Consider the following 56,220-nt stretch of genomic DNA (forward strand, 5'->3'; position numbering starts at 1 on the left):
GCGAGCGCGAAGGAAAAGGAAATTCTGGCGCAGTGATGCCGAAGCCGGCCCCCGTGCCATATACTGATCGAACGGACGCCGTTCCGCGCCACGTCGCCATCATCATGGATGGCAACGGGCGCTGGGCGAAGAAACGGCACCTGCCGCGCATCGCCGGGCATAAACAGGGTGTCGAGGCGGTACGCCGCATTTCGCGTGCCGCACGCGACATGGGGGTAGAAGTGCTCACCCTTTATGCCTTTTCGTCGGAAAACTGGCGACGGCCGGAGGCCGAAGTTCGTGACCTGATGGGGCTGCTGCGCCGTTTCCTGAAAAACGAAGTGGAAGAACTGATCGCCGAGGAGGTGCGCCTGCGCGTCATCGGCGATTATCGCGCGCTGTCCGACGATCTGGTCGCGATGATCGAGGATGTCACGGAGCGCACCCGCGATGCCACGGGCGCAACGCTGGTTATCGCGCTGAATTATGGGTCGCAGGCGGAAATCCTGCGCGCGACCCGCTCTCTGGCCGAACGCGTGGCATCTGGTGCACTTTCGGCACAGGCGATCGACGAACAGGTGTTCGAAGCGGAGCTTGCGACGCACGACCTTCCGCCGCTCGACCTGCTGATCCGCACGTCAGGCGAGCAGCGACTTTCGAATTTCCTGCTGTGGCAGGCGGCGTATGCCGAACTGGTGTTCGTCGATACGCTGTGGCCCGATTTCGACGCTGCGACGCTGGGGGACGCTTTGGCGACTTATGCGGGGCGCCATCGCCGCTTCGGTGGCCTGTGACCGACGCGCCCAAGCCCAAATCGGACCTTGGCCCGCGCGCGATAGTCGGTGCGATCCTGATCGCGCTTGCCGCGGTGGCATTATGGTCTGGTGGATTCCTCTTCTGGCTGGTGCTCGTGATCGCCGCGCTGTTGATGCTCAGCGAATGGAGCGACCTTGCCAAGATGCCGGCAAAGGACAAGCGGCTTGCGCAGTTCACGCTTTCGGTGCCGCTGGCGATCATGTGCCCGCTCGCATCGGGCGCAAGTTTCTTCGCGCTCGGCCTTTTGGCGGGTTCCGCCTTTTTCGTCGTGATCGTCACGCGCAAGCCCCGCCTGGCAGCCGGACTGATCTATGTCGGCCTGCCGGTGCTGGCGTTGCTGGCAATTCGCGCGCAAGATCGCGGGCTGTTGCTTGCCTTTTGGACGATGGCGCTGGTCTGGGCATGCGATATCGGCGCCTATGCCGCCGGGCGCAGCTTTGGCGGCCCCAAACTCGCCCCGGCGATCAGTCCCAACAAGACTTGGTCGGGACTGATCGGCGGCATGGCGGCGGCAACGCTGTTTGCCGCGCTTCTGACGCATTGGGGGCTTTCACCCTATATGGTGGCGATCACGCCGCTGCTCGCCATCGCAGCGCAGATCGGCGATCTGTATGAAAGCTGGCTCAAGCGGCGTGCGGGCGTCAAGGATTCGGGAACGATGCTGCCCGGCCATGGCGGCTTTCTCGACCGGCTGGATGGGTTGGTGCCGGTCGCTCCGCTTGCCGCGCTGGTGATCCTCAGCCATCAGGTACTGGCATGAAACGCGTCAACATTCTGGGCGCGACCGGATCGATCGGCCGGTCGACGCTGGACCTGATCGAACGCGCGCCGGACGCATTTCAGGTCGTTGCGCTCACCGCCCATCGGGATGTCGATGGCCTGGCCGATGCGGCGCAACGTACGAATGCGCAGCTTGCGGTGATCGCCGATGAAACCCGGCTGGATGCGCTGCGCGACGCTTTGGCGGGAAGCGGGGTTCGCGCCATGGGCGGCGAAGCTGCGCTGTGCGAAGCGGCTGCGATGGACGTAGACTGGACGATGGCGGCGATCGTCGGCTGCGCGGGATTGCGCCCGATCATGGCGGCGATCGAGCGCGGCGGCATGATCGCGCTGGCCAACAAGGAATCGCTGGTGTCAGCGGGCGAGGTCATGCTCGCCGCCGCGCGGGCGAGCGGCGCGACGATCCTGCCGGTCGATTCGGAACATAATGCGATCTATCAATGCTTCGATTCGCGCGCGCCCGATCAGGTTCGAAAGGTGATACTGACCGCGTCGGGCGGCCCGTTTCGCGACTGGCCGATCGATGCGATGCGCGATATTACCCCTGAACAGGCGGTGGCGCATCCCAACTGGTCGATGGGCGCGAAAATCTCTGTCGATTCGGCGACAATGATGAACAAGGGGCTGGAGGTGATCGAAGCCTTCCATTTGTTCCCGGTGACGGCCGATCAGCTCGACATCCTTATCCATCGCCAGTCGGTCATTCATTCAATGGTCGAATATGTCGACGGATCGGTGCTGGCGCAGCTCGGCACGCCGGACATGCGCACGCCGATCGCCTATACCCTCGCCTGGCCGAAGCGGATGGCGACGCCGTGCCCAGCGCTTGACCTCGCCACCATCGGGCGGCTTGATTTTGAAGCGCCGGACGCCGCGCGCTTTCCCGCGCTTGCGCTCGCCCGCTCCGCGCTGGTGGCAAGCGGGGCCGCGCCCGCGATCCTGAACGCCGCGAATGAAGTCGCGGTAGCGGCGTTTCTGGCGCGAAAAATCGCGTTCCTCGAAATTGCCGCAATCGTGGGTGATACGCTCGAACGCTATACACCGGCGGCGCCCGACAGCCTCGACGCAGTGCTTGCGATCGATGCCGAAGCGCGGGTCCGTGCGGACGAGCGTGTGAAGGATTGCGTGGTTTGACCGAATCGCCCGGCATATTGATGACGTTGGTCGCGTTCGCGCTGGTTCTGGGGCCGCTCGTGTTTCTGCACGAGCTTGGCCATTACGTGGCCGGCCGCGCGTTCGGGGTGAAGGCGGATGCCTTTTCGATCGGTTTCGGACGCGAGATCGCGGGATTCACCGACAGGCGAGGCACGCGCTGGAAATTTGGATGGTTGCCGTTGGGCGGATATGTCCGCTTTTCCGGTGATATGAACCCCGCCGGTCAGCCCGATGCCGAATGGCTCGCCATGCCGGCCGACGAGCGCGCGAGAACCTTTCAGTCGAAACCGGTATGGCAGCGCGCAATCATCGTGGCGGCCGGACCGGTCACCAATTTCCTGATCGCGATTGTGATCTTCGCAGGACTCGCGACGCTTTATGGTGTGAACAAGACACCGTCGGTGGTGGGCGTCGTCGCGCCGCAAAGTCCGGCGGCCGAAGCGGGTCTGCGCCCCGGCGACCGGATTACCGCGATGGGCGGGCGGCCGATGACGACCTTCACCGATCTGGCCGAATATACAACGCTTCGTCCCGGTGAGACCGTTTCGCTCTGGGTTCAGCGCGGCGGCGGCGACCTGAAACGCAAGGTAACGCTTTCCACGCTGGTCGAGCGCGACCGTTTCGGCAACGAATATCGCCGCGGTCAGCTTGGCATCGGCCCCGGGACGCCGGTCTATAAAAGGGTCAACATCGTTCAGGCCCCGGTCGAAGGTGTGCGCATGGTCGGATCGACATTGCGTTCAATGATCGATGGGCTGGGACAGATCATAACCGGGCGTCGTCCGGTGGATGAACTGGGCGGGCCGATCCGCATCGCGGGGCTTGCCGGGCAGCAGCTGGCGATGGGACCGGTGGAACTGGTCTTCTTCATCGCGTTAATTTCGATTAACCTGGGATTCATCAACCTTTTGCCAGTCCCGATGCTCGACGGGGGGCATCTGTTTTTTTACGCGGTGGAGGCGGTGCGCCGTCGTCCGGTAGGGCCGCAGGTGATGGAATGGGCGTTTCGCGGCGGGCTTGCCGTGCTGCTGGCCCTGTTCGTCTTCGTGACGTTCAACGATCTGGGCGCATTTGGTCTGTGGCATGGCATCGCCGGGTTGATCGGCTGACGCGCTTAGGGCAGGGCAGATGCACCGCTGTGGGGGCGTGCAGGGGTTTCTCCGATTAGGGTGGGAATGTGACAACGAATAAGGCATTCAAATTCGGCTCGCACGCGAAGTTCGTCGCGTTGGCCTGTACCATGCTGAGCGGGGTCGGCGTGGCTCAGGCGCAGGACGCGCAGAACGCACCGGCCGAATCCCTGCCGGCGCCGACGGCCAGCCCGCTGGTCTCCCCGCCGCAGGAGCATGTCGTCAAATCGCTGAAGGTCGAAGGATCGCAGCGTATCGAACCCGCGACGGTGCTGTCCTATACCAAGCTGCGCGTCGGCGAGACTTATACCACCGAAACAGTGGACCAGGCGATCAAGGACCTGCTGGCCAGCGACTTCCTGGCCGATGTGTCGATCGAGGGGGTCGAGACCGGCAACCTGATCATCCATGTCAAGGAAAACCCGGTCATCAACCGGATCGTGCTTGAAGGCAACAAGCACCTGAAGGATGACAAGATCAAGCCGGAGATCAAGCTCGCTCCGCGGCAGATATTTACCCGAACCGCGGTTCGCGCGGACGTCGCGCGGATCATCGAGCTGTATCGGCGTCAGGGCCGCTTTGGCGCGACGGTAGATCCGCAGATGGTCAGCCTCGACCAGAATCGCGTTGACGTGATTTTCGAAATTCACGAAGGCGGCAAGTCGAAGGTTCGCGCGATCAATATCATCGGGAACGAGAAGTTCTCCGATTCCGAACTGCGCAGCCAGATGGCGACCAAACAGTCGAAATGGTTCCGCGTCTTCAGTTCGAATACCAGCTATGATCAGGACCGGCTGTCCTATGACCAGCAGAAGCTGCGGCAATTCTATCTGACGCAGGGCTATGCCGATTTCCGCGTTACCTCCGCCGTTGCCGAACTGACGCCCGACAAGGAAGACTTCATCATCACCTATGTGGTGGAAGAGGGCGACCGGTATAAGTTCGGGCCGGTGACGGTGCACAGCGGCATCCGCGATTTCGACGAGAAGAAGCTTCAAAAGTTCCTGCCGATGAAGGAAGGCGACTGGTATAATGCGAAGATGGTCGAGGACACTGTCGACCAGCTGACGCAGACCGCCGGCACCTTCGGCTATGCCTTCGCCGATGTGCGGCCGGAGTTCACACCGAACCGCGACGATCACACCATGGCGGTCGAATTCAACATCAATCAGGCAAAGCGCACCTATGTCGAGCGGGTGAACATCACCGGCAATACCCAGACGAAGGACAAGGTGGTCCGCCGCGAAATGCGCCTGGCGGAAGGTGATGCGTTCAACTCACTGCTGCTCAAGCGATCGGAAGACCGGATCAACTCGCTGGGTTATTTCCAGGACAAGTTCGAAATCAAACAGTCGCAGGGTTCGGACGATGACCGCATCGTCCTCGACGCGAATGTCGAGGAAAAGCCGACCGGCGAACTGTCGCTTTCGGCCGGTTTCTCCAGTCTTGAACGGTTCATCCTGCAAGGATCGATCCAGCAGAACAATTTCCGCGGCATGGGCCAGACGGCGCGCGCGCAGGTTAGCTGGTCGTCCTATGCCAAATCGGCGGAACTGGGCTTTACCGAACCGTATCTGTTCGATCGTCCGATCGCCCTGGGCGGCACGCTGTTCCGCCGCGATTACAACTCGTTCAGCTATATCAATGGTGATGAGCGCAACACTACCTATTCGCAGGTTTCGACCGGTTTCCAGATTTTCACCGGCGTCCCGCTGACCGAATACTGGACGCTGTCGGGCAATTATACGCTCAGCGAAACCGATGTGACGCTCAGCAAGAGCACCTATTACAAGGATACCGACGGCGACGGGGTGAAGGACACCTGCGACCCCGTGCTGGCCGGACGGTATCTGTGCGACGCCATCGGTAACCGGCTGACCTCGATGGTTGGTGCGCAGATCCGGTATAACAGCCTCAACAGTCGCCTGCGCCCGACCAAGGGCGAAACGTTCAGCGTCGGCCTGGATTTCGCCGGTGTTGGTGGCGATACGCAGTTCCTGCGCGCCACGGCGAAGGCCGCGAAATATTGGAGCGTCGGCAGCGGCTTCATCTTCTCACTTTCGGCCGAAGGCGGCGCGATCAAATCGCTGGAAAGCGATCGCGGCGAAGGCGTTGACGAAGTGCGGATCACCGACCGTTTCTATCTGGGCCAGCAGCAGTTCCGCGGCTTCGACATTCGCGGCATCGGCCCGCGCGTCCAGCGCGTCTATTACACCGGCGACCCGGAAGCTGGCACGCAGTTGCTGTCGACCGACAAGGATTCGCGTGTCGATGATGCGCTCGGCGGCAAATATTATTATCTGGGTAAGGCCGAACTGGAAATCCCGCTGGGTTCGGGTGCGCGCGAACTGGGGCTGCGACCGTCGATCTTCGCGCAGGTGGGCGCGCTGTTCGGGCTGAAAAAACCCTTGCTCAATACCGCGTTCGATCAGGCCACTGACAGCAACGGAAATCTGCTGTACAATGACGATGGTTCGCCCACGCTGCTTCCGCGCACCACGGCGGTGACCGACAGCAGCGGCCGGCAAATCTATGTGGTGCCTTCGACCGCGTCGGAGAATGCGGGCGCCACCACAACCTGTTCGACGGGATATTCCTCCACCTATGGCGGAACCTGCTCGGGCACGTCGGTGAACACGATCTATACGACGTCGACTTCGCCCTATTACGAGCAGTATCTGGGCGACAGCGCGCTGCCGCGTATCTCGATCGGCATTGGCGTCGACTGGAATTCGCCGTTCGGTCCGCTGCGGCTCGATCTCGCCAAGGCAATCTATACCCAGCCCGGCGATGACCCCAAATTGTTTACTTTCAACGTAGGGACGCAATTCTGATGAAACCGATACAGCTTACGGCACTTGCCGCCGCGATAATCGCTCCCGCCATGATGACCGCAATTCCGGGCGCCCATGCGCAGGTTTCGGGAATCGCAACGGCGCAGCCGACCATGGCGATCGCGCGCAGCAAGGCATTTTCGACCGCGAACCAGCAGATCACCACGACGTACAAGTCCAGCCTCGATCAGATCGACGCCAAGCGGAAGAGCCGTCAGGCGCTGCTCGCAAAGCTCGATACGAATAACGACAAGAAGGTCGATGACGCCGAACTGCAAAAGGCGAAGAGCAGCAACAGCCCGGTGCTGACCCAGCTCAATCAGGCCGATAGCGAGATCGAATCGCTTAGCGAACCGGCGCTGAAGGCGCAGGCCTATGCGATCGAACAGATCGCCCAGAAATACGACGCCGCGCAGCAGCAGGTGATTACCAGCAAAAAGATCAACATCGTGCTTTCGCCCGATGCGCTGCTCTATGCGCCCGATAATGCCGATATCACCAGCCAGATCGTCGCGCAGCTGGATCAGAGCGCACCGAGCGTTGCGATCACGCCGCCCGCCAACTGGCAGCCGAGCCGTCAGGTGCTTCAGCTTCAGCAGCAGCTCCAGCAAATCCAGCAGGTAGCGGCGCTTCAGGCCGCGCAGCAGGCGCGCCAAGCCGCGTCGAGCACGCAAACGGCACCGGCCCAGAACAGCCGATGAGTGATAGCGGCAGCCCTGAAAACGAAGTCGGCCCGCTCGACATCGGCCGGGTGATGGCGGCGCTGCCCCATCGCTATCCGATGCTGCTGGTCGATCGCGTCAAATCGCTTGTTCGCGACCAAAGGATCACCGCAATCAAGGCGGTGACGATGAACGAGGGATTCTTTCAGGGCCATTTTCCCGGCCGGCCGATCATGCCGGGCGTATTGATCGTCGAAGCGCTGGCGCAGGCCGCCGGCGTTCTGGCGGTGGAATCGCTCGACCTCGCCGGATCGGGCAAGCTTGTGTATTTCATGGCGATCGACAATGCGAAATTCAGGAAGCCGGTCGAACCGGGGGTTTTGCTGACACTCGACGTCGAATTCGTTCAAAAACGCGCGAGCGTGTGTAAATTTACCGGGCGGGCCTCAATCGACGGGCAGCTTGCGGCGGAAGCGAATTTCACCGCGATGATTGCCGATCCGCCCAAGTCCTGAACCCAAAAGCGAATATCTTGCAATATGGGCGGCGCGGGTGTACCGCGCCGCCTTCCTTTTGGCTGGTCGGTAACCAGCCGCCATATGGAGAAGCGACGTGAAAAAAGAAGGCCATCCCGACTATCACACCATCAAGGTGCAGATGACCGACGGCACCGTGTTCGAAACCCGCTCCACCTGGGGCAAGGAAGGCGACACGCTTCAGCTTGATATCGATCCCAAGTCGCACCCGGCCTGGACTGGCGGCAACCAGCGCCTTGTCGACGCAGGCGGGCAGGTCGCGCGCTTCAACAAGCGCTTCGGCGGTCTTTCACTCAAGAAATAATTCAGGCGGCGGCGTGCGCACTATCGCGCGCCGCCGCGGGAATATCGGTTCGTTCGGCTTCGCCCCGCCGCTATTTGCGCGCGGCGGCGCATGCGTTCGAAATGCGAATAAGCGCGGCGTTGATGACTCAGTCACGGTCGCGCCCCTGTTTTAAACCGATCAGGCGAATAAGCCGATCTGTCACGTTGATCCGGGGCGGCCTTACCCCAGCGCTAAGTGTCATTCCGCTCCAATTCATACAAGAGCTGCGTTCGCCTTGAAACCGGTTGACTCTTCAATCGAGCGGTGAAGCAGGGCCGGTGTGGAGATGCTCTGGAAGTCGTCGCGAGGCGTATAGGGCTCCTCCAGCCGCCTGGCTTCGTCGTCGGTCAAGGTGATCGTCAGCGCCGCGACGGCATCATCGATATGCTTGGCCTTAAGTGCACCGACGATCGGCGCTGCCACGACCGGATTGCGATGCAGCCATGCGAGCGAGATCTCCGCAGCACTCACGCCTCGCTCGGCGGCGATTGCGTTGACCGCATCGACGATGGCGTGGTCGCTGTTCTCCGTGGCGGGATTTTGCGCGGCGCCGGCCGGCTCCGTTTCGGTGCGCTTCGTGGTTGTCCCCCACGGCCGGGCAAGCTTGCCGCGCGCCAACGGGCTGTAGATCATCGTCGCGACGCCCTCATCGGCGCAGAGCGGGATCATCTCACGCTCTTCCTCGCGCGCGACAAGGTTGTAATTGTGCTGCATGGAGATGAAACGCGTCCAGCCGTTTGCCTTTTGCACGTTCAATGCTTTGGCAAATTCCCAGGCCTTCATCGACGAGGCTCCGATATATCGCACCTTGCCAGCTTTCACCACGTCATTGAGCGCCTCCAGCGTTTCTTCCCACGGCGTCAACTGATCACGCCGGTGAATCTGATAAAGGTCGATATAGTCCGTGCCGAGCCGACGCAGGCTATGGTCCACCTCGGCCAGGATCGCCTTGCGCGACAGGCCGATGGCGTTCGGGCCGTTGCGCATCGCGCCGGAAACCTTGGTGGCAATGACGACGGCGTCACGAGCGACAAAAGCCTTCAGCGCGCGGCCGACAAATTCCTCGCTGGTCCCGGTCGAATACATGTTGGCGGTGTCGAAGAAGTTGATCCCGGCTTCCAGCGCGTGACGGATCAACGCGCGGCTCGCTTCCTCGTTAATCGACCAGGCCGGATGGCCCCGCGCGGGATTGCCGAACCCCATGCAGCCGATACAGACCGGCGAGACGTCAAGACCCGAATTGCCCAGCTTCACATATTGCATTGCCGCCTCCCATAAGGCAAAAACGGACATGTGTCCGATTGCGCCTTGATCGGACAGGTGTCCGTTTAAGTCAAGAGGTTCGATGTCCTGCGATATTCATCTACGCTCAGACGCCCGTAATAATCGCGACCGTCTTCTCACTGTGGCGCGTGAAATGCTTGCCACCGATCCCCATGCGTCGCTTCATTCGATCGCGAAGGCTGCCGGGGTCGGCCAGGGCACGCTCTACCGTCATTTCCCCACTCGCGAAGCGCTCGTTCTGGGCGTTTATCGCGACGGCATCGACGCACTCGTAGGACTTGCACCGTCGCTTCTCGCCGAAACATCGCCTTTGAAGGCCCTACGACTATGGTGCGTATCTTTTGCTGATTACAGTCGGAAGAAGCACGGTATCGCCGACATGGTCAAAGCCGCCATGTCCGAACAGGACTTTGCAGAAACATACTGGCTGATGGTTGACGCTGTCCGGCAGCTGATGACGGCCTGCGCGGAAAGCGGCGCGCTTTCGGACCCGATCGACGCGGAGGACTTTCTGCAACTGCTGGCCCTGCTTATGCAGCTTCCTCCTACTGCGGAGGGTAGGGCGCGGAGCGAGCGGCTTCTGTCCTTCGCGCTGCGCGCAATGGGCGCCGATCCGCGATAGCGCCTCAGCGCAGCCGCCTCTCCGTCGTCTCGCATCGCAAAAGCCGTCGTCCCATTTCGTAATCCTGATGCCAAGCGGACCGTACAGCAAAACGAAGAAGGCAGAGCAGCCAATAGTGGCAAGTGGCGGGCCGTGCGAGATAGCGATGAGAACGATGTCTACTCCATCGCCCTCTATTTCCCTCTAGGCGGTGTCTGCATTTAGGGGATTCGGTTTATGCGGAAGTTCTGATTCAAAGCTGGTGAGGAGCCAGACGATGAGCAGACGCACGCTGACGGACGAGCAATCTTCCCGGTCGGGAGGGGGCGCGAGGCCGTAGCGGCGCGGACAGTCGGCTGTTTGTGGATGCGATTCTATGGATGGCGGGCAACGCGGCGCGCTGGCGTGATCAGCCAGAGGTGTTCGGCAAGTGGACAGGGGTACATGCCCGGTTCCGGCGCTGGTCGCATACTGGTGTTTGGGAACGTCTTTTTCATAGCCTGACCGACACGCCAGACTTCGATTATGTCCTGATCGACAGCACGATCTCGAAAGTCCGCGCCGATGCAAGCGGAGTAAAAGGGGGGCTGGAGGCTGCCGCGACCGGTCGCATCCGCGGCGGGCTGACGACCAAATTGCACGCTGCGGTCGATGCCATCGGCCTGCCGATCCGCATCTATCCGACGCCAGGGTAGCGGGGCGATGCCCCGCAGGCCAAAACCCTGCTGAAGGGTTTGAAGGGCCTGGGTCACGTCATTGCCGATGCTGCCTATGATGCCGATCCGCTACGCGCTTTGATCGCCGATGATCTTGGTGCGAGCGCCCACATCAAGGCCAATCCCAGCCACACTGCAAAACCACCCATCGACTGGCGGCTCTACAAAAAGAGCGTCATCAGGTCGAATGTTTCTTCAACAAGCTCAAGCGCTTCCGCCGTATCGCGCTGCGGTGCGAGAAGACAATCTCTGCTTGGGTTTCGTCTGCCTCGCATGCGCCGTGATCTGGCTGCGCTAAATGCAGACACCGCCTAATCCCTGCGCTGTTTGTCGAGCACGGTATAAGCCATCACTGCGGTCGCGACGGCGGCGTTCAGGCTGTCCGCCTTTCCCGCCATCGGGATTTTGACCAGCAGGTCGCAGGCATCGGCATAGCTGTCGGGCATTCCCTGCGCCTCGTTTCCCGTCAGCAGGAAGGTGGGCGCGGGATAATCCGGCCCGCGATAATCGTGATCGGTGTCGAGGCTAAGTCCGACGAGCGTGCCTGGTCCTGATCGCAGCCAGGACAGGAAATCGCCCCATTCGGTTCGCGCCAGCGGCACGGTAAAGATTGCTCCCATGCTGGCGCGGACAGCTTCGACCGAAAATGGGTCGACGCATTCGCCGACTAGGATCAGCCCGCCTGCGCCCACGGCATCGGCGGTGCGCAATATCGTGCCCAGATTGCCCGGATCGCGAAGCCGCTCTGCAACCAGCCAGATCGGTGCCGCTGTGCGGTCGAGCAAGGAAAGCCGCGTCGGCAGCTCGTCATACACGCCCACCACCGAACCGGGATTGTCCTTCCCCGAAAGCTTGGAGAGAATGTCGGCGCTGGTTTTCAGCGCTTCGCCGCCCGCCGTCTCGGTCGCTTCGATCAGTGCGCCAAGAAGCGGGTGCTCGGCGCCGTCGCCGGTGAAGAACAGGAAGCGCGGCAGATGGCCTTCCTCACGCGCTTCGGTCAGGATGCGAAGCCCTTCGGCCAGAAACAGCCCTTCCTCGCGCCGATGCCGCTTGTCGCGCAGCCCACGCATCCGCTTGATCAGCGGGTTGGAAAAGGCGGTGATTTCACGGGGCATCGGACGCTTCGGCTTCAATCCTCGCCGAACCGGTCCTCGACCAGCGCAACCAGCGCGTCGACCGCGTCCTGCGCGCCGTCGCCTTCGGCACTGATCGTAATCGAATCGCCCTTGGCCGCGCCAAGCATCATCAGCCCCATGATAGAGGTGCCGGTGACGCACGAACCGTCCTTTTCCACCTCGATCTCAACCGGCTGACCCGAAGCCAGGGTAACGAATTTCGCGCTCGCCCGCGCGTGCAGGCCGCGCTTGTTGGCCATGGCGACCGTTCGGGAAACGCGGCTCACGCCGCCGCCTCACCCAATACTTCCGACGCGACAGAGATGTATTTGCGTCCCGCCTCCCGCGCGGCGCCGACCGCTTCGACGACCTGCATCGTCTTGCGCGCACCACCGAGGCGGATGAGCATAGGAAGGTTGATCCCGGCGATCACTTCGACGCGCCCCGGTTCCATCAGTGAGATGGCAAGATTGGACGGCGTGCCGCCGAACAGGTCGGTAAGCACGATTACGCCGCGCCCCGAATCGACGCTTTCGATCGCGCTGGCGATATCCGCCCGGCGTTCCTCCATATCGTCTTCCGGACCGATACAGATCGTCGCGATCCGGTCCTGCTGTCCCACCACATGCTGCATGGCAGTGACGAATTCTTCGGCCAGTCGGCCATGCGTCACCAATACAAGCCCGATCATGCGAAAATGATTCCCGTGCCGTTCATACCTGTGTCGGCGCCCCTTCCAGCGAATCCTGCGGTGCCGATCCTAGATCGCGGTGGCGCACCGTGGGGGAAAAACCGCCAGCGCGCAACCGTGCCGAAACGCGCTCGGCGACATGAACCGAACGATGACGCCCGCCCGTACAGCCAAAGGCGATGGTTACGTAAGCCTTACCCTGCTCCCTGTAGCGGGGCAGCAATAGCAGCAGCAACGCTTCGATCTGCTCCAGCGACTGCGCATAGGCAGGGTCCGCTGCGACATAGTCGGCGACCGCCTGATCCTGTCCCGTACCGGGACGAAGCGCGTCATCCCAGTGCGGATTTCGCAAGAAACGCATGTCGAACACCAGATCGGCGTTGCGCGGGATGCCGCGTGAATAGCCGAACGACAGGATCGACAGCGTGGGTTCGCGCATCGCCGGCGTTGCGAAATCGTCGCGAATTTCCTGACTGAGATCGTTTGCCGAAAGCCGGGTGGTGTCTATCAGGCGGTTGGCCCATCGCCGCAGCGGGGCAAGCAGTTCGCGTTCGCGTGCGATGCCGTCGCTTGCCGGCCGGTCGATGGCGAGCGGGTGGCGGCGGCGGGTTTCGGCGTAGCGCCTTTCCAGCTCGGCACCCGCGCAGTCAAGAAACAGCACGCCGATATCGTGTCCATGCACCTCACGCAGCGTCTTGATCCGTTCAACCAGTCCCCGCGGATCGAACCCGCGCGTCCGGGTGCTGAGGCCAACGGCCAGCGGCTTGTCGTCATATTCCGCATCATCGGGCAGTTCAGTGGCCAGTAATCGATCGATCAACAGCAACGGCAACTGGTCGACCACTTCCCAGCCAAGATCCTCCAACGTGCGCAGGACGGTCGATTTGCCCGCGCCCGACATGCCGCTGACCAGCAGGATACGCTTGGATTCGCGTCGTTTCATCGCTGCGTCTCCACATGGCGAAGCGCCAGTTCGGCCTTGATCGGCGCGGAAGGCTCCAGCGCGGCGAATGCCGTCACCGGCACGTCAACTCCGGCGATCCGTTGTGTATCATAGGATGCGGGCAGCCGTTCCGGGCGCTCTTCCAGACGAAGCAGCAACGCCACTGGAACGTCCTGTATATGCGGCATTTCGATGATGCCGACGCCGCGCACCTCGATCCTGCCGATGATCGTGTCCGGCGCGCGCGCATGGAGGCGCGGCCCCGATCGAGTAACGCGCGTATAATCGTCGCTGACCAGCACCGCGCCGCGATCGATCAGGCGCAGCGCCAGATCCGATTTGCCGCTGCCCGACCGGCCGCTGATCAGAAGCGCCCGCCCGTCGATCGCCACGCACGAGGCATGAAGCGTTTCGGAGGAAAGGTCGGCCAATTATTGCTCCGTTATCCATGCGCGCCGGCTGCGGGCAGTTCGACGACGAATCTGGCACCGCTCAACCGGTCTTCGCGCGATTCGACCGCGATGGTTCCCTGATGCCCTTCCACGATGGTGCGGGCAATGGCGAGCCCAAGGCCGCTATGCTTGCCGAACGCCTCGCCCCCCGGACGCACCGAATGAAAGCGGCTGAAGATTGCTTCGCGGTGCTCCTGCGGCACGCCGGGGCCTTCGTCTTCGACACGAATGGTGATGGTGCCCGGCCCCCGTGCGGCGGACACCGCGATCGTGCCACTATCGGGCGAGAAGGATATCGCATTGTCGATCAGGTTTTCGAAAACGCGTTCCAGCCGCGCGCCTTCGCCCATCACGACAAGCGGGCGGGACGTCGCCCGGTCGAAATGAATACGCACGTCGCGCCGGGCATTGCGGTTCATATTCTGCTCGATCAGCGCTTCCAGCATCGCACCGATATCGACGGGATCGAATTTCGCCCGGCTTAGCTGCGCGTCGAGGCGGGATGCTTCCGAAATATCGCTGATCAGCCGGTCGAGACGATGAATATCGTCGCGAACGATTTCGAGGAGCTGTTCCTGAAGCTTGGAATCACGCACATGGACAAGGCTCTCCACCGCCGAGCGCAATGAGGCGAGGGGGTTTTTCAACTCGTGCGTGACATCGGCGGCAAAGGCTTCGGTCGCGTCGATCCGGGCGCGCAACGCCTGGCTCATGTCCGACAGCGCGCGTGCGAGCAGGCCGATTTCGTCGCGGCGTGAGGGAAGGCGGGGGACAACCACCTCGCGCGCGCGGCCCAGCCGAACGCGGACCGCGGCGCGCGCCAATCGACGTAGTGGACGGACGATCGTGCGAGCGAGGAACAGCGACAACAGGATCGACACGATCGCGACGATGGCAAGCACTACGCTCAGCCGGAACCGTTCCAGCCGAACCGTCTGGGTGATGTCGCGCGCATTGACGGTCGTCATCACCACGCCGTCATCGTCCAGCGAGGTCGCGGCGGTAATGACGGGGGTGCGATCCGGCGCGCGCCAGACGGTGGCGGGCGTGCTTTCGGTGTGGCGAGCGGTTCTGACATCGGGCCATGCCGACCCGTCGGCGTCACCCCGGTCGCGGTAGAGCGGCGCCCGCGGCGCGCCGACGACGGTATCGATTACGGCGTCCAGAAACCGCGCCGCATCCTGCTGCCACGGTTCTTTGTCAGGATCGATCAGGCGGAAGTTGCGCACGCCCAGCGCCTGGCTGTCTGATACCAGCTGCGAATCGGGGCCGTAAACGCGAACCCGTGTGCCGGTGCTGGCGGCCAGCCGGGCGATGATCGGCTTTCGCGCCTGTGGCGGGGCGGCGAGCAGCGCCTGTGCGATCAGCCGCGTCTCCCGGCTTGCCTGTGCAACGCGGCTGTCGACGATGCGCGTGCGATAGGAATCGAGATAGAAGAACCCGCCTGCCAGCATGGCGAGCGCGAAAATGTTGACCGCCAGTATCCGCGGCGTGAGCGATACGCGCCCGGACCAGCGCAGCGAAAGCTCGCGCTCGTCATTCCTCCGAGAAGCGATAGCCCGCACCGTATAGCGTTTCGATCGCGTCGAACTGCGGATCGACCTGCCGGAATTTGCGCCGCACGCGCTTTATGTGGCTGTCGATCGTCCGGTCATCGACATAGATGTCGTCCTGATATGCCGCGTCCATCAACTGGTTGCGCGTCTTTACTACCCCCGGCCGCTGGGCCAGCGCTTCCAGAATCATGAATTCGGTAACGGTCAACGTGACGACATCGCCTTTCCACGTCACCCGATGCTTTGCCGGGTCCATGTTCAGTTCGCCGCGCTCCAGCACATCGGCGCTCTCGGGCAAATCGCCGCCTTCCGCACCACCGCCCGCATGTTCGGTGCGGCGCAGGATCGCGCGGATGCGTGCGATCAGCAGCCGCTGCGAAAAGGGTTTGCTGATATAATCGTCAGCCCCCATGGCAAGACCGAGCGCCTCATCCAGTTCATCATCTTTCGAGGTGAGGAAGATAACCGGAACCTGACTTTTTTCGCGCAACCGGCGCAACAGTTCCAGCCCGTCCATGCGTGGCATCTTGATATCGAGCACGGCCAGATCGGGCGGATTTTCGGTAAGCGCTTTCAGTGCGGTATCGCCGTCGGCATAAACGCGCGTGACGAAACCTTCGGCCTGAAGCGCGATGGATACCGAGGTCAGAATGTTGCGGTCGTCATCGACGAGCGCGATCGTCTCGCTCATTGGCGCTCCCGCCATAACCGTTTCATGGGCTTCGCGCGTACTCCAAACGTCGCCCGCCGACAACCGCCACGGTGTAAATGCAGATCCGCCAGCGATGAACGGCTTCTTCGCGTCTGCAATAAAATTGCTGCACTGCGGAACAACTTTGTTCGTCCGCCTTTGAAGCTGCATGTACCATTTTCAGGTCGCAGGCTGGACGGTGCCCGAACCGGTGATCAGTGTCGGACTGATCGCGCTTGCTATCCTGCTTGCGCTGGCCGCGCACGGCATTTTTGTGCGACTGCTGCTGCGATTGACCAGAAACACCAGCTTCGTCGCCGATGATGTTCTGTTCCGGCGATCGCTCCGCCCGATGCGATGGATATTCGTTGCGATCAGTCTTGCGCTGATCCGCTCCGCGCTCAGCCTGGATGCCGCTGCCGACGCGATATGGAAGCAGGCGGCGGGACTGATCGTGCCACTGCTGATCGGTTGGCTCGCAATATCGCTGATCCGCGCCAGCACCAAGATTGTTGAGATACGTTCCGACATCACCGTTGAGGACAATCTGAAGGCACGACGGCGGCGCACGCGCAGCATGATCCTGGGCCGCATCGCCACGATCATCGTCGCGTTCATCACCATCTGCCTGATGCTGCTGTCGATCCCCGGCGTGCGTAGCGTGGGGGTTACGCTGATGGCGTCCGCGGGTCTTGTCGGCCTGGCGGTGGGTGCAGCGGCACAGCCCGCGCTAAAGAACCTTATCGCCGGCGTGCAGATGGCGTTCACAGAGCCGATCCGCATCGATGATGCTGTGATTATTGCCGATGAATGGGGTTGGGTAGAGGAAATAAAACTCACCTATGTCGTGATAAAAATCTGGGACCAGCGCCGCCTTATCGTACCGGTTTCTAAATTTCTCGACGAACCGTTCCAGAACTGGACCCGCGACGGGGCAGGGCTGCTCGGATCGGTATTCCTCTATCTGGACCCGAGTGCCGACATCGCCCGGCTGCGCGACCATTTCGAAGAGGTTGTGGTCAAGGAACCACTGTTCGACGGGCGCGGAAAAGTGTTGCAGGTAACAGACGCCAATGCGTCGGCGATCGAGATCAGGATGCTGGCGACGGCTTCCAATTCGCCGCGGACGTTCGACCTTCGCTGCGCAATCCGGGAAAAGATGCTTGCTTTCATCCGCGACGAAATGCCCGAGGCCTTCCCCCGCACGCGTGCCGAACTGGGCAGCGCCGAATGGAAAGACGCGCCCGGTCGCATTCCCGATCCGGTGCATCCGCCGCAGCGAGCCCCTTATCCTGAGGGGATCGGCGGTCCCGAAGGCGAAGAGTGACGCCATGGCGTTTCGATCCCATCCCGGATCGGTTTGAACGCCGCAACCGCCCGCTTTTGTTGTTCCCCTACTAGCGCTGTGCGGTGCGTGCGGTTACATGGGCCGCCAATTCCCGACTCCTGCAGCTATATTTATGGAACTGGCGCTCCCCATGGAAATCCCTCTCGGTCTCACCTTTGACGACGTTCTGCTGTACCCCGCCGAATCCGAAGTGGTGCCGAGCAAGGCGGACACCAAAACCCGGGTGACTCGCGAACTGGCGCTGAATATTCCGGTCATGTCGTCGGCGATGGATACCGTGACCGAAGCGGATATGGCGATCGTCATGGCGCAGCTTGGCGGTATCGGCGTGCTTCACCGCAACCTGTCGATCGAGGAGCAGGTGGCGGCGGCGCGGCAGGTGAAGCGCTTTGAATCTGGCATGGTTGTGAACCCCATCACTATCGCGCCCGATGCGCCGCTGTCGCATGCGCAGATGCTGATGGAGCGTCATCATATCAGCGGCATTCCCGTGACCGAGCCGTCGGGAAAGCTGGTCGGCATATTGACCAATCGCGACGTGCGCTTCGCCGAAAATCCGGGCCAGCCGGTGTCCGAACTGATGACGCACGAAAATCTGGCCACCGTCTCGGCCAGCGTGACCCAGGAAGAAGCGCGCCGCTTGCTGCACCAGCGCCGTATCGAAAAGCTGCTGGTGGTCGATGATTCCTATCGTTGTGTTGGCCTGATCACGGTGAAGGACATCGAAAAGGCGGTAACCTATCCCAACGCGACCAAGGACGCGGCGGGGCGGTTGTGCGTGGCAGCAGCGACCACCGTCGGAGACGCCGGGTTCGCGCGTACCGAAGCGCTGATCGATGGCGATGTCGACCTGATCGTCATCGATACCGCGCACGGCCATAACCGCGATGTCGCACGCGCTGTCGAACGGACCAAGAAACTGTCCAATTCGGTTCAGGTCATTGCGGGAAATGTCGCGACACCCGAAGCGACGCGGGCGCTGATCGATGCGGGGGCCGACGGGATCAAGGTCGGGATCGGACCGGGATCGATCTGCACCACGCGCGTCGTGGCGGGCGTAGGCGTACCGCAGCTGACCGCGGTCATGGAAGCGGCCGCGGAAGCGAAGAAATCGGGCGTTCCGGTGATTGCCGATGGCGGGGTGCGCACGTCCGGCGACATGGCGAAGGCGATCGCGGCGGGCGCGTCGGTGGTGATGGTCGGATCGCTGCTCGCCGGGACTGAGGAAGCGCCGGGCGAAACGTTCCTCTATCAGGGCCGTGCCTATAAGGCGTATCGCGGCATGGGTTCTGTCGGCGCGATGGCCAAGGGCTCGGCCGACCGCTATTTCCAGCAGGATATCAAGGATCAGCTCAAGCTGGTGCCGGAGGGAATCGAAGGCCAGGTCCCCTATAAGGGGGCTGCGCGCGATGTCATTCACCAGCTTGTCGGCGGAGTGAAGGCGGCGATGGGTTATACCGGTGCTCGCACGATTCCGGAGATGCAGGAAAAGGCGCGTTTCGTTCGCATCACCAACGCGGGCCTTCGCGAAAGCCATGTTCACGACGTCACCATCACGCGCGAGGCGCCCAATTATCCGAGCCGCTGAGCACGTCGCATGACGCCGGCTGCACGTACTCAGGCGGCAATCGAGCTGCTCGATCAGATTATCGCCGCAGCGCGCGATCAGGGCGCGGCGGCTGATACGCTGATCGCGCGCTATTTCGCCGCACGGCGCTATGCCGGGTCGAAGGATCGGCGCGCCGTTCGCGCGCTGGTCTATGATGCGATCCGCTTGCTCGGCGAATGCCCCGAAAGCGGGCGCGCCGCGATGCTTGCGCTTGCCCGTGTCCGCCCGGAAATCGCTGAGCATTTCGGGCATGGCGAATATGGTCCGGCGGCGATCGCGGCAGATGAGCCGGTTGCCGAACCCGGCATCGCGCCGCAATGGCTGGTCGATGCGCTGAAAGCATCGGCAATCGGCGAAGCGGAACAGGCGGCGCTGCTCGATCGCGCGCCGCTCGACATTCGCGTCAATCCGCTTCGCGCCACGCTCGATACGGTGAGTGGAACACTCAATGCCGAACCCATCGGTGCGCCGCCGCTGGGCGTGCGCCTTCCGGCCGACAGCCGATTGGAACACCACCCGCTATTCGAGGCCGGAGCATTCGAAGTGCAGGATGCGGGCAGTCAGATCGTGACGCTGGCGACCGGTGCTGCCCCCGGGATGTCGGTCGTCGATCTGTGCGCCGGCGGTGGCGGCAAGACGCTGGCCATGGCGGCAATGATGGCAGATCGCGGGCAAATCCTCGCCACCGATACCGATCGGGCAAGGCTTTCGCGCCTGCCCGCGCGCGCCGAACGCGCCGGGGTGACCATCGCTGAAACCCGATTGCTTGATCCTGGCCTGGAAAGCGAAGCGCTGACCGACATCGGACAATCCGCCGATGTCGTGCTGGTCGATGCGCCTTGTTCGGGCACCGGCACATGGCGACGCAACCCGGAGGCACGCTGGCGGCTGACGCCGCAGCGGCTTCGTCGGCTTGTGCAGATACAGGCGCGTCTGCTCGATATCGGCGCAGCGCTCGTTCGGCCGGGCGGCGCGCTTGTGCATATCGTATGTTCGCTGCTCGACGATGAAGGCGCGGCGCAGATTGACGCTTTCCTCGACCGGCATCCCGATTGGCGGGCCGAAGCGCTTGCATTACCCGCCGGGAGCGTTCACGCGAAGGGAATGCGTTTGACGCCCGCAAGCGACGGCACCGACGGCTTTTTTGTCGCAAGGCTCGTTCGCGCATGCTAGCCCGCGCCAAGCGTCCAGTTTCGGAGACACTCATGCGTTTCACCTCGGTTTCGGCGGCAATCGCGCTTACCCTGACCTGCGTTTCGACCTCGCTATACGGGCAGCGCCCCGATGATCAGATCGATGCGCGTTCGATGGCGCTGCTGAAGCAGGGCGAGGCAAAGCTTGCCGCCGGAAATCTCACCGGCGCGCGCGAAACGCTGGAAACCGCGCTTGCGGTCGATCCGCGCAACCGCAAGGCGTTCGTGGTGCTGGCGAAGGTGGCGCGCGGGCAGGGGCTGCCCGGCCGTGCGATCCGCCTGTATCGCGAAGCGCTGACGCTGGAACCCAATGATGTAGAGGCGCTTCAGGGACAGGGCGAAGCGATGGTGACCAAGGGGGCGGTCGTCCGCGCGAAGGAAAACCTGACCAAGATCGAAAAGATTTGCGGCAACGAAACTTGCGCCGCCGCGACTCAGCTTTCCGCCGTCATCGCCAAGGGACCTCCCCCCACCGCGACCGCCCAGCAAAATGCGAAGCCGCAAGGCGAGGCAGAAGCAACGTCTAAACAATAGGCTGCAACGCGCGTGCAAGCGCGACGAAATCCTCGATTGCCAGCGTCTCCGGCCGACGCGTGGGATCGATTCCCAGCGTTTCCAGTGCGGCGAGCGCGCCGGGTACGCTTTTCAACGATTGCCGAAGCATCTTGCGCCGCTGCCCGAACGCGGCCGCGGTGACCATCCCCAGTGTTTCGGGAGAAACCCCGTCTGGCGCATTGCCCGGCGTGATATGCACTACCGCCGACATGACCTTCGGGGGTGGGGTGAACGCGGATCGATGCACCGGCATCGCGATCCGCGCTTCGCTGCGCCACTGCGAAAGCACCGCCAACCGACCATAGGCACCACTGCCGGGGCGTGCGACGATCCGTTCGGCAACCTCGCGTTGGAACATCAGCGTCAGGCTGCGCCACCAGGGCCGCCATTCGGCCGAAAGCCATCCGACCAACAGCGCGGTCCCGACATTATAGGGCAGATTCGCCACGATCGCAGGCGGCGCGACAAACAGACCCGGCATATCGATGGTCAGCGCATCGCCTTCGATCAGGCGCAATCGGTCAGGATAGGCTTGCCCAAGCTGTTCGAGCGCCGGGATGCAGCGATGGTCGCGTTCGATCGCGGTAACGTTCGCTCCGGCGGCGAGCAGGGCGCGCGTAAGACCGCCGGGGCCGGGACCGATTTCCAGAACGTCGCGTTCCGCAATGTCGCCCGGAATGGCTGCGATGCGCGTCAGAAGCTGCGAATCGAAAAGGAAATTCTGGCCCAGCGCCTTGCTGGCCGACAATCCGTGTTCGCGAATGACGTCCCTTAACGGCGGCAACGCCGGGCCTTCGCTCATGCCGTGATACCGGCCTTTTCCCGCCGCCCGGCAGCCGAGGCGGCAAGCCGGATCGCCGCGATCATAGCGCCCGGCTCGGCCTGATCGCTGCCCGCGATGCCGAACGCGGTCCCGTGATCGGGCGAGGTCCGGACGATCGGCAAGCCGAGGGTGATGTTGACGCCTTCGTCGAAGTGCAGCGTTTTGATCGGGATCAGCGCCTGATCGTGATAGGGGCACAGCGCCGCATCGAACGTGGCGCGCGCGCGCGGGTGGAACATCGTATCGGCGGCGAAAGGCCCCGCCGCGTCGATCCCGTCACGTTGCAGTCTTTCGACCGCCGGGATGAAATAATCAATCTCCTCGGTGCCGATTGCGCCGCTTTCGCCGGCATGGGGATTGAACCCGGCAAAGGCCAGGCGCGGCTTTTCAATTCCGAAATTGCGCTGCAGTCCGCGCGCCGTCGCATGCCCCTTGCGGACGATCAGATCGACCGAGAGCGTTTCACTGACTTTGGCAAGCGGGATGTGGGTCGTGATCGGGACGACACGCAGCGTCGGCCCGGCAAGCATCATAACCGCGTTGTCCTTCGACACCCCGCAACGTTCAGCGACGAATTCGGTCTGACCGGGATGGGTGAAGCCGATATCATACAGCCGCGCCTTCGACACCGGTGCGGTCACCAGCGCGCCCGCAGCGCCCGATCGCGCCAGACCGACGGAAAGTTCCAGCGCCTGAAGCGCCGACCTTGCCCCCGAAATATCGGCATTGCCCGGTGAAACCGCGTGGCGATCGCCCACCGACAGCAGCGGAAGCGCGTCGGCGAACACGTCGGTCGCTTCATCGGGTTCGCCTATCGTGCGGACCGGACCATCCCACACTGCTTCGATCGCCCGGATATTACCCACCGCGAAAAAGGGTTGAAGTTGATGCAGCTGGCGCGCCTGCCATGCCTTGGCGATGATTTCAGGCCCGATTCCGGCGGGATCGCCCATCGCGACGGCGAGCGGGCGCGTCATGGCTATCCCCTCAGCGATATTCGATGATGGCATCACGCCTCAGATCGCGCAGCATGCGTTGCGCGCGCAGATTGACGCGCTGCTGTTCCAACTGGGCCTGAACCTTGTCGGGTGAGGGCAGGCCGGCGCTTTTCGCATCGTCGCGACCGCACAGCACAAGCACGCGAACCCCCTGGTCCATCGATCCGAACGGCGGGGTGGCTTCCCCGACTTTCAGCTTCATCATGATATCCTGAAGCTGGGGCGGCAAATCGCGAATCCGCACCGAGTCGTTATCGACCACCTCGGCGCCCAGCTTCCCGGCCACACCCGGCACCGCGCCGCATCCATGCAGGTCCTTCGCCGCACTGGCGAGCGCCTGCGCCTTGGCCTGCGCCTGTGCTTCGCTGGTCCCGGCACCGAAGTTGAGCGTCATCTGACGCAGGCTGAGCACCGCATCGCGCGGATCGGCAGTCAGAACCTGACGCTGGTCGACCAGATACAGCAGTGAATAGCCGCCCGGAACCTGAACCGGACCGGCGATCTGCCCCACTTGCATATTCTGCACCGCTTCGACCATCGATGTCGGCAGCATGTCGGTGCGCACCCAGTCCAGATCGCCGCCGCGCACGCTGGTTGTCGCTTGCGAATAGGTGCGCGCAAGGCTTTCGAACGGAACGCCCTGTTTCAGCTTTTCGGTGATGTCCTTCATCTTTGCCACCACCTGCTCAGGACTGCCGTCGCTGGAGGGGAGGTAGATTTCCTTCAGATGATATTCCTCAGCGCCCTTCGACGCCTTCATCCGGTCGAGGATCGCGTTCACCTCGGCATCGCCGACATTTACAAAGGGTTCGACCTGTCGTTGCAATAGGCGGCTCCAGGCGATCTCGCCCTCAATCTGCCGTTTCAGCGACGCCGGGGCGGACCCGATCTCGCGCAGATAATCGCCGAACTCCTTCGGCGTCTTGTTGAATCGGTTGGCGATCCGGGCATAGCTCTGGTCGATCTCGTCCGAACTGACCGTGATGTCGTTCGCCTTTGCCTGCTGGATTTGCAGCGTTTCGTCGATCAGAGAACGCAGCACCTGCAATTTCAACTGCTGGCGATCATCGGCGCTGACCTGCATCTTGTTCAGCGAAGCGACCATTGCCAGCCGGTGATCGACATCGGTTCCGGTGATGACGCTGTTGTTCACGATCGCGGTGGGTTTACGAACGTTCGGATCAACATCGCCGAAAATCTGAAGGTTCTTGGGCAGGTTCAGTCCCGCATCGGGGGTCTGGTCGTCGGACACCGTCTGCGCCGACAGCGCGGTGGCGGCAACCATGCCGCTCATCGCCAATACGACGCGCGAAAAACGCGTAGCCTTCGAAGTCAATTTGATCACCTGGTTTCGAACCTCGTTTTCCTGGCGGTCGCGGCCGCTGGGTGCATTTCTTCGCATTGTTCGTCTGAACCCCGGCTTAGCGGCCAAGATTCTTGAACGAAAGGGTAAGCAGGTAACTGTTTCCCCGCCGCGCGTCGCCGGTATCCTCATAATAGCGCCGCCAGCTGACGCCAAGCTTCAGGCAATCATCCTCATACGCAACGCCAAGGCGATGGCGAACGGGATCGAACCCGTCGGATTGCGACGTCGGGTCCTCGTACTTATCGGTAAGGTCGACCGTCGCCGAACCATATACCGACCAGAAGCGGGCAAAGGCCACCCGGCCCCCGATTCGCGCCTCTTCACGATCGCGCAGGTCCTCCAGTTCGGTAGTGATGTTCCGGTTGAGCCGGAGATAGCCGAGCAGAAGATAGGTTTTGCGCGAACCGATCGTCGCATCAATCTCGTTCCGACGGACCGCCAGATTATCCTTGTCCAGCCGATAGCGATGGGTGAGCGAAACAAAGTCGCGAAAACGCACTTCGGTGCGGCCGACAATATCGGAAAACCGATCGGTAAGCCCCGTTCCGTCCGGCAGGATGCTGTCCTGCGACGAGAGGCGATAGCTTTGCCCGGCGGTCGCGTTGATCGAGATGCCGGGCAGCGTCACCGCCCAGTCGAGCCCATAGGTAAAGCGGGTCGAATCCTCGAACCGGTCATATCCGGGGAAGCGGTTGAGCGCGAACAGGTTCGAATCTTCAAGATCGACCGCGCGCGCATCCTCGTTGGGAATGTCGAGATTGCGGATCGGCGGCGATGCCACGACCTGCACCCGCGGCGTCAAACGCTGCGTCCCCGAAAGGAAGCTGCCGACGAAAGGCCATTTGACGTCGATCGCCACCGCGGCGATCGCGCGCCCCTGAAACCCCGCTTCGCCGCGATAGCTTTCGACATCAGTCGCGAGAATGTCGGACGTGTGATACAGATCGCCACGCACATAGCCGGTCAGCGTCACTTCCTGGCCCCAGCGGGTGAGGCGGCGCAGATCCCATTGCGCGGAGGCGAATGCACGCTGCGTATCCTGCCCGGCGGTGCGGGTGATCGCCAGACTGTTGAGTTGCAGGTTCAGCGTGCCGCCCGCCAGCACATTTTCAATACGGCGGCGATAGTCGATTTCCGGCAGCGCGATCGGCTGCAACCCTTGCACTTCGTCAGTGCGCAGCGTCTGGACCGCCCAGCCGTTGATCGAGAAATAGCTGTTCCGGTCGATCCGCTCCAGCCTGACATTGTTGCGCAACCTGTCATCGCGCGAAATATCGTAGCGGCGAAGAAATGTCCGGTCGCTCGCCAGCCGGATCGAGGCGCTGACGTCCCAATTGGGCGAAAACTGAAACTCCCCCGTACCGTCCAGATAGCCGCGAACCTGATTATTGCTGCTGACCTGTGCATCGGTATCGATCCGGTCGTCGGTCTGGCGGCTATAGGTGAGATAACCCGTCACCTGAAACGCGCCGGTATCGCTCAGTTCGCGATACTGCCCCTCCAGCATCGGCAGGGCGTCGCTGAATATATGCGGCGTGATCGTCAGATCGCGGTCGGATGCGAAGCTGATGAAATAGGGAACCGCCGCTTCAAGCCCGTTGACGCGGTCGTACCGCAGCGACGGGGACAACAGGCCGCCATCGCTATGCCCGCCCACGGGATGGGAAAAGGCGGGAAGCGGCACGATCGGCAGGCCGAACAGTTGCAGTGTAGCACCGGTATAGCGGATACGCCCGACCGCCGGATCATAAACGACCTTGCGCGCGGTGATCTTCCATGAAGGCTCTTTCGGGCACCCGTTCGAATCGGTGACCGAACAGCCGGTATAGGCAGCATGGTCGACCGTGATGACGCCGTTTTCGTCGCGATTTCCGCTTTGCGCCGCCAGCCTGCCGCCCTGATCGAGAACGACGAGCATATTCTGGATCGCGCCGCCCTTCAACGCATCGGTAAGTTCGATACGGTCGCCATAGGCGATATCGCCTTCGGGATTGGTGACCGCGATATTGCCGGTCGCCACGACCTTCCCGTTCGCGCGGTTCCACGTCACCTGATCGGCGCGCAGCCGGTTACCCTGGCGCGACAGGCGGACATCGCCGGAAGCGGTGACGATGTCATTCGTATTGTCATATTCCAGCGTGTCGGCGCTGAACGCGATCTGGTCGTCATTCGCCGGAGCATCGGCGGCGGAGAGCGGCGGTGGCGGGGAAACGGGGCGTTCGCCCAGATCCTGCGCCATGGCGGGCAGGGCCCACAGAACCGGCAGCGTCATCGCGCAGGAAAGCAGGCGTGGGTTACGCGTCACGATTTTTCCACTCACTCCCTGATACCCCGCACGCCGCACCCCGCGAAGGCGGCGAATCCGCCCTATCGCACCGGCGGCGGGGAAGGGCAATCCGAAGCTGGCTTTGCCGATCCCGTGCTTTATCCCTACATGGGCGCCACAAGCGCAATCGAGCCAAAAAGGAAACCCGTCCGCATGCATATCAAGTTCGCCGCCGAACGTCCCGCCGACGCGGAGGTCATCGCGCTTCCGGTTGAGAAAAACGCGATCGACCGGCTTCAGTCCGGCTCGCTGGAGGCCGAAATCGGCGCAATGGCGCGCGAAGCAGCCGCCGCCAACCGTTTCGAGGGCGAGGCCGGTTCGGTCAGCGAAACGTTCGCGCGTGTCGATGGCGCATTGCTACGCATCGTCCTGCTGGGCGTCGGTGGCGGCAGCGAAACCGATTTTGAGCGTGCGGGCGGCGCGCTGGCGGCTCGGTTCATTGCGTCCGGCGCGAAATCGGTCGCGGTCGAGTTCGGCGCGCTTTCGGCCGCGCCGACGGCAAAGGCCGCGGCTCGTTTCGCAGCCGGTGCCAGCCAGAAGGCATGGCGATATGACGTGTATCGCACCAAGCAGTCCGAACGTTCGAAACCGACGCTTGAAACCGTGACAATTATTGCCGCCCCTGACGGCACCGACGCCGCATGGAAGGGCTTTGACGCGGTCACCCAGGGGATGGCGCTTACCCGCATGCTGGTCTCCGAACCGGCGAACAAGCTGTACCCAGAAAGCTTTGTCGACCATGCGCGTACGCTGGAAGAACTCGGCGTCGAACTGACCGTGCTCGACGAAGCCGAAATGGGCAAGCTGGGCATGAATGCGCTGCTGGGCGTCAGCCAGGGTTCGGTGCGCGAGGCGCGGCTGCTGGTCATGCGCTGGAACGGCAAAGGGTCGGGCGATCCCGATCTTGCCTTTGTCGGCAAGGGCGTGACTTTCGACAGCGGCGGCATCTCGCTGAAGCCCGGCGCGGGCATGGAAGACATGAAATGGGACATGGGCGGCGCGGGCGCGGTCATCGGCGCGATGAAGGCACTGGCGCTGCGCAAGGCGAACGCCAATGTCGTGGGCGTATGTGGGCTGGTCGAAAACATGCCCGACGGCAATGCGCAGCGTCCCGGTGACGTCGTGACGTCGATGTCAGGCCAGACGATCGAGGTCATCAACACCGACGCCGAAGGGCGGCTGGTGCTTTGCGACGCGCTTTGCTGGGTCCAACAGACGCTGAAGCCCAAAACGATCATCGACCTTGCCACGCTGACCGGCGCGATGATCGTCAGCCTGGGCCATGAACAGGCGGGCCTGTTTTCGAATGACGACTCGCTTGCCGACGAACTCACCGCGGCTGGCAAGGCGTCGGGTGACCAGGTCTGGCGGATGCCGCTGGGCGAAGCCTATAACAAACTCCTCGATTCGCCGATCGCCGATATGAAGAATGTCGGGCCGCGCGCCGCCGGATCGATCACCGCAGCACAGTTCCTCCAGCGCTTTATCGAAGATGGCGTGCGCTGGGCGCATCTCGATATTGCCGGCATGGCATGGGCGGACAAGGCGGGGCCGAATTACGAAAAGGGTGCCACCGGTTTCGGTGTGCGTTTGCTCGACCGCTTCGTCGCCGATAATTTCGAAGGTTGAGGCAGAGAGCGGCGGGGCTGAAGCGATGAAGGTCGATTTCTACCATCTGACGCTCAGCCCCGTTGACCGGGTGTTGCCGCGCATCGCCGAAAAGGTGCTTCAGACAGGCGAGCGCCTGCTGGTCGTCGCGGCCGAACCTGATCGGCGCGAGGCGCTCGACAAGCTGCTGTGGAGCTATTCGCACGTCAGTTTCCTGCCGCACGCGCGTGCGGGCGGCGCGCATGATGCGCAGCAGCCGGTGCTGATCGCCGAAACCGTCAAGGCCCCGAATGGCGCGACGAACATCGCCATTGCCGACAATGTGTGGCGGGAGGGGGCGCTGCAATTCGCGCGTGTCTTCCATTTTTTCGACGCCGACAATATCGCCGCCGCGCGCGATGCCTGGAAATCGCTCGCCGGGCGCGAGGATATCGAACGCCGGTATTGGCAACAGACCGAAAGCGGGGGCTGGAAACAGGCCGCCTGATTCGCGCCCGCTTGCATCCTTTGCGGCGCGCGACTAGGGCGAGCGCACTTTTCCACATCAATTCAACTATGGGAGCCAGACCGGCCATGGCCGCGAACCGGACCTTTTCGATCATCAAGCCCGACGCAACGCGTCGCAACCTTACCGGCGCCGTTACGAAGATGCTGGAAGACGCCGGCCTTCGCGTCGTCGCGTCCAAGCGCATCCAGATGACGCGCAAGCAGGCGGAGGGCTTTTACGCCGTCCACAAGGAACGCCCCTTTTTCGACGATCTGGTGGCCTTCATGATTTCAGGGCCCGTCGTGGTGCAGGTGCTTGAGGGCGAGGACGCGGTGAAGCGCAATCGCGACATCATGGGCGCGACCAATCCCGAAAACGCCGCCGAAGGCACGATCCGCAAGGCGCATGCCGAATCGATCGAGGCGAATTCGGTGCATGGTTCTGATTCGGACGAAAATGCTGCGACCGAAATCGCCTTCTTCTTCAAGCCCGAAGAAATCGTCGGCTGATCGATTCCCCGCCGCCCGATGGCGGGGTCAATCCTTCAATGCTTGCAGGCGCTCGCGCTCGGTGGCCCAAAGCCGGTCGAGCCGGGCGCCCGCATCGCCCGACATGCGCTGGCGAAGTACGATGCCTTTCAGCTTCAGTTTGCGGCCGCGAAGCACCTGCCCTTCGGTGGTGAAAACGATGTCATAGATCGCGCGATCCGTGCGATGCGCGTCGCCTGCCCAATAGCTTGCCGCGATTTCGACCGGCAGACGCCCCTGAATTCTATCCGGCCCGCCATCGGTAAGGGCGAGCAGCTTGTCGGCGAACCAGCCGCTTTCGATCTTGGGTTCAAGCAACGTATCCTGACCGGCGATGCCAAGAGCAGGCGGGAATATGATCCGCGCGCTCTGAATCGAATGGTCCGCGCGGTCGGACAGCAGCAGTGTTCGACCACCGTCGCGCGGGGTGCCGTCCAGTGAAACCAGCGCCGCTTCATGCGCCGCCGCGCGCTGTTGCTTTGCCGTTTCCGCCTGATCGGTCTCGCGCGCCTGCTCCTGACTCCGGCGCATGGTGACATTGTTCCACAAGGTCGCAGCCGAGATGATGAGCGCAACAATACCGAGTATTTCGGCAAGCGTCAGCAGGCGGCGACGGCGCGCCTTTTCCTGGCGTTCGCTTTCCTCCCGCTCAGCGCGAATTTTCGGCGGTTCGGGATCTTTTGGCGAAGCGGCGTCGGTATCAGGCATATCGTTCACCGGCCGCCCGCCTCCAGCAGGTGTATGGGCGCTACCAGCTCCCAACTGGCGGCAATGCGATCTGCTACCTGCGCCCAGTCGATGTCCGGGCCATCGAGGCGCAGGGCGACCCAGTCATCAGAACCCGCTTGCGCGACGTCATGATAGCGATCGGGATGTTTGGCGATCAGCATCGCGCGCTCGTCGCTGTCGCTGACCTTCACGACTACAGCGATCCGGCCGTCACGATCGCTCAGTCGTGCGAAAATCCGGTCCTCTTCAATCCCGAAAGCGGGCATGCCGTCAAGCGATGTTTCGCATGTTTCGGGCAAATCGAGGCAGAGCGGGCGCAGTTTTTCGGCAATGGTTTGGGCTTCGGGCGTCATCGGTTGATAAACTCCGCCAGGACCTTGGGATAAAGACGATGTTCTTCCATCAGCACACGCGCGGCAAGGCTTTCCGCCGTGTCGTCTGCGTTGATCGGCACCTCCGCCTGTCCCAATACGGCGCCGCCATCGAGCTCTTCGGTGACGATATGCACCGAACACCCCGCAACGCGATCCCCGGCCGCGATGGCGCGCGCATGGGTGTCGAGCCCCTTATATTTGGGGAGCAGCGAGGGGTGGATATTGATGATCCGGCCGCGCCAGCGCGCCACGAAATCATCCGACAGCAACCGCATATAGCCGGCAAGCGCGATCACCTCGACGCCCGCGTCGCGAAGCGCGCCGTCGATCGCCGCTTCATATTCGGCCTTGGCGATGCGCTTGGGCGACTGCGCAAAGGTCGCGACGCCGTTGTCGGTCGCCCAGCCAAGCCCGGGGGCGTCCGGCTTGTCGCTGGCCACCAGCGCCACCGCATAGGGGCATTCCGGCGCTTGCGCCGCTTCGACCAGCGCGGCCATGTTCGACCCGCGCCCCGAAATAAGGATGCCGACGCGTCGTTTAGCCGTCATGGGTTGCCGACCAGTCCGACCGTGCGCTCCATGTGCCCGCGCTGCCCGTTACGGTGCAGCTGCGCGCGCCCGCTTCCACCTTGCCGATGCGCAAAACGCGCTCGCCTGCTGTTTCCAATGCGCGGGCGACATCCTCGGCTTCGCTTTCGGAAACAATAACCGCCATGCCGATTCCGCAATTGAAGGTGCGCGCCATTTCCTCCGGCTCGATATTCCCCTGCGCTTGCAGAAACGCCATCAATCCGGGCTGCTGCCAACTATCGGCATCGATCAGGGCGTGAGAGCCGTCGCGAAGCACGCGCGGAATATTTTCGAGCAGCCCGCCGCCAGTGATATGCGCAAGGCCGTGAATTCGACCTGCACTGACCAGCGGCAACAGGCTTTTCACATAAATCCGCGTCGGCGCCATCAATGCATCGATCAGAATGACCTCCTGATCGAAAAGCGCGGGCCGGTTCAGCTTCCACCCCTTATCGGCGGCAAGGCGGCGCACCAGCGAAAAACCGTTGGAATGGACGCCCGACGAGGCAAGACCCAGAATCACGTCGCCCGGGGCCACCTTGCTGCCATCGAGAAGCCGGTCGCGCTCGACCGCGCCAACGCAGAAGCCGGCCAGATCATAATCGCCCTCGGCATACATTCCCGGCATCTCCGCCGTCTCGCCGCCGATAAGGGCGCATCCCGCCTGTTGGCACCCATCGGCGATCGAGGCGACCACCCGCTGCGCCACCGCAGTGTCCAGCTTTGCACTGGCATAATAATCGAGGAAGAAGAGCGGCTCTGCCCCCTGCACGATCAGGTCGTTTGCGCACATCGCGACCAGATCGATTCCGACGCCGTCATGACGCCCGCTTTCGATCGCTAGTTTCAGCTTGGTTCCCACGCCGTCATTCGCCGCGACCAGCAGCGGGTCGGTGAACCCGGCCGCCCTCAAATCGAAGATGCCGCCAAAGCCGCCCAGATCGGCGTCAGCGCCCGGTCGACGGGTTGCGCGGGCTAGTGGGCCGATCGCGCGGACCAGCGCGTTACCGGCATCGATGGAAACGCCCGCACGGGCATAGGTATAGGGCGCATCGCCCCGATCGTTGCTGCTCATGTCGCATCGCCTAAACAGATCGCGCTTGGATTTCCACGCCCGCTTCGCCAAAAGGGCGGCGAAATGATCAGGCGCCCGCTCATATTTTGCTCGCTTGCCGTGCTCGCCGCCGGTGTCGGCGGTGTCGCGCGCTTCGCCACCGCTCAATCGGGCGGCGTGGTGACGAACGCCCCCATCGACAGCGCGGGCACGTTCGAAGTCGGCGGCATCGATGTCGATGTGCGGGGTAAGACAGCCGAGCAGGCGCGAGAAGATGGCTGGCGAATCGCGCAGCGCAAAGGCTGGGACAAGCTTTCGCAACGATTGACCGGAAAAGGTGGATCGCTGCCCGATTCGACGCTGAACAATATTGTTGCCGGGATCGTGATCGAGCGCGAGGAAATCGGGCCGGACCGTTATATTGCCCGGCTGGGCGTCCTGTTCCGCCGCGACAAGGCAAGCAGCATTCTGGGCGTGGCGCAGCGGATGACTCGTTCTCCGCCGATGCTGGTGATCCCGCTGCAATGGTCGGCGGGTACGGCAACCACGCTTGAACGGAAAACCGCGTGGAATCAGGCATGGGACCGATTTCGCACCGGTAACAGCGCGATCGATTATGTCCGTGTCAGCGGCACGGGGCCGGACCCGTTGCTGTTGAACGCGGGACAGGCCGATCGACGGGGGCGCAACTGGTGGCGTTCGACGCTGGATCAATATGGCGCGTCCGACGTGCTGGTGCCCGAGGTGCGGATCGAACGCCAATGGCCGGGCGGTCCGATCATCGCGACCTTCATCGCCGGGCACGGGCCGGATAATCAGGAAATCGACCGGTTCAGCCTTCGCGTGGAAAATAGCGACGGTCTTGGCGCGCTTCTCGACGAAGGGGTGAAGCGGCTCGACGCCATCTATCAGCGCGCGCTGTCCAACGGCGCGTTGCAGCGCGACAGCGGGCTTGCCAACCGGCCGCCGCGGATCGAAGAAACCGATGATTCGCAGGCCGATGTCTCGCAGCAAGCGCAGCCGATACCCCCGCTTCCCAGCGATACGCCAAGCGCCAGTGCCAGCTCAGTCGTCAATGTTCAGGTCGACACGCCCTCGGTCGCCGCGGTCACCGGTGCCGAATCGGCGATGCGCGCCATTCCCGGCGTGCGATCGGCCGCGACCAGCAGTCTTGCGCTGGGCGGCGTATCGGTGATGCGGGTAAGCTATGACGGGACCGTATCCGGGCTTGCCACCGCGCTTCAGGCGCGCGGATGGCAGGTGCAACAGGCCGGAAACACGCTTCGCGTGCGTCGCGGCGGCGGCAACGGCGGACGATCTTCCACAGGGGAGGGCGAAACGCCCGGGAACAGCAGCACCGGATGAGCCAGCTCGAGCTGCCGCTCGACTGGCCCGCCGACTCGAGCGCGGACGTTTTCCTGATCGGTGAGGCCAATTCCCGCGCCGTCCATATGCTCGAACACCGCGGCGCCTGGCCGGTAATGGCGGCGATCCTGACCGGACCGCGCAAATCAGGACGCAGCCGGCTGGCGCGGATATTCGCATCGCGAACCGGCGGCCATGTGTTCGACGACGCGCAATCGGCCGACGAAACCCGATTGTTTCATGCGTGGAACCTCGCCCAGGCACAACGTACGCCGCTGCTCATCATATGTGATTCGCCTCCGCCGCAATGGCAGGTGAAGCTCCCCGATCTGCGATCGCGGCTTGCCGCCACGCCGGTTTTGCGGATCGACCCGCCCGACGACACGCTGATCGCCGAATTGCTGGGTTTCTGGTTCGCGCGACGCGAAATCGTTGCCGGGCCGGAGGTGCTTGAATGGCTCTCGAAACGGACCGAACGCAGCTATGTCGCGTTACTGTCAACAGTAGAGGCTATTGAGGACGGGTTACGCGGCGCCCGCAGCAGGCGGCTTACCGTGCCGCGAGCGCGTGACATCCTGTCGGAAGCCAAGCCGCCATCGTCGTGGGACCACAAACAGCAGGGGTGAAGGATGAACAGTCAGTTGCCGGTTGCGAACGATCCCGCCCCGGCGGGGGAAAGCGAAGCGGAAAGCCGTTTTTTCAATCGCGAATTGTCCTGGCTGGCCTTTAATCGCCGCGTGCTGGAAGAGGCTTGCAACCGCGCGCATCCGCTGCTCGAAAGGCTTCGTTTCCTGTCGATTTCGGCGTCCAATCTGGACGAATTCTTCATGGTCCGGGTCGCCGGGCTGAAAGGACAGCAGCTCCAGAATGTGGAGCAACCATCGGCCGATGGCCTGACGCCAAGCCAGCAACTCGCAGCGATCGCCGAAAAAACGAGCGAACTGGTCGATGACCAGCAGGCGGTTTGGCGCGATATCCATGGCGAACTGGCGGAGGCAGGTATCGACGTGCTCGATCCCGCGACGATCGACGCGCAAGCACTGAAAGCACTGGAATCGCATTTTCGCGAGTGTATTTTTCCTATCCTGACGCCCCAGGCGCTCGATCCGGCGCACCCATTCCCCTTCATTCCCAATGGCGGATTGAGCGTCATTCTCGATCTGGTGCGCGATTCCGATGGCGAGCAGGTGCGCGAACTCGTGCTTCTCCCGTCCAGCACGCCGCGCTTTGTCCGGCTGGTCGGCGATCGCGCACGCTATGTTGCGGTCGAAACGCTGATAAAGCGCTTTTCGGACCAGCTTTTCCCCGGATATCGCGTCGAATCCGCTGCCGCTTTCCGCATCCTTCGCGACAGCGATATCGAAGTCGAGGAAGAAGCGGAGGACCTGGTCCTGTATTTCCGCAGCGCGATAAAGCGCCGCCGCCGGGGTAGGGTGATCCGGCTGGAAGTCGAAACCGATATGAGCGACGAGCTTGAATCGGTGCTGAAGGAAGAGCTTGGCGGCATCGATGCGTTGTTGATCGAAACGGGCGGGTTTCTCGCCATGGGCGACCTCGCCGCGCTGGTCGAAGAGGACCGGCCCGACCTGAAATTCACGCCGTTCAGCCCGCGTTTCCCCGAACGCATCCGCGAATATGGCGGTGACTGCTTCGCGGCGATCCGGGCGAAGGACATTATCGTCCATCACCCGTATGAAACATTCGATGTCGTCCTCGCCTTTCTGAAGCAGGCGGCGCAGGATCCGGATGTCGTCGCGATCAAACAGACGCTGTACCGAGCGGGCAAGCAGTCGGCAGTGATTCAGGCGCTGATCGCGGCGGCCGAAGCGGGAAAATCGGTGACCGCGGTGGTCGAACTGAAGGCGCGGTTCGACGAGGAGCAGAATCTGCTTTGGGCCAATGCGCTGGAACGCGCAGGGGTTCAGGTCGTCTACGGCTTTATCGACTGGAAGACTCACGCCAAGGTATCGATGGTCGTCCGGCGCGAAGGGACCGGATTTCGGACCTACTGCCATTTCGGGACGGGGAATTACCACCCGGTCACCGCGCGAATTTACACCGATCTCAGCTTCTTCACCGCAGACCCCGCGATCGGGCGCGACGCCAGTCGCATCTTCAATTATATCACCGGCTATGTCGAACCCGGCGACCTGGAATGTATGGCAATTTCCCCGCGCGACATTCGGCCCCGGCTCACCGAACTGGTCGATCGTGAAATCACGAACGCGCGCGCCGGAAAACCGGCGGCAATCTGGGCCAAGATGAATTCGCTGGTCGACCCGGCGATGATCGAGAAATTGTACGAAGCCAGCAATGCGGGCGTGGAGATCGATCTTGTCGTTCGCGGCATTTGCTGCCTGCGGCCCGGTGTGGCGGACATGTCGGACAATATCCACGTAAAATCATGCGTCGGTCGGTTTCTCGAACACAGCCGCATCTGGGCGTTCGGCAATGGCAAGGCGCTTCCCAATGACGGCGCGTCGCTTTTCATCTCCTCGGCCGACTGGATGCCGCGCAATTTCGACCGCAGGGTGGAATATATGCTGCCGATCACCAACCCGACCGTGCACGATCAGGTGCTCGACCAAGTCATGGTCGCCAATCTGATCGACACCGAACAAAGCTGGGAACTGCATCCCGACGGCAGCTATGAACGGATCGAAAAGGGCGCGCGACCGTTCAACCTGCATCGTTACTTCATGACCAATCCGTCGCTTTCCGGACGCGGGGCCGCGCTGGAAAGCGGTGAATCAATGCCAAAGAAGCTGTCGCTTCGCCGCCGCCATTCCAACAATCGTGACGGATAGGTTTCAATTCATGGCAACGCTTTCGTTTCGAAAAGTGCGCGTCAGCACGGCTGCCCGAACGCATGGTGCGATCATCGATATCGGGTCCAACTCGATCCGTCTGGTCGTTTACGCCGGCCCCAGCCGGCTTCCCTCGATCGTTTATAATGAAAAGATATTGGCAGGGCTTGGCCGGGGCCTGAGCGAGAATGGCCGGATATCGGACGAATCGATGAAACTGGCCAAACCGGCGCTTGCCCGGTTTGCCGCGCTGTGCCGGGAAATGGAGGTGGCGGACCTTCGCTGCGTGGCGACGGCTGCGGTGCGAGACGCCGAAAATGGCGGCGACCTGCTCGATGCAGCAAAGGCGTTGGGCCTTAATGTCGAATTGCTGTCGGGCGAGGATGAGGCGCAGGCCGCGGGTAACGGCGTGCTGTGCGCGATCCCCGATGCGCGGGGCATCGTCGGCGATCTGGGCGGTGGCAGCTTGGAACTCGTCCGGGTGGGCGACGGGTCGGTGCATGAGCGTGCGTCGTTCCCGCTTGGCGTGCTTCGCATCGGGAAGCTGCGCGCCAAGGGTAAACGGACGCTGGAAAAGCGCGTCGCCACCCTGATCGCAGAGGCGGGGTGGAGCGGGGCGGGGAAGGGTGTTCCGCTGTACATGGTCGGCGGATCATGGCGTGCGCTCGCCAGGCTCGACATGCACCTGACCCAATATCCGCTGCCGGTCATCCACGGCTATCGCATGGACCGGGATGCGGTCGAGCGGCTGCGCCGCACTGTCGCGCATATTTCGAAGGGAAGGTTACGCGCCATTCCGAACCTGTCGAGCGGCCGCGTGGCGACCTTGGGGGAGGCTGGCGCGCTGCTTTCCGTGCTGATGGAACAGCTTGGCACCAAGGAAGTAATCGTCTCCGCCTTCGGGCTTCGCGAAGGCCTGTTCCATCAGGCGCTTCCCGATGAGGAGCGAGAGCGTGATCCGTTGCTCGTCATGGCGCATGAAGAGGCGCAGCGACTGGGGCGTTTTCCCGAACATGGCGACTTGCTTGGTGACTGGATTGCGCCGTTGTTCGGAGATGAAGATGCGCGGCATGCTCGGCTTCGTCACACCGCCTGCCTGCTCGCCGATGTCGGATGGAGCGCCAATCCGGAGTTTCGTGCCGAACGCGGGCTGGAAATCGCGCTTCACGGCAATTGGGTGGCGATCGACGGCTGGGGCCGCGCGCTGCTTGGGCAGGCGCTTTTTACGTCGTTAGGCGGCGGGATGAGCAGTCCGGAGCCGCTGGTTCAGCTTGCACCCTATGACGACCTGGAACGCGCGAAACAATGGGGACTGGCGATACGGCTGGGACAGCGGTGGAGCGGCGGCGTCGCTGGTCCGCTCGATCGATCGCGGCTCGAACGGCACGACAAATCACTCATATTGAACGTGCGTGAAGCCGATACGGCACTCTATAGCGAGACTGTTGCCCGCCGTCACAAGGCGCTGGCCGGCGCAATGAACCTCGAACCGGGGCTAAAGCGATAGTCCGGAGCGGCTCACCCGCATTTGAACCCGGTCACCACATTTTGTTTATCCAGGTCGATATTCAGCCGGTCGGTGCGGTAATCCATCGTCATTGCCATCCCCGGCTTGCGCCAGCGCACGGTTCTGGCACCTGATATTCCAAGCGCCTGCGCCGCAAGCTCTTGCGTTCCCGTCTGCCCCACAAAACCGCTCAGACCGTCAACGTCGCACGCGCCAGATCCCAACTGACGGTCGGGTTCGGAACGCACCCCGTCCTGCGGGCTGCTCATGGCATCGTCCGGTGCCGGAGTCTGCGCGCAGGCGGCACAGGCGATAAGCGCCGATAGCGGAGCAAGCAGCATTGCACGGGTCATTCCTTATCCTCCGTACGGGTCATTTTCAATTTGCCGCCGCGCACGGTGAAGCCGAGTTGCCCCTCGACCAGCGCAAGTGCGTCGCGTCCGAACTGCTCGTACCGCCAGCCATTCAAAATAGCGAGCTTGTCGCGCTGTCCAGCGGCAAGCGCTTCCAGATCGTCCGATCGTGCGAGCAACCGCGCGGCGACATTTATTTCACGTGCGCGAATCTTCAGCAACAATTTCAGAAGGTCGGCGACCAGCGCGCCTTCCTTGCCCAGCGCCGGTTTGCGATCGTCGCGTGAGGGTATTTCATCGGCCGGCAGCGGCTTCGCTTCGGCAAGCGCGTCCATCATGCGCCCACCAATGTCGTTTGATGCCCATGCCCCCGAAAGCCCGCGTACCTTTGCAAGGTCGCCCTGCTTGCGCGGGGGATGCGCGGCGATGTCGCCCAGCGTTTCATCCTTTACGATACGTCCGCGCGGCAAATTCTTGCCCTGCGCTTCCTGTTCGCGCCAGCGGGCCAGCGCCTTCAGCCGGCCGAGAACATCGGCCTTGCGGCTTGGCGTGCGCACACGCTTCCACGCAAGATCGGGGTCATTGAAATAGTTGGACGGTTCAGCAAGCCGCTCCATCTCTTCGTTCAGCCACGCGCCGCGCCCGGTATTTTTCAGCTTTTTCAGCATCATCGGAAAGATCTTTGACAAATGCGTCACGTCGGCGATCGCATAGCTGATCTGACGATCGTCGAGCGGCCGGCGGCTCCAGTCGGTGAAGCGCGCACCCTTGTCCACCGTGATGCCAAGGTATGAATCGACCAGATTCGAATAACCGATCTGTTCACCCTGACCCAGCGCCATCGCCGCAACCTGCGTGTCGAACAGCGGCTGCGGCGTCTTCCCCGTCAGATTGTAGACGATTTCCAGATCCTGCCCGCCCGCATGAAAAACCTTCAGCACGTCATGATTCTCGGTCAGCAGGTCGAGCAGCGGGGTCATGTCCATCCCCGGCGCCATGGGGTCGATCGCGGCGGCTTCGTTCTCGTCCGCAATCTGGATCAGACACAGCTCCGGCCAATAGCTGTTTTCGCGCATGAACTCCGTATCGACCGTGACGAAATCGGCGTTGGAAAGTCGCGCGCAAAGATTGGCGAGGTCGGCGCTGTCCTCGATAAGCCCGTGAATATGCATCCAGCCCCCATATACCGCCGCGTCCGGGTTGACAAAGTGGTGTATGATGCGGTTTCGCGCGGCCACGAAGTTTTTTATCTGTCATTCCGGCAAGCAGCCGGAATCTCGCGCCATCCGCGCAGCCCGCGGCCAGAGATCCCGGTTTTTCGCCGGGGTGACGTGTTTTTTGGGAAATGACACGAATGCACGCCTATCGCACTCATACCTGTGCCCAGCTTCGCGCCGCCGATGTCGGGGCCGAAATCCGCCTTTCGGGCTGGATCCATCGCAAGCGCGATCATGGCGGCGTGCTGTTCGTCGATCTGCGCGACAATTTCGGGATCACCCAGATCGTCGCCGACAGCGATTCGCCCGCGCTTGAGGTATTGGATCGGCTGCGCGTCGAATCGGTGGTCACCATCGACGGCTTGGTGAAACAGCGCTCCGATGAAACGAAAAACGCCAATCTGCCGACTGGTGAGATCGAAGTGTTCGCGCGCGGGGTCACCGTTCAGTCGGCGGCGCAGGAATTGCCGATGCCGGTGTTCGGTGATGCCGAATATCCGGAGGATATCCGCCTGCGCTATCGCTACATCGATCTGCGGCGGGAGAAGGTGCACAAGAATATCAAACTGCGGTCGGACGTTATCGCGTCGCTTCGCCGCCGGATGATCGATCAGGGCTTCACCGAATTCCAGACGCCGATCCTGACGGCATCGTCGCCGGAGGGCGCGCGCGACTATCTGGTGCCCAGCCGCGTGCATCCGGGCAAATTCTATGCGCTGCCGCAGGCGCCGCAGATGTTCAAGCAGCTGCTGATGGTGGCCGGTTTCGACAAATATTTTCAGATCGCGCCTTGCTTTCGCGACGAAGACGCGCGCGCCGATCGCAGCCCCGGCGAATTCTATCAGCTCGATTTCGAAATGAGCTACGTCACGCAGGAAGACGTGTTCGCCGCGATCGAACCGGTGCTGCACGGCGTGTTCGAGGAATTCGCGAACTGGGAAGGCATGGGGCGCAGCGTCAGCCCGCTGCCGTTCAGGCGCATTCCCTATCGCGAATCGATGCTGAAATACGGCAACGACAAACCGGATCTTCGCAATCCGGTCGAGATCACCGACGTATCGTCGCATTTCGAAGGATCGGGCTTCGGCCGCTTCGCCTCGATCGTCGAGAGCGGCGATGTGGTGCGCGCCATTCCCGCGCCGGGAACAGCGGAAAAGAGCCGTAAATTCTTCGACGACATGAACAGTTGGGCGCAGGGTGAGGGTTTCCCCGGTCTTGGCTACGCCACGCGCAAGGGCGGCGAATGGGGCGGCCCGATCGCCAAGAATCATGGGCCGGAAAAGATGGACAGGCTGGCCGATGAACTCGGCCTCGGTCCCGATGACGGGCTATTCTTCGCTGCCGGAAAGGAAGCGCAGGCGGCAAAGCTTGCTGGTCTTGCGCGCACGCGCGTGGGTGAACAACTCGACCTGATCGATCAGAAGCGGTTCGAATTCTGCTGGATCGTCGATTTTCCGATGTTCGAATATGACGAGGATACGAAGAAGATCGATTTCAGCCATAACCCCTTCTCGATGCCTCAGGGCGAGATGGACGCGCTGGAAAGCAAAGACCCGCTCGATATCCTAGCCTATCAATATGATATCGTGTGCAACGGCGTCGAACTGTCATCGGGTGCGGTGCGGAACCATCGCCCGGACATCATGTATAAGGCGTTTGAGATTGCCGGGTACAGCCAGCAGGACGTGGACACCAACTTTGCCGGAATGATCAACGCGTTCAAATATGGCGCTCCGCCGCATGGCGGATCGGCGCCGGGTGTCGACCGGATCGTCATGCTGCTCGCCGACGAACCCAATATCCGCGAAGTCATCGCCTTCCCGATGACTCAGCGTGCCGAGGACCTGATGATGGGCGCGCCGAGTGAGGTGTCGCCCAAACAGCTTCGCGAACTCAACATCCGCCTGGTTGAACAGCCGGGTCAGGGCGGCGAGGCGAAAAAGGACACCGCCGAGGCAGTCTCGCCCGACGCGGGCTGATAACGATGGTAAGGAGTGATGCGCATGCAGCAGGCGATCGATTTTGTTATGGAAATCGACAAGCTCAAGCGCGTCACTCGCAAGACAAAGCCACTGGGCCTCGACCGCTACGAAAATTCGGCTGAGCATAGCTGGCAGATTGCGCTGTTCGCGAATGCGCTTGCACCCTATTGCGATGATCCGGTCAATCTCTCGCGGGTTGTGCAGATGCTGCTTGTCCATGATCTGGGGGAGATAGATACCGGCGATACCCTTGTATTCGCCGATATCGACTGGGCTGCTGAGAAGAGTGCCGAAAAGGCGGCGGTCGAGCGGATCATGGGCTACCTGCCGCCCGAAATCGCCGGACCGTTGATCGATCTTTGGATTGAGTTCGAGGCGAATGAAAGTGGGGATGCGCGTTTTGCCAACGCGATTGATCGCGCGATGCCGGCACTGCTGAACCTCAACAATGAAGGGCAGAGCTGGCGCGAAAACGGCATCAGTTACAGTCAGGTGGTGAAGCGGATCAAGGGTCCTATTCGCGGTGGCTGCCCACGCCTTTGGGAATATATGGAACCTCGTTTGGCGAAGGCGGACGAGCAAGGGTGGTTCGGAGCATGACGATCGATCTTGGCGATTACGAAATCGGCGCGCATTTCGATGGCGATTATTCGGACGCGCTGAAGGCGATACAGAAGCGTCTGGCGCATATTCAGGTTGCGCATATCGTTCGCGGTCGTGCCGCAATGGTCGTTCTGGAGGGCTGGGACGCAGCCGGGAAGGGCGGGGCGATCAAGCGGATGACCGCCGAATGGGACCCGCGCTATTTCGAGGTATGGCCGATCGCCGCTCCCAGTCAGGCGGAGAAGGAGCATCATTTCCTCTGGCGATTCTGGCAGCGGCTCCCCGCAAAGCGCAACATCGCCGTTTTCGACCGCAGCTGGTACGGCCGCGTCCTCGTCGAACGCGTCGAGGGCTATGCCGAGGAAGCCGAATGGCGGCGCGCTTATGACGAGATCAATGAATTCGAAGCGCAGCAGGCCGATTGCGGCATATCGATCGTGAAGCTGTTCTTGCACATCACGCAGGCGGAGCAGGACGACCGGCTGCGCGAGCGAATCGACAATCCGTGGAAACAATGGAAGACCGGAGCGGATGATTTTCGCAACCGCGCCCGGCGCGAGGCGTATTGCGCCGCAATGCACGACATGTTCGCGCAAACCGATACACGCTGGGCACCCTGGACCGTGATCGACGCCAATAACAAAAAGGCGGCGCGGATCGCCGCGCTGACCGCAGTAACGGACCAGCTGGAAGCGCACGTCTGCATGGACCCGCCCGATCTTGATCCCGAACTTTACGAACTCGCGGAAAAGCAGCTCGGTAAAGGCAAAGACTGACCTTCGTCAGGCTGGCGCGAACGCGCCGTCTTCGCCCATAAGATGCAGGATGCCGTCACGGATCGCGAAATAGGCGCCGTGAAGCGACAGGGTGCCGTTGCTCACCCGATCCGCGACAAAACGGAAACTGCGCAGGTTCATCAACGAAATACGCACGGTTTCCAGTTCGAGTGCGCGCGTCCCTTCCTCGCCATCGCCATATTCGGTGACGATCCGGTCACGCGCATCGTCCAGCATGTCGACCCAATGCGCGATGAAGCCGCCTTCCCCCTCCGGCGCGTTGTGAAAGCGCCGCGACAACGCCGCCTGGCATCCGCCGCACGAACCATGTCCCATCACGACGATATGCGGCACCTCCAGCTGAGTCACCGCGAATTCCAGCGCAGCCGAGACACCGTGGCGGCCGCCGCCTTCTTCGAACGGGGGAACCAGATTGGCGACGTTTCGAACCACGAAAATCTCTCCGGGGGAAACATCGAAAATCTGCGCCGGGTCGACGCGGCTGTCCGAACAGGCGATCACCATCACCTGGGGCGACTGTCCTTCGCGCAGTTCGGCCCAGCGATCATGCTGGCGCGGCCAGTCATTGTTGCGAAACCGGCGATAGCCGTCGAGCAGGTATGAAAATCCGTTCATGGCATCGCTTTCGCATTGCACGGCGGGGGTGGCAAGCGGCGCAATGCATCGCTATCTGGAAAGCATGAACGACGTTACCGACCTCGCCCGGCCGCCGCGCCAGCGCAAGCCCGACTGGATCCGTGTAAAGGCGCCGACTTCGGTCGGCTTTGCCGAGACCAAAAAGCTGATGCGCGAGAAGAATCTCGCCACCGTCTGCGAAGAGGCCGCCTGTCCCAATATCGGCGAATGCTGGACCAAAAAGCATGCGACGGTGATGATCCTGGGTGATACTTGCACGCGCGCCTGCGCCTTTTGCAACGTGAAGACCGGCATGCCGCGCATGGTCGATCCCAAAGAGCCGCAGCATGTCGCCGATGTCGCGGTGCAGATGGGGTTGAAGCACATCGTCATCACCTCGGTCGATCGCGACGACCTGCCCGACGGTGGTGCCCGCCAGTTCGTGAAGGTTATCGAAGCGCTGCGCAGCCAGGCACCCGATACGACGATCGAAATCCTGACCCCTGATTTTCGTAACAAGGTCGATCGCGCGCTCGAAATGATCGTCGAGGCGCGGCCCGATGTTTTCAACCACAATCTGGAAACCGTGCCGCGGCTCTATCCCACGATCCGCCCCGGCGCGCGCTATTATGCGTCGCTTCGCCTGCTGGAAAAGGTGAAGGCGCTCGACCCGTCGATCTTCACCAAATCGGGCATTATGCTGGGTTTGGGAGAGGAACGGCTCGAAGTGCATCAGGTGATGGACGACATGCGGTCGGCCGATATCGATTTTCTGACCATGGGCCAGTATCTCCAGCCAACGCCGAAACATGCCAAGGTCGCCGATTTTGTAACCCCGCAGGCGTTCAACGCCTATGCTTCGATCGCGCGCGCCAAGGGGTTCCTGCTGGTCGCCAGTTCGCCGCTTACCCGGTCAAGCTACCATGCGGGCGACGATTTTGAACGTCTACGCGCGAATCGGGAGGCGCGTCTGGCGGCGCAGGCGGCGAGGGGCTGATGCCCAAACACACCGAAACGCGGCATCTTCGCTACACTCCCGAACAAATGTTCGACATGGTTTCGGACGTCGGGGCGTATGACGAATTTCTGCCCTGGGTCAGTGCCATTCGCGTTCGTTCGCAATCGGAGAGCGAAATGGTCGCCGACATGATCGTCGGTTTCAAGGGGCTGCGCGAAACCTTCACCTCACGCGTGAAGATGGAGCGGCCTGACCATATTCATGTCGAATATGTCGACGGGCCGATGAAATATCTGCACAATGACTGGCAGTTTCGTCCCGATGGGGAAGGCGGCTGCTATGTCGATTTCTGCGTCGATTTCGCGTTCAAGAACCGGATGTTCGAAATGCTCGCCGGGCAGGTGTTCGACCGGGCATTGCGGAAAATGATCGGCGCGTTCGAACAGCGCGCCGATCAGCTCTATTCGTCATCGGATGATGAGAACGGCTCAGCCCCCGGCATCAATAGTTCGAGCGCGCATAACGCGGCCTGAAGCCGGATCGAACCGCGACCTTCATTATCGAAATGGCGCGCGTCGGCGACGACATTTTGTGGATCCGCGCCGCGTTCGGCGCGGGCGAACACCACGGTGCCCACCGGCTTTTTCTCGGTCCCGCCGTCGGGGCCAGCGATTCCCGTGATCGCTACGGCAACATCGGCATCGCTATGTTCCAGCACGCCCTGCGCCATGCTCCAGGCAACGGCGATCGACACCGATCCGAAGGTTTCAAGCAGGTCCAGACTGACGTCGAGAACGTCGAGCTTCGCGTCGTTCGAATAGGTAACGAACCCGGTTTCGAATATGTCGGAGGAACCCGGTATTTCGGTCAGCGCAGCACTCACCAGCCCGCCGGTGCAGCTTTCGGCCAATGCGATCCGGCGATTGGCGGCGCGGTTCGCATCGACCACGCGTTTGGCGCTTTCGTACAGTTTGTCGGGAAGAACACGGTCGGTCATCGGATTATTTCTCCGGCCCTTCGCAGATGGTGAATAGCGGATTGCCGCCCGCCGTCTGCTTGTCTGAGGCACGCTTGTCGAGGTCAAATTGCAGGATCAGGACCAACAGTCCCGAAATGTTGCGCGCGGGCAGCGGGTCGATCAGCGAAAGCGCCTGATCGATCCGCCGACATTCGCCCCCATCAATATTTTGGGCACCCATCTTCGCCGCGACGAGCGGGTCGATCAGCGGCAGGATCATCTCCGGCGGCAGCGCCGACAGGTCGATCTGGCCCGCGCTACTGCCCACCAGTCGGGCGATACCCTTCATCGCATCGGGTAATTGGCCCCTGGCGGCTGCATCAAGCTTTGCGACAAGCCGGTCGCCGGACTGGTTCATGTAGGAAGATCGCGCCAGTTTCGGCACGCATTGCGTGCGCAGGGCGCGCACCGCGCTGGGCGCGACAACGCTCGCTACCGACTGGGCTTCGCCCTTGGTGAAGCAGGGCGCAGCCGCATTCGCCGACGATGCGAGGGCAAGGCCGCTGATCGCTGCCCACCCCGTCGCAGCTGCGGCGATTTTCCTGACGTTCATCGGGCAGTCTCCGCAATCCGGATTGTCGCCGCCGCTTGCGCGGCGATTCCTTCTCCACGGCCGGTAAAGCCCAGCCGCTCCGTCGTCGTCGCCTTGATGCTAATCCGCGTCTCGGCGACCCGCAACAGCCCTGCGATGCACGCGCGCATCGCGTCCCGATACGGGCCGATCCTGGGCGCTTCGCAAATGATCGTCAGATCGATGAAATCGATCCGTCCGCCAGCGGCTGCAACAAGATCGCGTGCATGTTCCAGAAAGCGCGAAGAGGGTGCACCACGCCATTGCGGATCGCTGGGCGGGAAATGGGTGCCGATATCGCCGGCCCCTGCCGCGCCGAGCAATGCATCGGTTACGGCGTGCAGCGCCACATCGGCGTCACTATGCCCCGAAAGCCCCTTGTCGTGATCGATCCTTATGCCGCCAAGCCACAATTCCTCCCCCGAAACCAGACGGTGGACATCGAACCCCATGCCGGTTCGCGTGTGGAATGCGTCGGCAAGCGCGGTTTCGGCGGCGCGGAAATCAGCAGGGTAGGTGATTTTTTCCAGCATGCGTTCTCCTTCGACCGACGCTACGCTAATTCCGGCGGCGCGAGCTATCTGGGCATCGTCGGTCGCCGCTTGCATATCCGGCCAGTTCCGGTGCGCCGCGAGAATCGCATCGAAATGAAATGCCTGCGGTGTCTGCACGCGCACCAGATGTTCGCGCGGCACCGCATCGCCCAGCATTTCTCCCGCAACGGCCAGCGTATCGGCCACAGGCAATACCGGAACGGCGGCCCTGTGGAATCGAAGCGCGTCGAGCAGGCGGTCGATTACGCCATGGGAGAGAAAGGGGCGGGCGGCGTCATGGATGAGCACGTGCCGCGCGCCGCCTTCCAATGCGAGTGCTTCCAGTCCCGCCAGCACCGACTCGCGCCGCGTCTCGCCGCCGGGAACGTACCATACATCGCCCACCGCATCGTTCAGCATTGCCTGCTGATCGGCGCCGGTGACGATCACAATCTCGTCTATTGCGGGATGCGTGCGAAGCGCCGACAGGCTGTATGCGACCATTGGCCGCCCCGCCAATGGCGCGAACTGTTTGGGAACGGGCGAACCCGAACGGGTGCCCGTACCGGCGGCGACGATGATCGCGGCGATACGCTTCAATGTCATGGCCGCGCGGTAGCGCAACACCGCTTCCGCCGCCAGCCTTGCGAAAAACGCGCATGTCGCGTACAGCGCTGCCTAAATTTCAGGCACATTATGACCAAACTTACCCCAATCCAGATCGGACCCGTCCGGATCGAAGCCCCCGTGCTGCTCGCGCCGATGACCGGCGTAACGGACCTGCCGTTTCGCCGCGTCGTTCGCCGCTTCGGTTCGGGGCTGAACGTCACCGAAATGATCGCCAGCCAGGCGGCAATTCGCGAAACGCGCCAGTCGGTGCAAAAGGCGGCGTGGGACCCGATCGAGGAACCGGTTTCGATGCAGCTTGTCGGCAATACGCCGAAGGAAATGGGCGAGGCGGCGAAGTTGAACGAGGATCGCGGTGCTGCGATCATCGACATCAATATGGGTTGTCCGGTGCGCAAGGTGACGAATGGCTATGCCGGTTCGGCGCTGATGCGCGAACCGCGCCTTGCAACCGAGATTATTGAAGCGGTGGTCAAGGCGGTCTCGGTTCCCGTGACGCTGAAAATGCGGATGGGCTGGGATCATAACAGCCTGAACGCCCCCGAACTCGCGCGCATTGCGGAGGATATCGGCGTAAAGATGATCACCGTGCACGGCCGAACCCGGTGTCAGATGTACAAGGGAAGCGCCGACTGGGCGTTCATCCGCAAGGTGAAAGAGGCGGTGACCGTTCCGGTTATCGCCAATGGCGATATCTGCACGATCGAGGATGCCCGCGAAGCGCTTGCCCGGTCCGGCGCAGACGGCGTCATGGTCGGGCGCGGCGCTTATGGCCGCCCTTGGCTGCTGCGCCAGATGATGGGCGCGCTGACCGACGGGACGGCGCTGCCCGATCCGTCGCTGGATGAACAATATCGTGTAATTATCGATCATTATCACCAGATGCTCGACCTGTATGGTAATCAGGTGGGCGTTAACATGGCGCGCAAGCATATCGGGTGGTACACCAAGGGGCTGACCGGATCGGCCGAGTTCCGCAACAAGGTGAACCAGGAACCAAATCCCGATCGGGTGCTGGCGATGCTCGACGAATTCTACGCGCCATGGCGCGTTCGGGCGGCGGCTTGAAAAAAGGTGGGGCAGGGGCCGGTCCGGCCCTGAAGGGGGAGGATCTTTTCGCCTCGCTTCCCGTGGCGGCGCTGCTGATCGATCCGTCCGATTGCGTCGCGCGTGCCAATGCCGCGGCGGAGCATCTCCTCAACCAGTCGGAACGCGGGATGCGCGGCCAGCCGCTCGATACGCTGATTGACCTTCCCGCGGGCTATGCCGACCGGCGGCCCAGCCTGGGTTTTGCTGCGTTCGATGCGGATATCCATATCCTTCGCGGGCCGCGGATACGCGCCGATTTCGTCGAAGGATTCGTGGCCGACCATCCCGATTGGCGGATCGTCACGCTGCACCACGCTCCGGCCGGACGACGGATGGGCCATGGCATCGACCGGGCGGCGGGCGCGCGCGCCGCGATCGGCGCGGCGGCGATGCTGGCGCATGAGATAAAGAATCCGCTTTCCGGGATTCGCGGCGCCGCGCAATTGCTGGCAAGCGGCGTCGATTCGCCCGAGGAACTGACCGATCTCATCACATCCGAAGTCGATCGCGTCGCCGCGCTGATCGACCGCATGGAGGATTTCACTGACACGCGGCCGTTGCGATTGCAGGCGCAGAGCATCTACCCTTTGTTGGGTCATGCACGCTCACTTGCCGAAGCGGGCTTTGCAAAGGGGGTGACGATCGAGGAAAATTACGATCCGTCGCTGCCGCCCGCGCTGCTTGACCGCGACGCGTTTCTTCAGGTGATGCTGAACCTTCTGAAAAATGCGGCCGAGGCAACCAATGAAACCGTCGCCCCGCGCATCGGCATCACCACCGCCTACCGCCACGGCATGTCGATCAGCGTCGAGCCGGGGCAGCCGCGCCGCCCACTGCCGATCGAGATCACCGTCAGCGACAATGGTCCCGGCGCCCCGCCCGATATCGCCGAACATCTGTTCGAACCCTTTGTTTCCGGAAAGCCTGAGGGAAAGGGCCTGGGCCTGCCGCTGGTCGACAAGCTGATCCGCGACATGGGCGGGATCGTTCACTATGCGCGCGAAGGCGGTGAACGGCCGCTCACGTTGTTCCGCATTTTTCTGACAAGGGCGCAGGCATGAAAACCGCGGATATTCTGGTCGTCGATGATGATGCGGCAATCCGTACGGTCGTCGCTGCCGCGTTGAAGCGCGCAGGACACCGGGTGCGCACCGCCGAAACGCTGGCGCAGGCGAAGACGCAATTCGCGAAGACGCCCGACCTGCTGGTCACCGATGTCGTGCTGCCCGATGGCGATGGCCTGGAAATGGTGTCGCGCATCGTCCGCGATCATCCCGGCCTTCCGATCATCGTGCTGTCGGCGAAGAACACGCTTTCAACGGCAGTGCGCGCGACGGAGGCGGGGGCGTTCGACTATCTGCCCAAGCCGTTCGACCTCGATACGCTTACCGCCGCAATCGCCAGTGCATTGGAACGCAATCCGGCGGCGAACGCGGGCGATGAGGGTGCGCCCGACGAAGCGCTTCCGCTGATCGGTCGTTCGCCCGCAATGCAGGACGTGTATCGGACGATCGCGCGCGTCGTTTCGACCGACCTTACCGTTCTGGTGTTCGGCGAATCGGGCACGGGTAAGGAGCTGGTGGCGCAGGCGATCCACGATCTTGGCAACCGCCGCGATGCCCCCTTTGTCGCGCTCAACATGGCCGCGATCCCGCGCGAATTGATCGAGGCGGAACTGTTCGGCCACGAACGCGGCGCCTTCACTGGCGCGCAGGCGCGCGCCGCGGGCAAGTTCGAACAGGCATCAGGCGGCACCTTGTTTCTCGACGAAATCGGCGACATGCCGATGGATGCGCAAACCCGGCTGCTGCGCGTGCTGCAATCGGGCGAATTCATCAGTGTGGGCGGATCGCGAACCATTCGCGCCGATGTCCGGATCGTCGCTGCCACCAACAAGGATCTTTCGCGCCTTGTCGCGGAAAACCGGTTTCGCGAAGATCTGTTCTACCGCCTGAACGTGGTGCCGATCACCATGCCGCCCCTGCGCGAACGCCCTCAGGATGTTCCACTGCTCGCACGCCATTTTCTGGACCGGGGCGCAGAGCAGGGCCTGCCGCGGAAGCGGCTTGCCGACAGCGCCATCGAATTGCTGAAAAACTATTCCTGGCCGGGCAATGTGCGCGAACTGGAAAACCTGATGCGTCGGATCGCGGTGCTTGGCCGCGACGATGTGATTGCTGACGAAGAAATCCGGGCGATGCTGGGGGAGGGCAGCGATCTCCCCGCACCGGCGTCGCGGGAAGGGGGGCTGGCCGAATCAATTCGCGCACGGCTGAAACAGATGGCATTGGCGCAGCCTGCGCTGCTGGAAGACGGTTCGCTGTATGACCGGATCATCGCCGAGGTGGAAAAGCCGCTGATCGAAGTCGTACTGGAACGAACCAACGGAAATCAGCTTCGCGCCGCCAAGGCACTGGGCATCAACAGAAATACGCTGCGCAAAAAGTTAGACATGCTGAAAATCGACGCCGGAACGCGATCGAAGGGTGCGGATTAGCGATGGTTGACAGTAATTATGTGTTTTACCGGTCACCATAACGTTGTATTTTAGCAACGATGGTTGCGGTGCCCGCTATTTCTACCTGGTTCGGCCGGCTGCGGCGATGGCCGATTTATCCGGTGATAGAAGTGCTTGTGTTGGCCGCGGCGCTGGCGATCGCGACCGGTACGTATTTCCTGATCGACGGACAGAATTCGCCACGGTTGCTGACACCGCCGCTGGTTGCGCTGATCCTGGTGGCAAACCTCATCCCCTGGATGGCGTTGCTGGTGCTGATGGGACGACGGCTTGCCAATCGTCGCGCGGCGCGGTCGACCAGCGGCGGGAAGGGGCGTCTCCATGTCCGACTGGTCGCCATTTTCTCGGTTCTCGCCAGCGTGCCGATGCTGCTGGTCACGATCTTCGCATCGCTGCTCTTTCAATATGGCGTCGAATTCTGGTTTTCCGACCGGGCGCGATCGATGCTGGAAAACGCGTCGATGCTGGCGCAGGAAAACTATACCCGCGAGCTGGACCGCGTTAATTCCGAAACGCTCGCAATGCGCAAGGACCTGCGCTTCTATCTTGAATCGATGCCGATCGACGGTTCACGGTTCAGCGAAGGGTTCGGCTATCAGGTCTATGTTCGCAATCTTTCAGAAGCGCTGATCCTGACGCTTTCCGATGATGGCGATGTGCAGGCGCTCGCGCTGGTCAACCCCTATGATCGCGATCTGAAGCAGGTCGTCACGCCGCAGATGATCGCGGCACTGAAACACGGCAAGAAAAGCGTGATCGTTCGCAGCAATGACCGCGCGGGCGTCGTCACGACATTTGCGCCGGACGAAGGCGTCTATCTGTACGCGGCACGGGTGTTCGAACCACAGCTTGCCTCGCAGATCAGGCGCGGACAGACGATCCTTAACGATTATCAGACATTGCGCCAGCGCTCCCGACGGTTGCAATTGCAGTTCAACGCAGCGTTGTTTGTGGTTTCGCTGCTGATCGTGGGGCTGGCGGTGTTTGTCGCGCTTGCCGTTGCCGATCGTCTGGTGCGCCCTGTCGGCGATCTGGTTGATGCCGCGCGCCGGGTGGCTGGTGGTGATCTGACCGCGCGCGTGCCCGATCCGACATCGGAGGATGAGATCGGCACGCTGGCCTTCGCCTTCAACCGGATGACGGGGCGGCTTCAGGAGCAAACCAACGCGCTGGTCGCGGCGAACAACCAGATCGAAAGTCGCCGCGCGCTGATCGAAGCGGTGATGTCGGGCGTGCGCGCCGGCGTCATTTCGATCGATGATGATCGCACCGTTCGCCTGATCAACCGTTCGGCGATGGAAATGCTGCGCACCGGAGAGGAAGCGCCGGTGGGCGCACCGCTGGGCATGATTGCTCCCGACCTGGAAGCAGTGCTGGATCAGGAGGGGCGCGAAGCGATCGTTCAGATGACGATCGCAGGCGAAGCGAAGACATTCGCGGTGAAGATTACGCGCGACGAAAACAACCGGATTCTTACCTTTGACGACATCACCCAGCAGTTGCTTGATCAGCGCCGCGCGGCCTGGTCGGATGTCGCCCGTCGTATCGCGCATGAGATCAAAAATCCGCTCACCCCGATCCAACTCGCCGCCGAACGTCTTCAGCGCCGATATGGCAAGAATATCGACCCGTCGGACGCCACCTTTCCGCGGCTTACCGAAACCATCATCCGTCAGGTTGGCGACCTGCGCCGGATGGTCGACGAATTTTCCTCCTTCGCGCGCATGCCCAAACCGGTCTTTCGCGATGAATCGCTGGTCGACATCGTCCGTCACGCCGTTTTCCTGCACGAAGTCGCCCATTCCGATATCCACTTCCGGATCGATCAGGACGGCACGATGCCGCATCTGGTTTGCGACCGCCGGCAGATCGGGCAGGCGCTAAGCAATCTGGTGAAGAATGCTGTGGAAGCAGTTGAATCTAAAAATGATAATGAGAATCACGGCGAAGTCTTGGTCACCGTTTCGTCGGGTGAGGCGGGGCATGTCATCGTGTGCGTGCTCGACAACGGTATCGGCCTTCCGGTTGAGCGTGACCGGATCGTCGAACCGTATATGACTACCCGGTCGCGCGGCACCGGGCTTGGCCTCGCCATCGTCAAGAAGATCGTCGAAGAGCATTTCGGCACGATCGAATTTTCGGATCGTGCCACCGGCGGCACGCAGGTTCGGCTGAGCTTCGATGCCGGCGTGCTGGCTGGACTTGCCGAAACCGGCGGGGAGGCTTCGGGCGAAGCCGAAACCCCGCATCCCGTACTTACCAGGAACAGGAAAACCATATGACGCTGGATATTCTGGTCGTCGATGACGAACGAGATATTCGCGAACTCGTCTCAGGCGTGCTCGAGGATGAGGGATTTGAAGCGCGCACGGCCGCCGACAGCGATGCCGCGCTTGAGGCAATCGCGACGCGGCGTCCCTCGCTGGTGCTGCTCGACGTCTGGCTGCACGGGTCGAAACTCGACGGGCTGGACGTGCTTGACGAGATCAAGCGACGCGATCCCAGCCTTCCGGTCATCGTGATTTCGGGGCACGGTAATCTCGATACGGCCGTCGCCGCGATCCGCCGGGGTGCGGTGGATTTCATCGAAAAGCCGTTTGAAGCGGATCGGCTGCTACTGCTGATCCGGCGCGCGACCGAAAATGAGCGGCTTCGGCAGGAAGTCGCTACCCTGCGCGTGTCCGCAGGTCTGGAGGATGACCTCACCGGAACGTCGAGCGCGATCAACAACGTCCGCGCCACGTTAAAACGCGTCGCGCAAACGGGCAGCCGCGTCCTGATTTCGGGTGGCGCGGGGATCGGAAAAGAGGTTGCCGCGCGCCTCCTCCATTCGTGGAGCCATCGCGCCAAGGCGCCGTTCGTGGTGGTGAGCGCCGCGCGGATGACGCCCGAACGTGTAGAGGAGGAGCTGTTCGGCGTGGAGGAGGGCGGCGATCTGGTCCGTCCCGGCCTGCTGGAGCAGGCGCATGGCGGCACGCTGTTCCTTGATGAAATCGCCGATATGCCCCTCGCCACGCAGGCGCGAATTCTTCGCGTTCTCACCGATCAGAGTTTCAGCCGCGTCGGCGGCCAGCGCGTGGTTAAGGTCGATGTCCGCGTCGTATCGGCGACCGCACGCGAACTGACCGATGAAATCGCCGAGGGGCGCTTTCGCGAGGACCTGTTCTATCGACTCAACGTTGTCCCGGTGCACTTGCCGCCGCTTGCCGAACGGCGTGAGGACATTCCGCCGCTGGTTGAACATTTCGTCGCCCAATACGCCGCCGGCCGACGCGTGCGCACGCCGGAAATCGCACCGGAAACGATCGCCGCGCTTCAGGCCTATGACTGGCCCGGCAATGTCCGCCAGTTGCGCAACGTGGTCGAACGCACGATCATCCTTGCGCCCGGTGACCGGATCGGGCGGATCGACGTCGACCTGCTCCCGCCCGAAGTGATGGGCGGCGGCAGTGACGACGATGGCGGACTCGCCAACCCTTCGATCATGGGAGCGCCGCTGCGCGAGGCGCGCGAAACGTTCGAACGCGAATATCTCAGGGTGCAGATACGCCGCTTTTCGGGCAATATTTCACGAACCGCCAGCTTTATCGGCATGGAGCGATCGGCACTGCACCGCAAATTGAAGCTGCTCGGCATCAACGAACATCGCGGCGACGAATAAAGCTGCGGCAAACCCCGTCCGCCATACGGGATATGGACGCGGCTGAGACGCTGCCTTACATTGCCCGTCCGTCCGCGCTTTCGGTGAAGGCCGTGGCGGTGAAAATCTGACGCCCGAAATGGGCGCGCTGCGGGAAAACCCGCCAACATAAAGGCCAGCAATGCCAGAAAAAAACAGCTCGCTACAGGATCTTTTCCTCAACTCCTTACGGCGGTCGAAGACCCCGGTGACGATGTTCCTCGTCAAGGGCGTGAAGCTTCAGGGCATCGTGACCTGGTTCGACAATTTCTCCGTGCTCCTGCGGCGCGATGGCCAGTCGCAGCTCGTCTACAAACACGCCATTTCGACCATCATGCCGTCGGGCGCGGTCGACCTGCCAGCCATTGTCGACGGCGTGTCGCACCAGCACAGCCGTAATCCCCTGCTTCAGGAGATTTTCCTGAACGCCGTGCGCAAGGGGGAGGAGCCGGTAACGATGTTCCTTATCAACGGTGTGATGCTGCAAGGTCAGATCGCTGCGTTCGATCTGTTTTCGATGCTGCTTCAGCGCGACGGGATGGTGCAGCTCGTTTACAAGCACGCGGTATCGACGATACAGCCAGCGAACCCCGTCGATCTCGCCGAAGAGCAGGCGAGCGCCGAGGGCGATTGAGTACCGGGTTCGATCGCGAGGCAGGCGAGTTCGCACGGGGCGCCAGTGCCGTGGTGGTGCTGCCTGACCTTGGCACATCGCCACGCGATGCCGAAGCACGCGTCGAGGAAACCGTGGGTCTTGCGGCCGCGATCGGTATCGACGTTCGCGCGCGGCTGACCTATCGCCTGCGCCAGCCCAAACCAGCGACGATGCTGGGCAGCGGCCAGGTCGAGGCGGTCGCCCAAACCGTAGCCGAGCAGGAGGCGCAACTGGCGATCTTCGACGCCTCGCTCAGTGCGGTTCAGCAGCGTAATCTGGAAACGGCGCTTGGGTGCAAGGTGGTCGACCGGACTGGCCTGATCCTGGAGATTTTTGGCGAACGCGCGCAGACTGCCGAGGGGCGGTTGCAGGTGGAGCTCGCCCATCTCGACTATCAGGCGGGGCGTCTGGTACGAAGCTGGACGCATCTTGAACGGCAGCGGGGCGGCTATGGTTTTCTTGGCGGGCCGGGGGAAACCCAGATCGAGGCGGACCGGCGACTGATCCGCGACCGCATGGCCCGGTTGCGGCGCGAATTGGAACAGGTCAGCCGTACCCGCTCTCTACACCGCGACCGGCGGCAGCGCGCGCCATGGCCGGTGATCGCGCTGGTCGGCTATACCAACGCTGGAAAATCCACGCTTTTCAATCGCGTTACTGGCGCTGACGTCATGGCGGAAAACCTGCTTTTCGCGACGCTGGATCCGACGCTTCGCAATATCGAACTGCCCGGCATCGACAAGGCGATGCTGTCTGACACGGTCGGCTTCGTATCCGACCTGCCGACGCAACTTGTCGCGGCGTTCAAGGCAACGCTGGAAGAGGTGGTGTCCGCCGACCTGCTCGTCCATGTTCGCGATGTGTCGCATCCCGACACCGAAGCGCAGGCCGACGATGTCGAAGCGGTGCTGCGCGATATCGGCGTGGCGGAGGAAACGCCGAGGTTCGAAGCGTGGAACAAGGTCGATCTGCTTCATGGCGAAGCTCGTGAGCGAGCACTGGGCGAGGCCGAAGCGCGCAGCGACGTTTCACTGATTTCAGCACTGACAGGCGAAGGGATCGGAGCGCTGCGCGACAGCCTGTCGGCACGGCTGACCGCCGGGCATCGCCGGTATCAGATCATACTCCCCGCCGGCAACGGCGCGGCCGCGGCTTGGCTTCACGCGCATGGCGAGGTACTCGATCAGTGGATCGATGGCGAGAAGGCGGGGTATGAAGTGCGCCTGTCCGCCGCCGATTATGACCGGTTTCGCCAGCGCGATGCCTGAATGGGGACGCCCCGCCATCGTCCGCTGGCTTGAAGCGCGGTCGATCTGCCGGGCACTGCCACGCCCTGTCGCCGATTCGGGCGGGTGGCGCGTCGACACTGACACTGACAGAGAAAAACGCCGCTACCTGTTCGCCGAACCGTGCGAGGAAATCAGCGCGCTCGCTCGGTTGGTCGAAAAGCCGCGAATTTCCATAAAACTTCTCGGCGACTGCGACACGTTGCGG

56 protein-coding genes and 1 pseudogene (2 of these 57 only partly in view) are annotated in these 56,220 nt (G+C 62.3%); 35 read left to right on the top strand and 22 right to left on the bottom strand.

Annotated elements, in window-relative coordinates; translation table 11 throughout:
* The 9 genes from frr to rpmE form a co-directional block, all read left to right on the top strand.
* On the top strand, positions 1–36 hold the end of the coding sequence (frr, locus tag KY084_RS08390) for a ribosome recycling factor (RefSeq protein ID WP_219238012.1). It extends 522 nt beyond the left edge of the window; the window shows 36 of its 558 coding nt (coding positions 523–558); its start codon lies beyond the left edge, outside the window; it ends in the stop codon at positions 34–36.
* A complete protein-coding gene (locus tag KY084_RS08395; RefSeq protein ID WP_219238013.1) occupies positions 36–773 on the top strand; it encodes an isoprenyl transferase in 738 nt (245 codons plus the stop codon). The genes frr and KY084_RS08395 overlap by 1 nt, the downstream gene beginning before the upstream one ends.
* On the top strand, positions 770–1,555 hold the full coding sequence (locus KY084_RS08400; protein WP_219238014.1) for a phosphatidate cytidylyltransferase: 786 nt from the start codon (positions 770–772) through the stop codon (positions 1,553–1,555). The genes KY084_RS08395 and KY084_RS08400 overlap by 4 nt, the downstream gene beginning before the upstream one ends.
* Positions 1,552–2,709: a 1-deoxy-D-xylulose-5-phosphate reductoisomerase gene (locus KY084_RS08405; protein ID WP_219238015.1), complete on the top strand. Its 1,158-nt coding sequence runs from the start codon at positions 1,552–1,554 to the stop codon at positions 2,707–2,709. Before KY084_RS08400 ends, KY084_RS08405 begins: the two co-directional genes overlap by 4 nt.
* Positions 2,706–3,839 (top strand): RIP metalloprotease RseP, encoded by a 1,134-nt coding sequence (gene rseP, locus KY084_RS08410; protein WP_219238016.1) that lies wholly within the window; start codon positions 2,706–2,708, stop codon positions 3,837–3,839. Before KY084_RS08405 ends, rseP begins: the two co-directional genes overlap by 4 nt.
* A 68-nt stretch (positions 3,840–3,907) precedes the next feature.
* Positions 3,908–6,694 (top strand): outer membrane protein assembly factor BamA, encoded by a 2,787-nt coding sequence (gene bamA / locus KY084_RS08415; protein ID WP_425516725.1) that lies wholly within the window; start codon positions 3,908–3,910, stop codon positions 6,692–6,694.
* Positions 6,694–7,395 carry an OmpH family outer membrane protein gene (locus KY084_RS08420; protein WP_219238017.1) on the top strand — a complete coding sequence of 234 codons (702 nt, stop codon included), beginning with the start codon at positions 6,694–6,696 and terminating at the stop codon, positions 7,393–7,395. Before bamA ends, KY084_RS08420 begins: the two co-directional genes overlap by 1 nt.
* A complete protein-coding gene (gene fabZ, locus KY084_RS08425; RefSeq protein ID WP_219238018.1) occupies positions 7,392–7,871 on the top strand; it encodes a 3-hydroxyacyl-ACP dehydratase FabZ in 480 nt (159 codons plus the stop codon). The genes KY084_RS08420 and fabZ overlap by 4 nt, the downstream gene beginning before the upstream one ends.
* Positions 7,872–7,968: 97 nt before the next feature.
* Positions 7,969–8,196 (top strand): 50S ribosomal protein L31, encoded by a 228-nt coding sequence (gene rpmE, locus KY084_RS08430; protein ID WP_219238019.1) that lies wholly within the window; start codon positions 7,969–7,971, stop codon positions 8,194–8,196.
* 234 nt (positions 8,197–8,430) lie between these two features.
* On the opposite strand, the gene KY084_RS08435 is transcribed toward rpmE, so the two are convergent.
* Complete coding sequence (locus KY084_RS08435; RefSeq protein ID WP_343227984.1) at positions 8,431–9,510, bottom strand: aldo/keto reductase; 1,080 nt, start codon at positions 9,508–9,510, stop codon at positions 8,431–8,433.
* Between the two features lie 52 nt (positions 9,511–9,562).
* Here KY084_RS08435 and KY084_RS08440 point away from each other — a divergent pair, with 52 nt between their 5' ends.
* Positions 9,563–10,123: a TetR/AcrR family transcriptional regulator gene (locus tag KY084_RS08440; RefSeq protein WP_219238020.1), complete on the top strand. Its 561-nt coding sequence runs from the start codon at positions 9,563–9,565 to the stop codon at positions 10,121–10,123.
* Between the two features lie 256 nt (positions 10,124–10,379).
* Positions 10,380–11,116 (top strand): annotated as a pseudogene (locus tag KY084_RS08445) (IS5 family transposase).
* A 13-nt stretch (positions 11,117–11,129) separates the two neighbouring features.
* Here the strand turns inward: KY084_RS08445 and KY084_RS08450 are convergent.
* From KY084_RS08450 to KY084_RS08480, 7 genes are read right to left on the bottom strand one after another with little or no spacing between them, the layout of a single operon-like run.
* Positions 11,130–11,933 carry a TrmH family RNA methyltransferase gene (locus KY084_RS08450; RefSeq protein WP_219238021.1) on the bottom strand — a complete coding sequence of 268 codons (804 nt, stop codon included), beginning with the start codon at positions 11,931–11,933 and terminating at the stop codon, positions 11,130–11,132.
* A 14-nt stretch (positions 11,934–11,947) separates the two neighbouring features.
* Positions 11,948–12,220, bottom strand: coding sequence for an HPr family phosphocarrier protein (locus KY084_RS08455; protein WP_219238022.1), 273 nt, complete (start codon positions 12,218–12,220; stop codon positions 11,948–11,950).
* The gene (locus KY084_RS08460) at positions 12,217–12,624 is read right to left on the bottom strand and encodes a PTS sugar transporter subunit IIA (protein ID WP_219238023.1); all 408 of its coding nucleotides are present in this window, start codon (positions 12,622–12,624) and stop codon (positions 12,217–12,219) included. Before KY084_RS08460 ends, KY084_RS08455 begins: the two co-directional genes overlap by 4 nt.
* A gap of 22 nt (positions 12,625–12,646) precedes the next feature.
* Positions 12,647–13,567, bottom strand: coding sequence for an RNase adapter RapZ (rapZ, locus tag KY084_RS08465; RefSeq protein ID WP_219238024.1), 921 nt, complete (start codon positions 13,565–13,567; stop codon positions 12,647–12,649).
* A complete protein-coding gene (locus KY084_RS08470) occupies positions 13,564–13,998 on the bottom strand; it encodes an HPr kinase/phosphorylase (protein ID WP_219238025.1) in 435 nt (144 codons plus the stop codon). The genes rapZ and KY084_RS08470 overlap by 4 nt, the downstream gene beginning before the upstream one ends.
* 11 nt (positions 13,999–14,009) lie before the next feature.
* Positions 14,010–15,584, bottom strand: a complete 1,575-nt coding sequence (locus KY084_RS08475; protein WP_219238026.1) for a sensor histidine kinase — start codon at positions 15,582–15,584, stop codon at positions 14,010–14,012.
* On the bottom strand, positions 15,556–16,266 hold the full coding sequence (locus KY084_RS08480) for a response regulator transcription factor (RefSeq protein ID WP_219238027.1): 711 nt from the start codon (positions 16,264–16,266) through the stop codon (positions 15,556–15,558). The genes KY084_RS08475 and KY084_RS08480 overlap by 29 nt, the downstream gene beginning before the upstream one ends.
* A gap of 169 nt (positions 16,267–16,435) precedes the next feature.
* On the opposite strand from KY084_RS08480, the gene KY084_RS08485 reads away from it, so the two are divergent.
* From KY084_RS08485 to KY084_RS08500, 4 genes are all read left to right on the top strand, one after another.
* Positions 16,436–17,593: a mechanosensitive ion channel family protein gene (locus KY084_RS08485; protein WP_219238028.1), complete on the top strand. Its 1,158-nt coding sequence runs from the start codon at positions 16,436–16,438 to the stop codon at positions 17,591–17,593.
* 151 nt (positions 17,594–17,744) lie between these two features.
* Entirely contained in the window at positions 17,745–19,202 is a 1,458-nt protein-coding gene (guaB, locus tag KY084_RS08490; protein WP_219238029.1) for an IMP dehydrogenase, read from the top strand.
* A gap of 9 nt (positions 19,203–19,211) precedes the next feature.
* Positions 19,212–20,396: an RsmB/NOP family class I SAM-dependent RNA methyltransferase gene (locus tag KY084_RS08495; protein WP_219238030.1), complete on the top strand. Its 1,185-nt coding sequence runs from the start codon at positions 19,212–19,214 to the stop codon at positions 20,394–20,396.
* 32 nt (positions 20,397–20,428) lie between these two features.
* Positions 20,429–20,950: a tetratricopeptide repeat protein gene (locus KY084_RS08500; RefSeq protein ID WP_219238031.1), complete on the top strand. Its 522-nt coding sequence runs from the start codon at positions 20,429–20,431 to the stop codon at positions 20,948–20,950.
* Here KY084_RS08500 and rsmA read toward each other — a convergent pair.
* The 4 genes from rsmA to KY084_RS08520 form a co-directional block, all read right to left on the bottom strand.
* Positions 20,940–21,773, bottom strand: coding sequence for a 16S rRNA (adenine(1518)-N(6)/adenine(1519)-N(6))-dimethyltransferase RsmA (rsmA, locus tag KY084_RS08505; protein WP_219238032.1), 834 nt, complete (start codon positions 21,771–21,773; stop codon positions 20,940–20,942). The two genes, KY084_RS08500 and rsmA, sit on opposite strands and share 11 nt — an antisense overlap.
* Entirely contained in the window at positions 21,770–22,771 is a 1,002-nt protein-coding gene (gene pdxA, locus KY084_RS08510) for a 4-hydroxythreonine-4-phosphate dehydrogenase PdxA (RefSeq protein WP_219238033.1), read from the bottom strand. The genes rsmA and pdxA overlap by 4 nt, the downstream gene beginning before the upstream one ends.
* A 10-nt stretch (positions 22,772–22,781) precedes the next feature.
* The gene (locus KY084_RS08515) at positions 22,782–24,137 is read right to left on the bottom strand and encodes a peptidylprolyl isomerase (protein WP_343227985.1); all 1,356 of its coding nucleotides are present in this window, start codon (positions 24,135–24,137) and stop codon (positions 22,782–22,784) included.
* A 76-nt stretch (positions 24,138–24,213) separates the two neighbouring features.
* Positions 24,214–26,430 carry an LPS-assembly protein LptD gene (locus KY084_RS08520; protein ID WP_219238081.1) on the bottom strand — a complete coding sequence of 739 codons (2,217 nt, stop codon included), beginning with the start codon at positions 26,428–26,430 and terminating at the stop codon, positions 24,214–24,216.
* A 207-nt stretch (positions 26,431–26,637) separates the two neighbouring features.
* On the opposite strand from KY084_RS08520, the gene KY084_RS08525 reads away from it, so the two are divergent.
* From KY084_RS08525 to ndk, 3 genes are all read left to right on the top strand, one after another.
* Positions 26,638–28,113 carry a leucyl aminopeptidase gene (locus tag KY084_RS08525; RefSeq protein WP_219238035.1) on the top strand — a complete coding sequence of 492 codons (1,476 nt, stop codon included), beginning with the start codon at positions 26,638–26,640 and terminating at the stop codon, positions 28,111–28,113.
* Between the two features lie 25 nt (positions 28,114–28,138).
* Entirely contained in the window at positions 28,139–28,579 is a 441-nt protein-coding gene (locus KY084_RS08530; RefSeq protein WP_219238036.1) for a DNA polymerase III subunit chi, read from the top strand.
* 86 nt (positions 28,580–28,665) lie between these two features.
* A complete protein-coding gene (ndk, locus tag KY084_RS08535; protein WP_219238037.1) occupies positions 28,666–29,088 on the top strand; it encodes a nucleoside-diphosphate kinase in 423 nt (140 codons plus the stop codon).
* 27 nt (positions 29,089–29,115) lie between these two features.
* Here ndk and KY084_RS08540 read toward each other — a convergent pair whose 3' ends face one another.
* From KY084_RS08540 to purM, 4 genes are read right to left on the bottom strand one after another with little or no spacing between them, the layout of a single operon-like run.
* Positions 29,116–29,823, bottom strand: a complete 708-nt coding sequence (locus KY084_RS08540; RefSeq protein ID WP_219238038.1) for a hypothetical protein — start codon at positions 29,821–29,823, stop codon at positions 29,116–29,118.
* Complete coding sequence (locus KY084_RS08545) at positions 29,820–30,188, bottom strand: MmcQ/YjbR family DNA-binding protein (RefSeq protein WP_219238039.1); 369 nt, start codon at positions 30,186–30,188, stop codon at positions 29,820–29,822. Before KY084_RS08545 ends, KY084_RS08540 begins: the two co-directional genes overlap by 4 nt.
* Positions 30,185–30,757, bottom strand: coding sequence for a phosphoribosylglycinamide formyltransferase (gene purN / locus KY084_RS08550; RefSeq protein ID WP_219238040.1), 573 nt, complete (start codon positions 30,755–30,757; stop codon positions 30,185–30,187). Before purN ends, KY084_RS08545 begins: the two co-directional genes overlap by 4 nt.
* Positions 30,747–31,853: a phosphoribosylformylglycinamidine cyclo-ligase gene (purM, locus tag KY084_RS08555; protein WP_219238041.1), complete on the bottom strand. Its 1,107-nt coding sequence runs from the start codon at positions 31,851–31,853 to the stop codon at positions 30,747–30,749. The genes purN and purM overlap by 11 nt, the downstream gene beginning before the upstream one ends.
* Positions 31,854–31,916: 63 nt before the next feature.
* Between purM and KY084_RS08560 the strand changes: the two genes are divergently transcribed.
* Genes KY084_RS08560 through KY084_RS08575 form a run of 4 tightly spaced genes read left to right on the top strand, consistent with a single transcriptional unit; the run spans position 31,917 to position 37,511 of the window.
* Positions 31,917–33,197 (top strand): heavy-metal-associated domain-containing protein, encoded by a 1,281-nt coding sequence (locus KY084_RS08560; protein WP_246586995.1) that lies wholly within the window; start codon positions 31,917–31,919, stop codon positions 33,195–33,197.
* Positions 33,194–33,823: a P-loop NTPase family protein gene (locus KY084_RS08565; protein WP_219238042.1), complete on the top strand. Its 630-nt coding sequence runs from the start codon at positions 33,194–33,196 to the stop codon at positions 33,821–33,823. Before KY084_RS08560 ends, KY084_RS08565 begins: the two co-directional genes overlap by 4 nt.
* 3 nt (positions 33,824–33,826) lie before the next feature.
* Positions 33,827–36,004, top strand: a complete 2,178-nt coding sequence (locus KY084_RS08570; RefSeq protein WP_219238043.1) for an RNA degradosome polyphosphate kinase — start codon at positions 33,827–33,829, stop codon at positions 36,002–36,004.
* A gap of 10 nt (positions 36,005–36,014) precedes the next feature.
* On the top strand, positions 36,015–37,511 hold the full coding sequence (locus KY084_RS08575; protein WP_219238044.1) for a Ppx/GppA family phosphatase: 1,497 nt from the start codon (positions 36,015–36,017) through the stop codon (positions 37,509–37,511).
* An 11-nt stretch (positions 37,512–37,522) separates the two neighbouring features.
* On the opposite strand, the gene KY084_RS08580 is transcribed toward KY084_RS08575, so the two are convergent.
* Positions 37,523–37,864 (bottom strand): I78 family peptidase inhibitor, encoded by a 342-nt coding sequence (locus KY084_RS08580; RefSeq protein ID WP_219238045.1) that lies wholly within the window; start codon positions 37,862–37,864, stop codon positions 37,523–37,525.
* Positions 37,861–39,036, bottom strand: coding sequence for a ribonuclease D (rnd, locus tag KY084_RS08585; RefSeq protein WP_219238046.1), 1,176 nt, complete (start codon positions 39,034–39,036; stop codon positions 37,861–37,863). Before rnd ends, KY084_RS08580 begins: the two co-directional genes overlap by 4 nt.
* Positions 39,037–39,218: 182 nt before the next feature.
* On the opposite strand from rnd, the gene aspS reads away from it, so the two are divergent.
* Genes aspS through KY084_RS08600 form a run of 3 tightly spaced genes read left to right on the top strand, consistent with a single transcriptional unit; the run spans position 39,219 to position 42,442 of the window.
* Complete coding sequence (gene aspS, locus KY084_RS08590; RefSeq protein WP_219238047.1) at positions 39,219–41,060, top strand: aspartate--tRNA ligase; 1,842 nt, start codon at positions 39,219–39,221, stop codon at positions 41,058–41,060.
* 24 nt (positions 41,061–41,084) lie between these two features.
* Positions 41,085–41,663 (top strand): HD domain-containing protein, encoded by a 579-nt coding sequence (locus KY084_RS08595; RefSeq protein ID WP_219238048.1) that lies wholly within the window; start codon positions 41,085–41,087, stop codon positions 41,661–41,663.
* A complete protein-coding gene (locus KY084_RS08600; RefSeq protein WP_219238049.1) occupies positions 41,660–42,442 on the top strand; it encodes a polyphosphate kinase 2 family protein in 783 nt (260 codons plus the stop codon). The genes KY084_RS08595 and KY084_RS08600 overlap by 4 nt, the downstream gene beginning before the upstream one ends.
* A 6-nt stretch (positions 42,443–42,448) precedes the next feature.
* Here the strand turns inward: KY084_RS08600 and KY084_RS08605 are convergent, their stop codons facing one another.
* On the bottom strand, positions 42,449–43,078 hold the full coding sequence (locus KY084_RS08605) for a carbonic anhydrase (RefSeq protein WP_219238050.1): 630 nt from the start codon (positions 43,076–43,078) through the stop codon (positions 42,449–42,451).
* Positions 43,079–43,142: 64 nt separating this feature from the next.
* On the opposite strand from KY084_RS08605, the gene lipA reads away from it, so the two are divergent.
* Positions 43,143–44,075 (top strand): lipoyl synthase, encoded by a 933-nt coding sequence (gene lipA, locus KY084_RS08610; protein WP_219238083.1) that lies wholly within the window; start codon positions 43,143–43,145, stop codon positions 44,073–44,075.
* The gene (locus tag KY084_RS08615) at positions 44,075–44,569 is read left to right on the top strand and encodes a type II toxin-antitoxin system RatA family toxin (protein ID WP_219238051.1); all 495 of its coding nucleotides are present in this window, start codon (positions 44,075–44,077) and stop codon (positions 44,567–44,569) included. The genes lipA and KY084_RS08615 overlap by 1 nt, the downstream gene beginning before the upstream one ends.
* Here KY084_RS08615 and KY084_RS08620 read toward each other — a convergent pair.
* From KY084_RS08620 to KY084_RS08630, 3 genes are read right to left on the bottom strand one after another with little or no spacing between them, the layout of a single operon-like run.
* On the bottom strand, positions 44,497–45,033 hold the full coding sequence (locus KY084_RS08620) for a CinA family protein (RefSeq protein WP_219238052.1): 537 nt from the start codon (positions 45,031–45,033) through the stop codon (positions 44,497–44,499). The two genes, KY084_RS08615 and KY084_RS08620, sit on opposite strands and share 73 nt — an antisense overlap.
* Positions 45,034–45,037: 4 nt before the next feature.
* Positions 45,038–45,607, bottom strand: coding sequence for a hypothetical protein (locus KY084_RS08625; protein ID WP_219238053.1), 570 nt, complete (start codon positions 45,605–45,607; stop codon positions 45,038–45,040).
* Entirely contained in the window at positions 45,604–46,764 is a 1,161-nt protein-coding gene (locus KY084_RS08630) for a bifunctional 2-C-methyl-D-erythritol 4-phosphate cytidylyltransferase/2-C-methyl-D-erythritol 2,4-cyclodiphosphate synthase (RefSeq protein ID WP_219238054.1), read from the bottom strand. The genes KY084_RS08625 and KY084_RS08630 overlap by 4 nt, the downstream gene beginning before the upstream one ends.
* Before the next feature lie 90 nt (positions 46,765–46,854).
* On the opposite strand from KY084_RS08630, the gene dusB reads away from it, so the two are divergent.
* The 8 genes from dusB to KY084_RS08670 form a co-directional block, all read left to right on the top strand.
* Positions 46,855–47,853: a tRNA dihydrouridine synthase DusB gene (gene dusB, locus KY084_RS08635; RefSeq protein WP_219238055.1), complete on the top strand. Its 999-nt coding sequence runs from the start codon at positions 46,855–46,857 to the stop codon at positions 47,851–47,853.
* Complete coding sequence (locus tag KY084_RS08640) at positions 47,829–48,935, top strand: two-component system sensor histidine kinase NtrB (protein WP_219238056.1); 1,107 nt, start codon at positions 47,829–47,831, stop codon at positions 48,933–48,935. The genes dusB and KY084_RS08640 overlap by 25 nt, the downstream gene beginning before the upstream one ends.
* On the top strand, positions 48,932–50,371 hold the full coding sequence (gene ntrC / locus KY084_RS08645) for a nitrogen regulation protein NR(I) (protein WP_219238057.1): 1,440 nt from the start codon (positions 48,932–48,934) through the stop codon (positions 50,369–50,371). Before KY084_RS08640 ends, ntrC begins: the two co-directional genes overlap by 4 nt.
* Before the next feature lie 59 nt (positions 50,372–50,430).
* The gene (locus KY084_RS08650; protein ID WP_219238058.1) at positions 50,431–52,674 is read left to right on the top strand and encodes a sensor histidine kinase; all 2,244 of its coding nucleotides are present in this window, start codon (positions 50,431–50,433) and stop codon (positions 52,672–52,674) included.
* Positions 52,671–54,053 carry a nitrogen assimilation response regulator NtrX gene (gene ntrX / locus KY084_RS08655; protein WP_219238059.1) on the top strand — a complete coding sequence of 461 codons (1,383 nt, stop codon included), beginning with the start codon at positions 52,671–52,673 and terminating at the stop codon, positions 54,051–54,053. Before KY084_RS08650 ends, ntrX begins: the two co-directional genes overlap by 4 nt.
* Positions 54,054–54,213: 160 nt before the next feature.
* Positions 54,214–54,705 carry an RNA chaperone Hfq gene (hfq, locus tag KY084_RS08660; RefSeq protein WP_219238060.1) on the top strand — a complete coding sequence of 164 codons (492 nt, stop codon included), beginning with the start codon at positions 54,214–54,216 and terminating at the stop codon, positions 54,703–54,705.
* Positions 54,702–55,994, top strand: a complete 1,293-nt coding sequence (hflX, locus tag KY084_RS08665) for a GTPase HflX (RefSeq protein WP_219238061.1) — start codon at positions 54,702–54,704, stop codon at positions 55,992–55,994. The genes hfq and hflX overlap by 4 nt, the downstream gene beginning before the upstream one ends.
* Before the next feature lie 169 nt (positions 55,995–56,163).
* Positions 56,164–56,220, top strand: partial view of a GNAT family N-acetyltransferase gene (locus KY084_RS08670; RefSeq protein ID WP_219238062.1) — the beginning only. The gene runs 402 nt beyond the window's last position; 57 of the gene's 459 nt are visible here — the first part of the coding sequence; its start codon is at positions 56,164–56,166; its stop codon lies beyond the right edge, outside the window.

This window comes from Stakelama flava (assembly GCF_019351405.1).
Classification (GTDB): domain Bacteria; phylum Pseudomonadota; class Alphaproteobacteria; order Sphingomonadales; family Sphingomonadaceae; genus Sphingomonas; species Sphingomonas flava_A.

Excerpts from the sequence above, each read along its gene's own strand:
- KY084_RS08500 (WP_219238031.1), top strand. The coding sequence starts at position 20,429 with ATGCGTTTCACCTCGGTTTCGGCGGCAATCGCGCTTACCCTGACCTGC.
- KY084_RS08440 (WP_219238020.1), top strand. The coding sequence starts at position 9,563 with ATGTCCTGCGATATTCATCTACGCTCAGACGCCCGTAATAATCGCGAC.
- purN (WP_219238040.1), bottom strand. The coding sequence starts at position 30,757 with ATGACGGCTAAACGACGCGTCGGCATCCTTATTTCGGGGCGCGGGTCG.
- KY084_RS08480 (WP_219238027.1), bottom strand. The coding sequence starts at position 16,266 with ATGAGCGAGACGATCGCGCTCGTCGATGACGACCGCAACATTCTGACC.
- KY084_RS08565 (WP_219238042.1), top strand. The coding sequence starts at position 33,194 with ATGAGCCAGCTCGAGCTGCCGCTCGACTGGCCCGCCGACTCGAGCGCG.
- KY084_RS08575 (WP_219238044.1), top strand. The coding sequence starts at position 36,015 with ATGGCAACGCTTTCGTTTCGAAAAGTGCGCGTCAGCACGGCTGCCCGA.
- KY084_RS08545 (WP_219238039.1), bottom strand. The coding sequence starts at position 30,188 with ATGACGCCCGAAGCCCAAACCATTGCCGAAAAACTGCGCCCGCTCTGC.
- KY084_RS08580 (WP_219238045.1), bottom strand. The coding sequence starts at position 37,864 with ATGACCCGTGCAATGCTGCTTGCTCCGCTATCGGCGCTTATCGCCTGT.
- KY084_RS08395 (WP_219238013.1), top strand. The coding sequence starts at position 36 with ATGCCGAAGCCGGCCCCCGTGCCATATACTGATCGAACGGACGCCGTT.
- KY084_RS08530 (WP_219238036.1), top strand. The coding sequence starts at position 28,139 with ATGAAGGTCGATTTCTACCATCTGACGCTCAGCCCCGTTGACCGGGTG.
- KY084_RS08450 (WP_219238021.1), bottom strand. The coding sequence starts at position 11,933 with ATGCCCCGTGAAATCACCGCCTTTTCCAACCCGCTGATCAAGCGGATG.
- KY084_RS08405 (WP_219238015.1), top strand. The coding sequence starts at position 1,552 with ATGAAACGCGTCAACATTCTGGGCGCGACCGGATCGATCGGCCGGTCG.
- KY084_RS08605 (WP_219238050.1), bottom strand. The coding sequence starts at position 43,078 with ATGAACGGATTTTCATACCTGCTCGACGGCTATCGCCGGTTTCGCAAC.
- KY084_RS08460 (WP_219238023.1), bottom strand. The coding sequence starts at position 12,624 with ATGATCGGGCTTGTATTGGTGACGCATGGCCGACTGGCCGAAGAATTC.
- aspS (WP_219238047.1), top strand. The coding sequence starts at position 39,219 with ATGCACGCCTATCGCACTCATACCTGTGCCCAGCTTCGCGCCGCCGAT.
- KY084_RS08435 (WP_343227984.1), bottom strand. The coding sequence starts at position 9,510 with ATGTCCGTTTTTGCCTTATGGGAGGCGGCAATGCAATATGTGAAGCTG.
- dusB (WP_219238055.1), top strand. The coding sequence starts at position 46,855 with ATGACCAAACTTACCCCAATCCAGATCGGACCCGTCCGGATCGAAGCC.
- guaB (WP_219238029.1), top strand. The coding sequence starts at position 17,745 with ATGGAAATCCCTCTCGGTCTCACCTTTGACGACGTTCTGCTGTACCCC.
- ndk (WP_219238037.1), top strand. The coding sequence starts at position 28,666 with ATGGCCGCGAACCGGACCTTTTCGATCATCAAGCCCGACGCAACGCGT.
- KY084_RS08625 (WP_219238053.1), bottom strand. The coding sequence starts at position 45,607 with ATGAACGTCAGGAAAATCGCCGCAGCTGCGACGGGGTGGGCAGCGATC.
- KY084_RS08420 (WP_219238017.1), top strand. The coding sequence starts at position 6,694 with ATGAAACCGATACAGCTTACGGCACTTGCCGCCGCGATAATCGCTCCC.
- rapZ (WP_219238024.1), bottom strand. The coding sequence starts at position 13,567 with ATGAAACGACGCGAATCCAAGCGTATCCTGCTGGTCAGCGGCATGTCG.
- ntrX (WP_219238059.1), top strand. The coding sequence starts at position 52,671 with ATGACGCTGGATATTCTGGTCGTCGATGACGAACGAGATATTCGCGAA.
- KY084_RS08495 (WP_219238030.1), top strand. The coding sequence starts at position 19,212 with ATGACGCCGGCTGCACGTACTCAGGCGGCAATCGAGCTGCTCGATCAG.
- KY084_RS08650 (WP_219238058.1), top strand. The coding sequence starts at position 50,431 with ATGGTTGCGGTGCCCGCTATTTCTACCTGGTTCGGCCGGCTGCGGCGA.
- KY084_RS08600 (WP_219238049.1), top strand. The coding sequence starts at position 41,660 with ATGACGATCGATCTTGGCGATTACGAAATCGGCGCGCATTTCGATGGC.
- KY084_RS08595 (WP_219238048.1), top strand. The coding sequence starts at position 41,085 with ATGCAGCAGGCGATCGATTTTGTTATGGAAATCGACAAGCTCAAGCGC.
- rnd (WP_219238046.1), bottom strand. The coding sequence starts at position 39,036 with ATGCATATTCACGGGCTTATCGAGGACAGCGCCGACCTCGCCAATCTT.
- KY084_RS08615 (WP_219238051.1), top strand. The coding sequence starts at position 44,075 with ATGCCCAAACACACCGAAACGCGGCATCTTCGCTACACTCCCGAACAA.
- pdxA (WP_219238033.1), bottom strand. The coding sequence starts at position 22,771 with ATGACGCGCCCGCTCGCCGTCGCGATGGGCGATCCCGCCGGAATCGGG.
- purM (WP_219238041.1), bottom strand. The coding sequence starts at position 31,853 with ATGAGCAGCAACGATCGGGGCGATGCGCCCTATACCTATGCCCGTGCG.
- KY084_RS08560 (WP_246586995.1), top strand. The coding sequence starts at position 31,917 with ATGATCAGGCGCCCGCTCATATTTTGCTCGCTTGCCGTGCTCGCCGCC.
- lipA (WP_219238083.1), top strand. The coding sequence starts at position 43,143 with ATGAACGACGTTACCGACCTCGCCCGGCCGCCGCGCCAGCGCAAGCCC.
- KY084_RS08485 (WP_219238028.1), top strand. The coding sequence starts at position 16,436 with ATGTACCATTTTCAGGTCGCAGGCTGGACGGTGCCCGAACCGGTGATC.
- rsmA (WP_219238032.1), bottom strand. The coding sequence starts at position 21,773 with ATGAGCGAAGGCCCGGCGTTGCCGCCGTTAAGGGACGTCATTCGCGAA.
- KY084_RS08570 (WP_219238043.1), top strand. The coding sequence starts at position 33,827 with ATGAACAGTCAGTTGCCGGTTGCGAACGATCCCGCCCCGGCGGGGGAA.
- hfq (WP_219238060.1), top strand. The coding sequence starts at position 54,214 with ATGCCAGAAAAAAACAGCTCGCTACAGGATCTTTTCCTCAACTCCTTA.
- fabZ (WP_219238018.1), top strand. The coding sequence starts at position 7,392 with ATGAGTGATAGCGGCAGCCCTGAAAACGAAGTCGGCCCGCTCGACATC.
- KY084_RS08640 (WP_219238056.1), top strand. The coding sequence starts at position 47,829 with ATGGCGCGTTCGGGCGGCGGCTTGAAAAAAGGTGGGGCAGGGGCCGGT.
- KY084_RS08620 (WP_219238052.1), bottom strand. The coding sequence starts at position 45,033 with ATGACCGACCGTGTTCTTCCCGACAAACTGTACGAAAGCGCCAAACGC.
- ntrC (WP_219238057.1), top strand. The coding sequence starts at position 48,932 with ATGAAAACCGCGGATATTCTGGTCGTCGATGATGATGCGGCAATCCGT.
- KY084_RS08525 (WP_219238035.1), top strand. The coding sequence starts at position 26,638 with ATGCATATCAAGTTCGCCGCCGAACGTCCCGCCGACGCGGAGGTCATC.
- KY084_RS08520 (WP_219238081.1), bottom strand. The coding sequence starts at position 26,430 with ATGACGCTGCCGGTTCTGTGGGCCCTGCCCGCCATGGCGCAGGATCTG.
- KY084_RS08630 (WP_219238054.1), bottom strand. The coding sequence starts at position 46,764 with ATGACATTGAAGCGTATCGCCGCGATCATCGTCGCCGCCGGTACGGGC.